Here is a 57,671-nt window from a genome sequence, read left to right as displayed (position 1 = left end):
AGGTAATTTAACCGGACGAACCAAAGCTTTTAAATGAGCACTGCGCACTCCAAATTGGCTGGTAGAAAAATTCTTAAATCCTAATTTAAATGCTGGGGAACCAGGTTTCAACCTATAATCTCCTTTTTCGGCATCCATAAACTGAGGACTTATAAACAAAGAGTGCTGATCTGTGCCCGCTGCCTGTGCTTGCAATAAGGCCTCCTGATCCGGAAAAAGATTGTAATCTACTTCCTTCCCCCAATCCAGCACCCGAATCGGGTAATAATGACGCATAACCACATTACGCCTAAAAATATCTCCACTGTTTTTAAACCAAACATGTGGATGAAAAGAGTTATTGAGGATCACATTATTTTCTACCGTCCTGAAAAAACCTTCCCTCAGTTTTAATCCCCCATTCAGACAAACATTATTATAAATATGGTAGTTACCGGAACCATCATCCAGATCAATATCCCAGCCATGATCACAACGGAAGCGGTTGTCGTGGATCACAATAGGTTTAATTACATCTGCAGTAATTAGCTGAGGATTATTTTCAGCAATTTCTTCCATTAATTTACTATCAGGATGCCAGAAACGATCTCTTCCCCAGGAATTGAAAGCCCCATGATCACCCGATTCCAGTACCGTATCGTATACATCATTATAGGCAATCACATGCCCGCCCCAGGTACCTTCACTAATATTAATACCTGCTCTTGGCACATCATAAATCGTATTATGGCTAACCTTGATGTCCATCGACATAGAAATTTCTACACCCGCAACCTGTTTTTCAACGCGCCCCAGGCCATGCATTAAGGTATTCTCTACGGTACAGTTTGCAGGATAGTTGTTTGTTTTAGGTCCGGCTTTAAGGTCCATATCTTTCAATGGAACAAATTGAGCATATTCAAAACTTGGAGAACGTACTGCATTCGGGTCGCCAACAAAACAAACACCACTGGCACCAGCATTGAGAATATGACAGCCAGTCACCACATTATTCCTATTGTAATTACTCATAAAAACAGCATTACCACCAGGGGCATTAAAGAAACACCGGCTAATTACGCAATTTTCCGCAGCTTCCATGACTACTGCTCCTCCACGGTAAATTGTCCAGTCGCTTCTCAACAAAGGCTCTTTGGTTTCCATAAATGTCCTCAAGGTATGAGTCAACTCCATTCCTTCAATCCTTATATGCCTGACCGGTTGTGCAGCTGTCCCCCGAAATTCAAAAAGCGATTTCAACTGCGGTACGACTACTGATCTAATGCCTGGCGTTTCTGTCTGCTCCGGGTATAAATACAATACTTTATCCCTTTTATCATAATACCACTCCGCAACAGTATCCAGTTCCTCGAAAATATTTTCTACAAAACGGTATTTATCATGCATCCCCATTTGTCTGTTATTCTGAAAACCACCGTTTAAGGCTATGTTTCCTTGTTCATCCTTTCCGGTGATCTCATAATGATAGCCGCCCCATTCATGTTTATGTAGTGCATGGACAAAACCACCTTCCGGCTGCTTCCAGCTTTTCACCCTGTCCGGACTAATCGCATCGGCAGCGGCACCATTAAAAAATCTCGATGAGGGGTTGTAATTTGGGTACCTGGCCATCCGTTGTAGTTTGCCATTCACAAATACCTGATCAAAGATTAGCTCTTCATTTACTTTTGCTTTTTTTAGACCATTGGGAAGTGACTCCCATTTTAGTTGAATGGCTCTCCCTCCACTGATGATCACCTTTTCATCAGAATAAGCCTTATACACTACCGCTGTTTTTTCGGATCTGCTATCCGCAGTTGTAAATTTAACAGGTTTATCGAGGTAATAGGTTCCCGCGCGGACGTATACGGTAACAGCCTCATTGATATTTCGAATCAGGAATTGTGCCCTTTGAAAACTGGCAAGTGGTTTTTCTTTTGTTCCAGGATTTCTGTCATTTCCTTTTACAGAAATGTACAGCTCTTTTGCATAGCTAGCGCTGCTCATGCATACAAAAAGCAGACAACAACGCAAAGCGATCTTCAGGTATTTAAAATCTTTCATGTGTTTGGTTTATTTGGTATTTCAGTTGTGGTTCCTAACTGCCACTAATAATACAAATTTTAAAACAGAAACAGGAAAGGCCGCGAGTTGAGCAAAAAAAAAGCTGAAGGATTGCCTTCAGCTTTTCATTTAATATGTATTGGGAGCGTTTCTGTTTAAGGGATAATACTAAAATTACTTAAAAACCTCCAGATCGCTCTCGTTCAATCCATTCATTACACTCCTAAAACCCAGTAATAGCTAAAAAAAATATCTATATTATTAATGAAATATTGTATATAGATGCATCTGAGCGTTATAAAAGCTATCCCAGCTTCGGCAACGCTCCTAAGCTGGAAATTTAGCCATTAGCATCCTAAATCATCCTTACTTGTAAAATAAGTCCCAATTGCCCTGATAATGTTCTTCAAAGTTTTCTTTGTTATCAAAAACCACAGGTAATCGATCCAGGCTGAAATAATTGAACTCGTCATAAGGTTTCAACAACTTTAGATATTCTGCTTTGATCTCAGCCTGAAGGCCATTTTCCTTACTATTGAGCATCTGCTCTTTCGTTAAAAAGAAGAATGTTGTGTAAGCTCCAAATCGGGCTACCTCCCAAAGGTGTTGATCTAAAAACCGGGATTTAAAACCATTGATTACTTCCTGAGGAATTTTTTCATTGCAGGCTGCTTGCTCAGCAGGTTCAAAATCTTGAAAAATCACCCAAATATCTGAGTTATCTGAAGTTCCATGAGACTCATTATAAAAAGATTTGAACTTATCGGCAATCGCCTTTCTTTTCTCCTCATCATAACCAGCGCCATTATGAAATTCAGATGCCTGCCCCTGAAGTTCAAAAATCAGACTGAGTTTAGGTCGGTTATTCGGATCAATTTTATCATAAATAACATTTATTGGACGCCGTCCAAACTCTTCATAAATCCAGTCTGCAAATTTAGAAAAAGAGCTATCCAATTCTTTTTCTCCCTTTTTAATCAATTTTGTCGAATGATAATCCCTTTCAGAAGTATACATCATCTGCCATCATTTTTTAAAGGCCTTAACGGCCTGATTTTACCCGCCTTCCCTCTGTTTCGGAACTACTTGAGCGCTGACGGGCCCCCTTAACATCTTTACTTCCGAAACGATAGGTACAAGTTAGGCGAAATACCTGACTTTCCCATCTTTCATGTACCACATAATTTTGAGAAGGCAACGCACTGGTAATCTTAGCCTTCTGCAACTTAAACACATCATTCGCAGAAAATTTAAGGTTCAACTTATTGTCCAAAAAGGACTTACTTGCGCCTAAATCTATTCCATATTGTGCCGCAATTAACAAAGTACCATACACTTGTTTAGACTGATAATAACCGGACCATTCAATTTTTGTACTTGGATTTAGGCTCAGCGTTTGTTGGGTATTCAGGTTATAAGCGAGTCGGCCACTTTTATAAGGCATCCCCAACAAGTTTGGCGTCTGAAAATTATTATAGTAAGTGGTTACATTATTGTTGGTACTCCACCATGAAGTAATGGCTACAGGATAACTCAGGTTCAAATTATAAGAATCCTGTTTTGCAAGGTTTTGAATCGAAATAAAAATGGTTTTTCTAGCCGTATCTGTCAGCAATACATCAGTCATCACATCACTTGTATGACTATAGCCTAAGGTTACATTTAAGCTCTTTTTGTAGGAGTAGGAGAGTTCAAAAGCATTGGTAAACTGTGGTTTTAAGAAAGGATTTCCCTGTCTGTAGGAATATAAATCCAGATAACTGATAAAGGGATTTAAATTACCATAATCCGGTCGATCAATCCTCCTGCTATAAGAAGCGCCTAACTCATGATCTTTTGACAATTCCTGATTGATAAAAACGCTTGGGAACAAATTGATGTAATCTCTTTTGACTATTTTATTTTCCGTGATGGAATTCCCTTTTGAATTGGTTTGTTCAGCCCTCAATCCCAATTGCAGGGTTGTATTTTTGAATTTGGTTTTGAAGTTGGCATAAGCGGCATTGATATTTTCATCATAAACAAATCGATTACTCCTGTTCACATCATTTTGCCATTGCTGCTGCACAAAATTCTCAAAAATGAAGTTATTGTCTGTGCTTACAAAACTCGTTTTCATTCCAAGATCCAATTTCATCTCTTTACGAATCGGATAGCTGTAATCTAATTTTGCACCCCATATTTTCACCGTAGAAGGAGCGGCATTCCTGAAAATAAAATCAGGTTTCAGGGGCTGCCCTGCAGCATTTTTAAACATGTTATTGAAAATATTATCTTCATTTCCGTTATAACGGGAATAATCCGCATCAAAACTGATCTCCTGACCCAGGCTATCTAATGTGCCACGATAGTTTAGGTTGTAAGTAATTCCAGTATATTTCGAGCTCCCGGTATTTGGGGCCACTACTGAAGAATCCGTTTTACCCGGCTGATCACCAATTAACGTCAATACATCTGAGCTAGATTTTCTGGTGCTCCGATAGCCATTTACAAAGAACCCAATGGTATGCTGATCATTCAGAAAATAATCCAGTCCGGCTTTGAAATTTCCATTCTTCCTTCTACGCACTGAGTGACTGGTCTGATCAAAGTAAGTTTTGTCAATAGCGGTATTATTTACCCTGACTATATCTGTTTCTCCAAAATTCTTGTTCAATCCAAAGTCTGCATTTCCAAAAATATTGAACTTCTTTTCCCTATGATTCAGGTTCAATGAGGTATTGGCCTTGTAATAAGTCCCATAACCAGCACCTGCAGACAAAGAGCCATTGGTACCAAAATTTCGATTTTTCTTTAATTTAATATTGATAATTCCTGAATTTCCGGCGGCATCATATTTTGCGGAAGGATTGGTGATCAATTCGATGGACTGAATAGCAGTCCCCTCTGTTGCGCGAAGTAAATTTGCCAATTGCTCTGCTGAAAGATAAGTTGGTTTGCCATCCAGCATCACCGTAACTCCTTGCTTTCCTCTCAGCGCAATTTTACCATCTTTATCGACCGTTACTCCGGGAGCTTTCTGCAAAATTTCCAATGCCGTATTTCCTGTAGCCAGAATACTATTCTCAATATTAAGTACTGTTTTATCAATCTGTCTTTCGATCAGGGGCTTTTGTTTTACAATCTCCACCCCTTTCAGCTGTTTTGCATCAACGACCAGCTGAACCTGGCCTACTGTATGTAAACGTTGATTTTCCGTAATTTGAAAGGGCCCTTTTAGCATCTTTTGATAACCCACTACATAAATAGCGACCAGATATTTACCCGGCTGAATGCTTTTAAATTCATATGCTCCATTATCTCCTGTTAAAGTCCCCCTCACCGAACTCGAGTCTTTAGCATTCAATAAACTGATGCTGGCATAAGGAAATGCTTTCTGTGTCTCGTCAAGGACTTTCCCTGAGATCTCTCCCGAGATGCTACCTGCATTTTGTGCCTCCACTTCATTAAAAATAAATAACAAAGTACTGAGTAACAAGGGAAAGAAATAGTATATTTTCGTTTTCATATAGACATAGTTGTTCCACCTACGCTTTTATGCATATCATCAGGTAAGTGAATGGTTTTGGTGATCTTGTTTTCTGAATATAAGATGTCCTTAAGTAGCAGAAGGTTACATGAAATTGAAAAAATTTTACAAACATGCGGGTATTTTTACAAAAGCTATTATCAGAACGGGTGATCAAACTGGCGAACAAGTATACTTCTCGACCGGACCAAAAACACGTTCATAAGGCCTTAACTGCATTATATACCCACATTAGTAAAGCACAAGGCAGGCAGGGTTTACTCCTGGATTTCCATGCTTCCTCCAGATTAATTATTTTTTCAGATCAGCATAAAGGGAATAGAAATTCAGGGGATGATTTCGCTTTATCAGAAAAAAACTACCTGGCTGCATTGCAATATTATAACGACGAGGAATTTCTCTTTTGCAGTTTGGGAGACAGTGAAGAGTTCTGGAAATACCCGGTATTAAGTGTTCTCAAGCACAACAAGGCAACCTTTGCACTCGAAGCAAAATTTCTTAAAAGAAATGCTTTCTTTAAAATTTTCGGCAATCATGATTTGTACTGGGATAATGATCCCCTTGCCGCCTATCAGTTAGAAAGGGTATATGGTGAAAAACTAAAAGTTTATGAAGGGATCATTTTACGTATACCGGTTGAAAACAAAACCCTATCTGTATTTCTCACCCACGGGCATCAGGGTGACCTCCAGAGTGATGGGAATTGGTTTAGTAAATGGTTTGTCTCTAATGTATGGGCTCCATTTCAGGCTTACCTCCGGATCAATCCAAACACCCCTGCGTTCGACAACCAGTTGAAATCTACACATAACGAGATGATGTACAACTGGACTGCCTTACAGACTGGAATGGCCTTAATCACCGGACACACCCATCAGCCTGTATTCAACTCGCTCACCCACCTGGAAAGAACCTATATTCGCTTAGAGGAGGCCAGAAAAAATGGAAATACGGAAGTCATTCAAAAACTCGAAGCAGAATTGATTGCCGGAAAAATCAGTGGGGATACCTCCCCTAGATTGGCCTATTCAAAGAATACCTATTTCAATACCGGATGTTGTTGCTTTAACGATGGTGACATTACGGGCATAGAAATAGAAAATGGGACAATCAGGTTAATCAAATGGAAATTCATTCCGGAAAGTGGCGCCAAACGAATTGTATTAGAAGAAAGTCCACTGACAAGCTTACTAGATTCAAACTAAATCAGCGCACACTTGTTTTAAAGGTAATCAACATAGAAAGGAATCATCATGAACAAAGAACAACATCCCAAAAACAATGCTTCAAGCCAGGGAAATCCGACCTCAGATCGTGCCCATCACAGTGTTAAAAACGACAAGAAAAAAATTGGTATTACCAATGGCGGCGGACAAAGATCCGATCAGACCTCCAACAAAGACAATACAAGAAAAAGGACAAACAAATAAAACTACATTTTACTGGCTTGCAAAAATGACGAAATTACAAACACCATCCTGAAGCTTTTAACTTTGCGATTAGTGATTAACTTTACCGGATGAATAAAGAAATTGCAGTCATCTTTGACATGGATGGCGTCATCTGCCATACCAACCCCTACCATTCGCTTGCCTTTCGAGATTTCTTTGCCCTTAGAAACATGGCGCCCAGCGAAGCTGAATTTGCCCAGCACATGTTTGGAAAAAGCAATAGCTATATATTCAGCCATTTTTTCAAAAGACCGGTGAGTGGTGCTGAATTGCTCGAGCTTGAAGAAGAAAAAGAAGGATTGTTCCGCAAAATTTACAAGGACCATATTGAACCAATCGCAGGTATCGTTGAATTCATCAGTGATTTAGCACATCATGGCGTAAAGCTCGGTGTAGCCACCTCTGCACCTTATGCCAACCTTGATCTGATATTAAGTCAGGTAGATATCCGGAATAAACTCGGCTCTATTATGGCGAGTGAAGATGTAAAAAAACACAAACCAGATCCTGAAGTTTACCTGAGATCGGCGAAGAATTTAGGGGTATCTCCAGAGCAATGTCTGGTATTTGAGGATTCTCATTCAGGAATTTCTGCAGCTTTAAATGCAGGAATGCGTGTGGTTGGAGTGCTGACTTCTCACACTATTGAAGAACTACCGAAATGTGATTTGTATATCAATGACTATCAGGAACTATCTTATGAAAAGGTACTCCGCTTATTCCAATAAAATTGAACTACGTTTTTAGGAATGGTATCGGGATTTTATTGTAAGAACAGCAAAATCCCGATCAATCTTATTGTCGCATGCTACGCAGCTCCATTCTCAACTGTTGAATTTCTTCTTGTGTATGTTTGTTTTCCAGGTAATAATAAATGGCAAAGGCTAAAAATATCTTCCCCAAAACAAAAACTGCAGCAAATACCCATCTCCATATTTTGTGAATGCGTATATGACCGGATTCTCCTTCTACCTCAATAAATTGCTCAGACCTACCTGATCTTGAATTAGGACGAGCCCTTTCGATAGGTTCATCACCAATAAGGTACTCCATTTTTGGACTTTTCACCAGCTCATTCAAGCTCGCTTCTATCTTGTTCCAGGTATTTGGAGGCGGTGTCATCGCCATATGTTCTGCAATACGCTCTAAGTCCGCTTCCAGTACAGCCAAGGCTTCTTCTACCTGAGGATGCTTGGATTTAAGCTCCATTAATTCCTCTGTTTCAGCTTTTGAGGCCGAGCCCAATACATAAGCTTCTAATATTCCACTTTCCAGGTATTCGTTTATTTTAACCATTGCTTTTCATAATTAGGAAAGCCTCTTTTAAAGTCTTTCTGGTTAAATCTTCTGTTGTGTTAAGTGCAATAGAAAGTGCAGAAATGGTTTTCCCATGGTGATAAATCTCACAAAAAACCCTCCTTTGACTTTCATTTAAACGATCAAGTCTGGGATTTACAGCGGCTACCAAATCAAGCCCCTTTCGATGATAAATCTGCTCGTCGCCATTAACCGCATAAAACTGTTGCAATTTTGTTTTTGCAAATTTCAACAACTGACACCAGTTATTGAAGCCTTCTTCTCCTGAATTCTCATATTGCAAAGAGAGGGCAGAAAATATTTTCACTAAATAGTCTTCGGCTAATTTTCGGTCTTTTACCACTTCAAAAATATAACCTAATAACATTCCCGCATACCTGTCGTAAAGACGCTTTATGCTTTGGGATTGGTGATCTATGATCACCCGAGAGCTAGATTCGGACATGATTACATCTAAATTAACCAAAGTTTAGCAAAAACAAAATTAAAAACACGCTATGAGGCTACGCTTTCAGCTTGCTTCTTATTCATTTTAAATATAAAAAACATAATCAAAATAGACAACAGTATTAAGATCAAATAGCTGTAACTCAGATTCTTTTCATCCTGAGCAGGTACAACATTCACAATACCATAACTTAAAAAAGAAACAATTACATAAGTGATCCCTCCGGTGAGTCCACCTGCAATACCCGCATTTTTAGGAAATTTACTCAAACAGAAAGTGAAATAATTATTAAAAGTGTAACCAGCGCCTACATGAATTATAAATGCAAAGAAAATCAGTGAATATAGATTTGCGATGTAATTAAGGCTAAAAATCATGACTGCCACAAATGCGAGCTGCAAAGCGACATTCCATACCAATCGGCTAAAGAAGGGTTTATTAATTGTGGCTTTACCAATAAAACCACCTACCATCCAGGCAAAACCCAAAACCAATGAGCTATATCCCGCAATAACAGGAGAAAAATGAAGGTGATGTTCAATGATAAAAGGGCCAGTCATATTGTAAACCATGACCATACAATAAGCCAGGCCAAGCATGACAATCCCCAGTGTAAAGCTAGCCGTTTGGATCATTTGCAAATAGATATTCACAATTTTCCTGAAATTAAACTCGGTAGCATGTACCAGGGTTTCACCACTATAGAGGAGTTCAAGTACCGCAAAAATCAGCGCAAAACCTGCAAGGAAATAAAAGTTGGATTCCCAGCCACAAACGGCCTGTAGGTAACCACCCACAAAAGGAGCAACAATAGGTCCTGTAGACCAGATGATGGAAAATAGACTGAGGTAATGTTTAAGTTGATCACCTTTAAAAACATCTACAAAATAGGCTCTTTTAGCGACTACAATTGCACCTACGGTTAGTCCGTGAATGACACGCATCACATAAATGAGATAAATATTGTGCGTAAGTGCGATCACCAGACTTGCAGCAGCGAAAATTAAAAGTGAAACCAGACAAACTTTGTACCTGCCAAAACTGTCCAGCACACTGCCAATAAATAGTTGAGAAACACCGTAGCTGATCAGGAAAATACTTAAGGTAAGTTGTACCTGAATGCTGGAAACATTCATTTCTCCAGCCATAGTTGGCAATGAAGGAATATAAATATCGGTTGCAAAACCCGATAAAGGCAATAGGGCAAAGGCAAGCCATGTCGCAATTTGCTGATGGTTTTCTTTGATCGTTTTTGTTTTAGATAGACTTGTAATCATAGATTCGGCAAAATTAACATTTTACCGGCAGGCAGAATTATGAGAATCAAATATGCTATTACACAAATCAATTAATCAAATTCAAAAACCAGCTTAAAAGTCAAACAAACCCAGTAAACCAACAAAATACAAAGATCGGACTAAAACAAAAATTACACAATTCAAACAAAGGAAGTATTAAGATTAAACTTCCTGCTTTTTCAGACTAAGGTAAAATGAAGTTCCTTTCCCTAAAGTACTTCTTGCTTCGATTCTCGCCTTCATAATGGTGGCCATCTCATAAGAAATACTCAAAGCAAGACCGGCACCCTGGATCTGGTTCTCTTCTCCATCAGTAGTAGCTAAAGTAAAAAGATGGTCTATTTTTTCCTGGCTCATTCCTACCCCCTGATCGGTTATACTTACTACAATTTCCCCATCATTCGAGTCCAGAGCAATAGTAATCAGCCCACCTACTGGTGAAAACTTCGTGGCATTGTTCAACATATTCCTCAGAATAAAGAGTAACATCTGCTTGTGTGCATAAACACTAATGTGCTGTGGAACGTTCATTTCCAGTCGGATGAGTTTTTTCTCCTGTCCCATTTGGAAGAAAGTATTGGCCTCCTCAATGACAGTTTTAAGCATTAATTTCTCCGGATGATATTCAAAACCATTTTTCTTGGATTTTATCCATTCCAACAGTCCATCCATAAAGGACAAACTTTTCTGCGCCGTTCCATTGAGTTCTTTCATAATTTCCAGTTTCTCCTGCTCCCCTAACAAGTCGACCTCTTCATTGAAAATACTGGACAGCATAACTACCGTACTAAAAGGCTGTCGTACATCATGTGCAATCACAGAAATTAGCATGGTATTAAAATGATTGGTTTTTTGCAACTCAGCATTCTGAAGCAATGTCAATTCGTGTAATTTTCTTTCAGCTTCAGCATGTGCTCTTTTTTCTCTTAATGATCGGTACACAAAAAACAGCAATGCTACACTAAGTGCGCATAAGCAACCCAATAATGTAATCATTCGAAATCTGGAATCTGCTTTACTTTTTAACTCCAGGTTCTCATTTTCACGAAGCGCAAAATTCAAATAGTTGAAACCAGATTGATCAGCAGCCTTGGCAATCATGTCTCTTTTTGCCAGCAAAAGTGAGACATAGTAATAAGCCTTTTCAGGCTGCTTATGGAGTTTATAATACCGGTATAACTTTTCTGCGAAAGTCCTGTAATATTCTGCGTAACCGAATTCCTCTGAGGCCTCCAATCCATTGGTCAGGTAATTAATTCCCAACTGATCCTTTCCCTGATCCAACATCATATCACTCAGCGCGACATAAGTCCAGACTTTCACACTCTCATAACCCATTAAATCCGCCTGCTTTAAGGCATTCAACAAGGTATCTAAGCCAGCCTTTTTTTGTCCTTCCTCATAAAGACTGACACCGGCAGTTGCAGCATAAAAGATCCTCATGCGATGGTCTTTATATTTTTTTGCAATCGCATAGCCCTCCCCGAACAAGTCTTTAAATCGTTCCTTACTTAAGGTTGTATCAATATTCAAATATTTACTGATGAGGATAGAGCGGATGGAATCCTTATTCAAAGACTTACTATTTTCATAAGCTTCCTCAATATATTGTTGCGCATTCCCGCCTGATTTATTTACTGAAATCAAGCTCGCTACGTTCATCTGAACCTGGCAAATCCCTTGTTGATCTTCTATTTTCTTATAAATCTGCAGCGCATTATTAAAATACTTTGCAGATAAATAATTGTTAATGGCCACATAATAAATCCCCTGACAATTGAATGCGTCTGCAACTCCTTTGTCATACTGATGCCTAAGGGCAATTCCTTCTGCTTTTTGAGCATAATAGAGACAGGAATCCCGGTACTGAAGGTGGGAAAGCATACCAATCCTATTCAGCACATCCACATAGGCCAGACTATCTTTAATATGTGGAAGACTTGATTCCAATTTTTTGACTTCAGCAATTTGAGCAAAGCCATCTTTAGTACTGAACAGCAGTCCCAGCAATACCACAAAAAGCATCAATCCTTTTCGTCTAATGAATACAAAATCACCAAACATCCTAAGCTTCTCTGTAGTCACTTGTCATCACCATATTAATTTGATTAAAATTAAGCAATAATTTTACAGCTAAGATATTTTTATATATTTATAACTAGGTTCAATTTCATGGTCATTTCGCACTCTAAATAGGAGTATTTCCATAAAAAACAAATTTCTCTATGAAAACAACGCAATCAACACTCAGAATATCAGTTTACTTACTACTATTTCTACCTTTTTTTCTTTTTAGCCTTAAAAGCAAGTCGCAACCCAGAGTATTATGGAAAATAAATACAGGAGCTTCAGTTTATGGAACAGCAGCCATCCATAACAACCTGATTTATTTCGGAAGTAGCAATCATAATTTCTATGCGTTAAACAAAATTTCAGGAAAGATTCAGTGGCAATATAAAACCAGTGGAGCTATAGCATCAGACCCTTTGGTTCATCAGGATCAGGTGATCTTTTCCAGTACAGATGGAAAAGTATATGCTTTGGACCATCAGAATGGCAAATTGAAATGGACCTTCAGTACCAATGGTGAACAGCAATATGATGCATGGGATTACTACCTATCCTCCCCTGTGATAGAGGATAACATCGTTTACATAGGTAGTGGAGACAGTAGTGTATATGCGATCGATTTTAATACTGGAAAAAAACTATGGTCCTATAAGACCGGAGGAATTGTACACGCCAGTCCGGTGATTAAAGATAAAAAAGTCCTGATAGGGAGTTATGATGGCTACTTCTATGCCCTGGACAGTAAGACTGGCAAGCTCGTCTGGAAATTCAAAACTGTTGGTGACCTACATTTCCCAAAAGGAGAAATTCAGAAAGCGGCAACTACAAACGAGAACAGTGTTTTTTTCGGAAGTCGGGATTATAACCTTTACGCACTCAACTTTAAGACTGGCACTGGAAATTGGAATAGGAAAGAAGCTGGAAGCTGGATTGTTGCCAGCCCGCTCCTCTACCAGGACCAAGTTTTTGTAGGCACTTCCGACACTCATCAGTTTCACAGTTTAGGTAAGACTTATGGAGATGTCAAATGGACCTTACCACTCAATATGAGGGTTTATGGGGCGGCGGTAATGCTGGACAAAGAATTGGTTTTTGGATGTTTTAATGGTCGTATGTATTTTGTAGATCCGGCAAGCGGAAAAGTAAACGCAAGCTTCCAGACAGAAGAAAGTAAGAAAAACTACGCCCAACTTTTCGATGAAAATGACAAAATCAGAAAAGACATTGATCCGGATGGAAGTAAATATCTGGAAGTGGAAAAAAGAATTCTTGCTTTAGGAGCGATCCTCTCTACTCCTGTCGTAGAGAAAGATCTTGTTTATTTTGGCGACTCCAACGGTTTCTTCTATGCCTTAAAAAGATAATTAACTTTTACTTTCTGCCAGCTCTTTTACTTTCTTTAAAGCCAGGGGCCAGGTTTTCAGCATATAATCTTCAAAGTCCTCCGTAATATCAGCGCTTATGCTCCATTCTGTTTGCCCATCAACCTCGGTCAATGTATAATTTTCCAATGCACCAGCCCAGGCTTTTATTTCCTCACTTTCCAGATCTTCTTTGCCATCGATCAAATAACCAAGATGTCTTATAGATAGAAATTTATAAGGAATATTTTCTGCAATTTCTGAAACCATTCCGTTCCCTTTACCATCCCCAAAGATGGCTTTGCTCCCTTTTTTCCAATCTGTGGTTACGTTGGAACCTTCAGCAAATCCAGCTGTCCATATCGGATAAGTATCCACACCAAGCAATACCTCCCAGACTTTTTCAGGGGAAGCATTGATCATCGTTTTAAATTCCATTGTTTTCATAAGTTTGATATTTAAGTTCTAAAGCTAATTTACCACTTAATATTAGCGGATCAGATATTTTCTTTTATGTAAAGATAAGGTTAAGCTCTTTTTCTGAAGCACTGCAACTGCGACAAATCCTGGGGCTATTCCCGCCAAAAGCAGATTCTTCTTCAAGCGTTTAAAAAAAACAAGCTACCTTTTTGAGCAGCCCATATTTAATCGTAATTTTAGGGCGGGGTAATATGATGATTTCTTTAACTGAACATTCTGAGGAGGAACTTGCTGGTTTATTAAAAAAAAATAGTGAAGCTGCGTTTAGCGAGATCTACCGTCGCTATTGGGATAAACTTTACGTAGTATCCAGAAAACGTCTGGACGATGCCACAGAAGCTGAAGAAATCGTACAGGATGTTTTTTGCAATTTATGGCGTAAAAGAGCAAATTTTGAACTTCGTAAAGGTTTTAACAACTATTTCTCTGTTGCCGTAAAGTTTGAAGTCATCAACCGCTTACAAAAACGAACGCGAACCCAATCCTTTGAAAAAAACTGGAGCCAGGAGCTTACAGAAATAGACCTCAGTACCCAGGATCAATTGAGTTTTAATGAACTCAAACAATTACTGGAACTTACCATTAAAAGTTTACCAGAGAAATGCCAATTGGTTTTTCGTTTAAAACATGATGATGGTTACAGCCAAAAACAAATTTCAGAGCATTTGGAAATTTCTGAAAAAACGGTAGAGGCTCACCTTTCAAAAGCAAGAAAAACGATAAAAGACAAGTTAGGCGATTTCGGTATCCTGCTATTTCTCATCAATTTATAAAATATTTTCTTTTTGACTAAGGGATTACTGCTTTAGCCTTGGCTATCTATAAAAGCAGCGGTTCATATTGGATGGAAAATAAAGAATACCTACAGCAACTAGCAGAAAAATGGAAGCAAGGGACCATCAGTCCTGAGGAACAAATTGAATTCAACCAATGGTATGATTCATTTGACGATTCCATGCTGGAAGACACCGGGGCCAGGGAAAGTGTTACTGCATTAAAAGAGCGGATCTACACCCGTATTCTGGAAACAGAAAACATTGATCCTCAAGACACTTCCTTAGCACAAGAGCATCAGACCATCCCGTTGAAACCTTCAGCCAAACCTGTTTCATTTTGGATCAGTGTGGCAGCTGCTGCCGCAATTTTTGTGGCAATAGGTACTGCCTTAATTTTTGCACCACCTTTAAAAAATAAATCCAACGCTACATTTACGAAAAATATCGGTAAGGACCTTAAACCAGGTGGCTTAAAAGCGACATTGACCCTGGCGGATGGTCGTACAGTATCACTGGACGAAATAAAAGCGGGCACATTACCTGAACAATCGGGCATTAGCATCAAAAAATCAAAGGAAGGTGTTCTTGTATATCAGGTACAGGATAGAAAGCAAAGTACAGTTCATCCATCCGGATTCCATACCGTATCTACCCCTATTGGCGGAACTTATCAGATTGAACTCCCGGACGGAACTAAAGTCTGGTTAAATGCAGCCAGCTCGATTCGTTTTCCGGCATCTTTTGAAGGTCTGAAAGAACGAAAAGTAGATTTAAACGGGGAGGCTTATTTTGAAGTCGCAAAAAATAAAGACAAACCATTCAGGGTAGCTGGTCAACAGCAGGAAATAGAAGTACTGGGTACACATTTCAATATCAATGCCTATCCAAATGAACAGATCATAAAAACCACTTTACTGGAAGGTTCAGTATTGATGCGTTATGGTAAGGGGCCAGCGGCAAAATTGAAACCTGGTCAGCAGGGCACCTTTAATCAAGGTAAATGGGACATTAAGGCCGTAAATGCGGAAGAAGTAATTGCCTGGCAAAAGGGCAATTTCGTATTCAACGAACAAAGTCTGAGTAGCATTCTTAGGGAATTAGAACGCTGGTATGGAGTAAAAGTCGACTACAGTCAGGTGCCAGACCGAAACTTCAGCGGCGTCATCTCAAAAGATGTATACCTTTCCAAAGTATTAAAAATGTTGTCATTAACTGGAAATATTCAACTTAGTCTGGAGGGTTCCAGCATCAAAATATCTAAATAATCCACCACCAACAAACTATAACAGCCATTGAACAAACTACATCACAAATCTTAAAAAACATTATAAGTACATTAAGTACCAGGATATAAACCTCGGGGGGGGCTTATCAAAATCAACAGGATGTTGAAACAATTTTTTGTGCAGCAACACAAAAAAGAAGCCGGTAGTGCAGCAACACTACCGGCATTATAAGGAAGTTTCTTCATCAATTTTAGTATCAGTTAACAAAACCAACAACCTTAACCTAACAAATTTATGAATTTCAACCTTCAAAGCAAGGGGATTTATCACCGAATTGCGGGCTTAAATTTATCCGGCTTTTTAAAATCCAAACCAATTTTAATTATGAAATTAGTTGCAGTCCTGCTCACTGTACTGTGTTTACAGGTGAGTGCGGAAGGTTTTTCCCAAAGGATTACCATTAACAGAAGTAATGCTTCCTTAAAAAGTGTCCTTCAGGAAATTAGAAAACAGAGTGGGTATGAACTTTTATACAGCTCCGATTTATTACAAAAAGCAGCGCCAGTAGACCTGCATATCCGCAATTTAAAACTGGAAGATGCCTTAAATCAAAGCTTAAAAGGGCAAAATTTTGGCTATGAAATTATTGAGAAAACCATTTTAATCAAGCCATTAACTCCAGCTTCAAAAAACATCAATCCAGTGGTCAGGGTGCTGAAAGTAGTGAGGGGACGCGTCATAGCGGAAGATCAACAGCCATTGCCAGGAGTAATTATTGCCGAAAAAGGTGGTAACAACAAAACGGCGACCAATTCAGAAGGTGAATTTGAACTTAAAAATGTAGCTGATGATGCGGTATTAACCGCTTCATACATTGGTTATGAGACGGAAGAAGTATCCACAAAAGGCATCACTAAAGCCTTAACCATTCAATTGAAACCCAGCAATACCAAACTTCAGGAAGTAGCGATTACCGTTTCTACAGGTTATCAGAACTTGCCTAAGGAAAGAGCTACAGGTTCATTCAGCTTCGTGGATAAGAAGAAATTAGCGATCACCAACCTGGCCTCAACAAATTTTGCAAAAGGACTTGAGGGCATTGTTCCGGGACTATTGATCGGACCGAAAGGAGAAATGCAATTACGGGGAGCTTCTTCCTTAAAATCAAGCACCAGAGATGTCCTGATTGTAGTGGATGGTTTCCCTGTAGAGAGCGGAAACTTTACCATTAACCCGAATGATATTGAGAATATAACGGTATTAAAAGATGCAGCAGCAGCCTCTATCTGGGGTGTAAGGGCATCAAATGGGGTAATTGTCATCACTACAAAAAGCGGAATGGCAACTGACGGTAAGGCCATCTTTGACCTGACCACCAGTCTAAGTATAGACCAGGCTCCGGATTTTGGTAGCCAAAAAATCGCAAGTACCTCAGATTATATTGATTTTGAAGTGGAAACCATCAAAAAAGGATGGGTTAATTTTGCGACGGCCGATAATACCCCCTATTCTAAAGTCGGCGAATTGTTCTACAAAAAATACAAAGGGCTATTCAATGATGCACAAGTAGAAGATGGCCTCAACAATCTGAAAAAATTAAATGCCCTGGATCAGCAGGACCTCATTTATCGTAAAGCAGTACAACGTCAGATCAATCTTTCTGTTCGTGGAGGTACCGAAAAACACAAATTTGCGATTTCTTCTTTTTACACCAAACAGCTGAGCTCCTATGTGGGCAACAAAAATGACCAGTTCATTTTAAACTTTAAAAATAGCTTACAGGTCCTGCCAAAACTTACGCTTTCCCTGGGTGTTAACGCCACCTATGCAGATAACAGCGGCAGCACTGCAGGTTACGATTTCGCTACAGGTCGCCCTTACCTACCACTTTTGGATGAGAACGGCGCTTATATTTCTCATGGTTCCAGAGTTTCGGATCATTTGAAACAAGGATATTACGATAAAGGATACCTGAATTGGGATACTAATCCATTACAAAATATTCAAAACACCAAAACCAATAAAAACACATTTGCTTCCAGAATCAATGTTGGTGCGGATTATAAGGTGGTAAAAGGTGTAAATATCAGCTCTCAATTCCAAACAGACTTAAGGTTTATCAATACCGACAATCTTCAGAATTTAAATACTTATTATGTAAGAAATCTGGCCAATACCTGGAGAGTTTATGATGATGTAAAGAAAGCTTATGTAAACAGATTCCCTATTGGCCCGGTATACGACAAATACAAAGACCGTCAGAACAGTTGGACATTCCGAAATATGGTTAATGTTAATCAGCAGATCGGAACAGACCATTCCATTACCGGAATTGCAGGGATGGAGTTGAGAAAAATTGAAAACAAAAGCAATACAGAGAGGTATTACAACTACAATTCTCAGTCATTAACCGTTGATAATTTCGATGCTGCAGCACTTGGTAATTATACATTAACCTCATTGGGTGGCTATGATACTTATGTATGGAACCCGGCATTTGCGGTAAACGACAATCGATTCTTTTCTTTATTTGCAAATGCTGCTTATACCTATAAAAACAAATACACCCTTTCAGGAAGCATCCGTACCGACCAAAGCAACCTTTTTGGAACAGATCCAAAATACCGCTACCGTCCATTATGGAGCGTTGGGGCAAGTTGGAATGCTACAAATGAAGCATTCTTCGCTCCGGTCAGCTTTTTAAGCAAATTGATCTTAAGAACAACTTACGGAATCAATGGAAACATTGGAAATTCCAGTCCATATCCAATTGCCCTGGCAGGAAAAAACTCGAGTTCTCAGGAAAACCAACTCATTTTCAGCAATCCTGAAAACCAGGCCTTGCGCCCGGAGAAAACGGCTACCACCAATATTGGTATTGATTTCGGCTTGTTCAATAATAGAATTACCGGAACTTTAGATCTTTACAGAAAGAAAAGCTTTGACCTATTGGGCAACAGCATACTGGACCCCACAACCGGATTTGAGAAAGCAGAAAAAAATACTGCAACCATGACCAATCGTGGAATTGAATTAAACCTGAACGCAAGAATTTTACAGGGTGATATCCAACTGAGTGCAGACTTCACTTTTGGCTACAACAAGAATAAAGTAACAGATGTATTGGCTCCAAACACTACTGCTGTGGTTTATACCGCGGGAACTAGTCCAATCAATGGATTGCCATTAAGTTATTTATACAGCTATAAATGGGCAGGTCTTTCTGATAAAGGAGAGCCACAAATCTATGACGCCAAAGGAAACATTCAAAGCTGGTCGGCTTCACGCTTAACAGATGTAAATGCCTTGAAATATGTAGGTACGATGGATCCACCTGTATATGGCGGAATGATGATCAATCTTGCTTACAAGAACTTTACACTGACCCCACAATTTACTTATAAATTTGGTCATGTAATGCGCATCAATACCACCCGTACTGATCTTAATGCAGGATTAACCAACGACATTTCCGGAAGATGGCAGAAGCCTGGTGATGAATTGCATACCAACATTCCTCGTATTTACAACACTTCATCTACGGATGCCAGATGGAACGATTATTATAGAAAAGCAGATGTTTGGGATGATGATGCCTCTTTGATCCGTCTAAGGTCACTAAGTTTGTCTTACCAGCTGCCAAAACAATACCTTGGAAAGGTATTTACCGCAGCAAGCATCACTGGCCAGGCCAACAACCTATGGCTATGGACAGCAAACAAGCAAAATCTGGATCCTGATTACATGAATCTTAGCACAGGCAGCATTGGCTTCCCGGCGGTAAAAAGCTATGTGATCTCATTAAACCTTAATTTTTAATCCTAACATTCATGAAAATTTCAACACTATATAAATCTTCATTGGTCCTTCTTGTGGTTTTGTTCAGTTCCTGCGACAAACACCTGGATGTAAAACCTAAGGGCATTGTTATTCCAGGTACTTTAGAGGACTACCAGGCCTTATTGAGTAATACACAAGAAGTCAGCAGGACCTCTAACAACAGTATTTACATGAGCGATGAACTGGCGCTTTTAGATTCCTACAGAGCAGGGGCCATCGGTTATGCAGGAAATTCAGCCATTAAAGCATATGATTTTCAGGATGAATTGTACGATGCCAGCGAAAGTGATGAAGATTGGAGAATTGCTTACCGTACCCTTTACATCTGTAATACCATTTTATCAGGTCTGGAAAACAATACAGAAAATAATCCCGCACTAAGAGATCAGGTAAAAGGCGAAGCTTTGGTACACCGTGCTTTTACCAACCTCACTTTGGTCAATGAGTATGCGAAACACTACAGTGCTACTGCCGATACCGATCCAGGTATTCCAATGCCCTTAAAAGTAGATATTAACGCGCTATTACCTCGTGTTACCGTAAAGACAGTATATCAGCAAATAGAAAAAGATCTACTACAAGCTGCCTCCATATTACCAGAAAAATCGAACTATAACTATCATCCAAACAAAGCGGCTGCTTATGGAACATTGGCCAGAATGTATTTGTATATGGGCAATTGGAATAGGGCATATGAATATGCCGATAAAGCTTTTAAAATAAATAGTTTTATATACGATTACAATACCTTCGCTTATAGTGTTCCTGACAATAAAACCACGGGTCAGTTATTAGGCTATCCGAATGTCAATCTGGATAAAAAACACATTGTATTGATGAAATTCAGTAATAAGGCTGGGGGTTTCAATTACTTTTTCACTTTTTCCAACGAACAAAAGGCATTATATGGCCCTGAGGACCTAAGATTAGAGCTGGCTTCGACACCAAGGAATTACTCAGGAACAAAATATCCGGATGGATCATTGGGTATCATGGATTTAAAGGGGCCTTACGACTATAACAATAGCGGAATTACCACACAAGAAATGCTCTTGATTCGTGCGGAAGCCAATGCGCGATTAGGTAACACTGCTTCTGCACTTGCAGATTTGGAAATTTTACGCGAAAAACGAATTAAAACAGTAAATTATAGCAAACTAAGTGCTGCCAGTCCTGAAGAGGTTATTGATTTGGTACTTAAAGAACGTAGATTAGAGCTGGCCTTTAGTTCTGCTCGCCTGATCGACATCAAACGTGGAAATCTGGAAGGAAGAAACATCAGCATAGTTCATGGCAAAAACACCCTTCCAGCAAATGATCCAAGGTTTGTTTTACCTATTCCTTCTAAGGTCATTAGCTTAAACCCGAACATCGTTCAAAACCCAAGATAATTAGATGAAGAAATTTTTATTATTCGCCCTACTGATCAGCTCAAGTCTGCTCAGTCAGGCGATCACCAGCATCAAAGGAACGATCAAGACCAGCAAGGACCGTCGTTTTCTGATCTCCTTGAGCGCGCTTGTCCCCTTTTCTTCCGACCAAAAACCTTTATCACAAGAAGTTAAACTGGAAAACCGAAATTCTTTTAGCCTGAAAACTAATCTTAAAACTGCTGGATTTTACAATTTGAGTGTGGTAATGGAGCAGCAAGGAAAAAAATCTGTCCACAATAGTACCCTCTACCTGAGTCCAAATCTAAGTCTAAATCTGGAATACCTTCCACATGGGGATTTCGGTCTGGTTTGTAATTATGTAAAAATTAAGGAAGTCAACAACCAGACTTTACAGGAAATACAGGAAAAATACAATCAGCAAATCAGAATGATGTTTGCAAAAACACCAGACACGCTGGGACTAAAAGCAGATTTAAACCAGTTTTTAGTCATTGCCAATACCACAATGAACCAAAAAAAGCTGAGCCCTGAGGTAAAGAGATTTCTGGAATTAAAAGCATTCGACACCTATCAGTCTAATTTATTCCGTTTCAGTTCAGATTACCTGAGGTTGATGAAGGGCAAGGCGGAGATCAAAACTGATTACTTTACGTATAGCGGCCCAAGTTCCTTTCTTAGCCATTATCAGGATCCCTTAATCCAGCTTTTTCCAAATGCGACTTATAATCTCATCCGACATATAGAAATTCAGACTACAGGTACTCCGTTTAACAAAAAGAAATCCAGTTCTGATGTGTCTACCGCAATCAATTGGTTAAAAACACAACAGTTGCCTTCCGCGATTGTTGATGATGTGGCAAGATACCTTTTATCTGCTTACACGGGTACTTATAAAGTTTCAACTGATTTTGACAAGGACCTTAAGGCATTCCGTCTTTTGGCAGAAAACATCAAAAATCCTGTTTTAAAAAACAAGATCAGCAGCACTTTCGAAAATCTAAGGTATACCATGAAAGGAGCTTCAATTCCTCCCGTGTCCTTTGAAAATGTTGCTGGAGATACCATTACCCTGGAACAATTTAAGGGTAAGTATTTATTCATTGATTTATGGGCATCATGGTGCGTTCCATGCATTAAAATGACCCCATTTGTACAGCAATTGGAAAAGCAATATGAGGGCCGGAACATTAATTTCGTAGCGATTTCTATTGATGCAAATCGCCAGAACTGGTTAAGTAAAATGAAAAACCTGCAATTGCATGGGCACCAATTTTTAGATCTGCAAGGGGAATTTGCCAAACAACTAAACATCACTGGAATTCCACATTACCTGATTTATGATCAACAGGGGAAGTTATTGATTTTTCAAACAGACATGCCGGATAATCCTAAATTAAAGGCATTAATTGATACCCTCCCAGGATTGTAAATACAAAAGAATCTATAGGAATGAATACATTGATATTATTCCTCAACACAAGTAAAAAAGGCCCTGCAAATCTACGAGATCCTGCAGGGCCTTTTCCCTTTCCAGCAATATTGCTGGTGTAAATTATCTGTTTATACGGCTGACCGAATGCTTATTTAGCATCAATTAATTTCACTGTGAAATCAAGCACCGAATTCTTAGGAATTGAACCTGATGGAGAAGTATTTCCATAAGCCAATTGAGAAGGAATAATCAAACGGATCTCTCCTCCTTTATTGATCTTAGGAATGCCAATCTGCCATCCAGGAATCACACCACCCAAAGGAAAAGTAATCGCTTCGCCTCTACCATTGTCGAATACCGTACCGTTCAACAACCGTCCTTCATATTGTGCCGTAATCTGTGTATTTGCATTGAAAATCACTGCAACGTCTCCACGAGTGATCACCTGGTAGAATATACCTGATTTGTCTTCTATTACATCAGGAATTTTATGGTCAGCAATAAACTTTTGGATCAGTTCTTTGTCCTTTTTTGATTGTGCATCCTGATCAAAGTCTTTAGAGCAAGCTGCAAAGCATGTCGCTATGCAAACCAATAGAAATAAGTGTTTTATCGTTTTCATTGTCGCAAATATATCATTTAATTGATTTTTTAGCGGTGATCCATTAGATTTTATTGCTAAGTTTAATGTCATAACGTAACTAATCAGCGCTCGTATTTAATATCTTCTATGAAATCATTAACGCAAAAAGTCCCTTTTCTGGATGCTGTATTAAAAGGAATCGGGCAAATCATGTTACAGGAAAATGCCTTGACAGGCATCTTGTTTTTGGTCGGAATATTCTGTGGTTCTCTACAAATGGGGATCGGGGCGATCCTGGCGACTTTAACTGGTACCCTAACCGCAAAAGTTTTTAAATACAGGGAAGAAGAAGTAGAAAGTGGCCTTTATGGCTTCAGTGCAGCCTTAGTTGGTGTGGCCCTTCCTTTTTACTTTCAGTCTGTAGGCATCATCTGGATCGCCATTGTAATTGGAGCCATTTTAGCCAGTATGCTACAACATTTTTTTATTGTGAAGAAGATCCCGGTATTTACCTTCCCCTTTGTATTTATCACCTGGATTTTACTGTACGTATTCCATAACCTGTATCCGATAGCTCCTTCGGATATTTTAATGATGGACACACAGTTGAATCAGGATTTTGCCCATGCCTTTCGTGGTTTTGGACAGGTGATCTTCCAGGGAGGAACCATTGCCGGACTGCTGTTTTTTATTGCGGTATTTATCAGTTCCCCCATCTCAGCTCTTTATGCCATGACCGCAGCGGTATTTGCAGCGATGATTTCCAGTGCATTATCGCTAAATCCTGAGGAAAGCATTGCTATGGGATTAGGCAGTTATAATGCGGTACTGTGTGCGATTGTTTTTGCCGGAACAAAAGTGATGGATGGATTTTGGGTTCTGGTATCTGTAGTCCTTGCCCTGCTTGTGGCCTGGATCATGGCCAGGTACGACTTCACATTGCTGACCTTCCCTTTTGTGGCAGGCACCTGCTTCACCTTAGTGCTTAAAAATACCCATTCCAACTTCTTTAAACTAGAAAAGGCGGAAAAAACCGGTGCCAATCAAAGACATTAGGTATAAAAAAGCCCTCAAAATTCAATAAATTCTGAGGGCTTTTCATCACTGCTTAAGCACAAATTCAGCTACTCATCACAGAAATGAGCCGGCCTGAATCTTAAAGTCCTTTTGCTAAAATAGCTGCTGCATCCTGATCATCATAATTTGCGATCTGCTGATCCAGCTCCTTTTTCATTTGCGCCGTAACCTTTTCATAACCTTTCTTTCCATAGAGGTTATTCATTTCATTAGGATCTGCTTTCAAGTCATAAAGCTCCCAGCCATTTACGCGCGTATAAAAACGAATCAACTTATACCTGCTGTCTCTAATGCCAAAATGAGGCGATACACTGTGTTCCCCATTCTCATAATAATGGTAAAACATGGTTTTTCTACCTGCATTCTTTTTATCTTTCAATTGAGGCAGCATGGATTTGCCTTGTACATCTTTAGGGATGGCAATTCCTGCAGCGTCCAGCATCGTTGGAGCAATATCCAGGTTCATCACAAAATCTTTTGATACGGTGCCTGGTTTGATTACTCCAGGATAACGCATTACCATTGGCGTACGGAAAGATTCTTCATAAATGAAGCGCTTATCGAACCAGCCATGTTCTCCCAGATAAAAACCCTGATCAGACATATAAATTACGATGGTATTTTTAGTTAACCCTTTTTTGTCCAGATAATCCAGCGTGCGACCAATATTCCGGTCTAAAGAAGCTGCTGTACTTAAATAATCACGCATGTAATGTTGGTATTTCCATTCTGTCAACGCATTTCCAGATAAATTTTTGGCTTTTAGATCTGCTTGTATGGGCTGATAATAAGCGTTAAATTTAGCCCTTTGTGCAGGGTTCATGCGTTTTACCGAGCCTTCTCTATCTGCTTCGGCTTCTGATCCGAACATTTTCAGATCATAGCCCATGACCATAGTTTTAGCAATACTCATGTCCTGAACTTTTGCGGCCTCACGGTTTTTATAGGTATCATAGAAATTATGAGGCAAAGGGAAGGTCACTTTATCAAACATCCCCATATCAGCAGTATCCGGCAACCAGACACGGTGAGTGGCTTTATGACCAATCACCAGACAAAAAGGCTTGGCCTGATCACGTTTGTCCAGCCATTCTTCTGCTACATCTTCCACCACATTGGTTACATAACCCTCGTATCTTTTCTTAGTACCATCCTGCATGTCAAAATCAGGATTGTAATACTGCCCTTGCCCAGGCAGGATCTGCCAATGGTCAAATCCCTGTGGTTTGGTTTCCAGATGCCATTTTCCAATCCATGCGGTTTGATATCCACCATTTCTCAGTTGTTTTACAAAAGAATCCTGACTCCCATCAAATTTAGAATGTTCATTGTCTTTAAAGCCATTTTTATGACTGTATTTGCCGGTTAAAATGACCGCACGACTAGGTCCGCAAATAGAATTTGTGACGTATCCCTTATCGAAGCGTACTCCTTCTTTAGCAATCCGGTCTATTGCAGGCGTCTTCATCAGCTTACTCCCATAAGCACCAATGGACTGAAAAGCATGATCATCGGAAACAATAATGATAATGTTGGGCTGCTGCTGGGCAAAGGTCAACTGTCCGCAGAGCAAGAAAAATAACAAAGAAAGTTTTTTCATTTTTGGGTGTTAAGGTTTAAAATTCAGACTGCTAACCTACAGTCTGAAACGGTTTATTTGTCCTGGTTGACGGTAAAAGTCACCGACGGAAGGTTAAAGGTAGGATTTACTTTAATAGAAATCACCCTCGGCTGTCCGCTGGTATTTGCTTTTATGGTTACAGGAAGTTTAAAATCACCAGAGCCATACATTCTGGTAATGGTTAGCCAATCTATCTGCGCGCTAGTGACCCACCATCCATCAGCACCTGCGCTGATCAGGATATTCAGTTTCCCACCACTAGCTGGAACAGTAGTCTGGCCTCCTTCAATACTTGCTGAAAATGGCGTTGGTTCTGGTCTTGGAGAACCACTCTCCTTTTTACAGGAGAAGCTCAGCGCAATCAGCATCACAAAAAGCAGTAGATTCCATCTATATTTAATTGTCTTCATTTCTTTTGATTTAAATTGTGATTACCATCCTGGGTTTTGCACCCAATTACCTGCGGTTAACTGCAACATCCGCTGTTGAATGGGCAGTAAATAATCTCTTTCCGGGTTAAATGCAGAGCCATTTGGTAAGATACTTTTAAAAGGATCAATATAACGTTGAGGATCACCAGGATTCCCTGTCAGAAAAAGATTGACTGATTTTCCTGCCGGGGCAGAATCATAATACAGTAAAGAGGCGCTATAGAACCCTCCGCTTACATTCTGACTGGACATATCGCTACCTACAAATAATGTCCCCAGCTGGCGTTTTCCGATCAGTAACTCTCCTGCCGCTGCCCAGCGCATAATATCGTCTAAACGCATTCCCTCGGCTGCCAGCTCTACTCTTCGTTCCCTTCTTACCGCCTGAATCACATTGCTCAGGTTACGGAAAGGATAAGCCGCATCAGTGTTATACTCTCTATTGAAATCAACTGCTGGCATCCCAACGCGTGTCCTCAATGGATTCAGGGCATTTGCAATGGCAGCAGGATCACCACCTAGTTCAGCAAGCGCCTCAGCATAGTTCAACAGGACTTCTGCATAACGAAATGCAATGGCTGGGGCCACACTTTTAAAATCATCAGAAACCGCAGCAGCATTGTTAAATTCCAGGAATTTATAAAGCGGATAACCAGTAGTACTTTTATTAAAACCAGTTTGATTGATCGGTGGATATCCAGGAACAACTACAGATGGTTTTATAGGTTTAGCAGGAATGGCCACCGTTTGTCCCAGGCGTGGATCCCTCAGCACAGGGCTCAATTCTCTGGCATACACTTTCTGCGCATCTGCACGTTCTGCCCCCAGAAAAGGTCTGCCGTCTCTGGTTAAATAATCATCCACCAGGGATAAGGTCAGGCCAAGGTCAGCCCCCCCGGTTGAAGTATATTTACTTACACTATGTGCGATGTTATCATTGGCATTATATTTCTTCCAAAACAGAACTTCAGGATTTGTGGAAAGATCTGTGGTGATAAACAGATTGCCATAATCTTCTAAAGGTTTTCCTGTAGAATACACTGACCATTTGCCTGTAGTCATTACTGCGGATGCAGCATCCCGTGCCTGCTCAAAATAGCTTTGAATTTTTGCCGGACTGATGTCTTTCGTGAAAAAAGGATCATTTTTAGCCTTATGGTATTTCTGCCAGCTTGCTTCATACAAGGCGACTCTCGATTTAAAAGCCAATGCTACATCTTTATGCAGGCGCATGCTTGCACTATTGCTAACTGCTGGCAGTAAAGCTATTGCCTGATCCAGATCAGCCAGTACAGAATCTACGATTAAAGTTCTGGATGCCCTTGGCACTTCCATCACTTCCTTTTCTCCTGGCAATACTTTGTTTACCCAAGTTACAGCGCCGATCTTTTTCAGCATCGCAAAGTAATAGAAAGCCCTAAAAAATCTGGCTTCTCCTAAAAATTTGTTATTTTCTGTGGCACTTCCAGTTGCATTTTTAAAGTTTTCGAAGAAGTAATTCAAGTTCCTGATGGCTATATATTCTCTGATCTGTCTTGCTCCACTCAAGGAGGATAAACCACTCATCCTGGTGTTTACGGAAGAAAAAACCATATTATCAGTTCCGGCATCATTAAACGCAATTCCAACACCACCAACCCCAGTTGGTTGTAATGGAAAGCTTTCCGGATAAATTTGGTTATTTAATTGTTCTCCCTGATAAAATTGATTCATATACATCCTCAACTCATTGGTAGAGGCGAGACTGTTGGTGGTACTTAAGGTATCCAGCGGTTCAAGATCAAGGAAACTCTTCTTACAAGCAGAAAAGGTCAACAACAAGACCAGTACCACACCTATGTTTAAATTCTTTTTCATTTTCGTATCTTTTTAAAGCCCAACATTTACACCTATAGCATATACCCTACTCAGAGGGTAAATTTTTCCAACTTCCCGACTTGAATAAATGGTTTCCGGATCAAGCATTTTAGCCAGTTTTGTGATCGTAAACAAATTCTCTCCGGTCACAAATACATTCACTTTGCTGAGTTTTACTTTTTTAATCCATTGTTCCGGTAAGGAGTAACTAATGGTCGCATTTTTCAATCTTAAATAAGCAGCACTTTGGATGTACCTATCGGAAGGCTGTTGTGTTTTACTAGTAAAAGAACCTATAGAACCTGCCGGAGCCGCATAAGGGTTTGGATAATAAGCGCCGGTATTCTCAGGTGTCCAATAGTTTAGGTGCTCCTTAAATACGGTTACCTGTGCCAATGCACCTGATCCCCAGAAGTAAGCATCTCCTATATTCGGGGCATAATCTCTTTTTCCAATCCCCTGAAACAAGGCAGAAACTGAAATTCCTTTCCACTGGATAACCCCATTAAATGAGTAGGCATATCTGGGTGAATTATTTCCAATAATGGTCTTATCCCCCATATTTCCCAAAACATTGGTACCATTATCAATTTTCCCATCCCCATTCAGGTCCAGATAATTCACATCACCAGGCACCCAATTTACCGGGGAGAGGAAAGAATGGTTCAGTCTATTAAAAGCGGCGGCTTCTTCTGCGGTTTGAATTAAGCCAGAAGCACGGAATCCCCAGATTTCCCCCACTTCTTTTCCTTCGTACCAGGTATTGATATTTCCCGGATCGTTTTTAGTTGGATTCTGATATTTCGTCACCACAGATTTATTATCAGATAACATCACTCCTAAGGAATACTGAATGCCATTATCCAGCTTATCGCTCCAGTTCAGGGACAATTCCCATCCTCTGGTTCTCAAGTTGGCATTATTGCTTCTTGGAGGTACTCCACCAAACATATCGGCAATATCAAGAGAAGGGCCAAGCATATCTTTAGTGCTTCTTTGATAAACATCAAAGGTACCGGAAAGCTTACCTTTCAAGCCCTCAAAATCCAGCCCAATATTCCCATTCTGCACCTTTTCCCAGGTGATTTCCGGGTTAAAAGGATCAGGTGCCCATATATATCCTTCCCTGCCATTCTGAAAATACCATGGCCCACCGGTTCCTGAAGGACCAGGAACGGTAATCTTCATGGTCTGTGCATAGGCATAGAGGCCTGCACCGGATTGATTTCCTAAGAAACCGTAAGATCCACGAAGTTTAAGCATATTGATCTGCTCTTTAAGTGGCTCCATAAATTTTTCCTGAGCAATGTTGTAACCTAAAGAGAAGGAAGGAAAAAATCCCCATCTGCTATTCGCAGCAAAACGCGAAGAGCCATCATACCGACCATTGATCTCTACCAGATATTTACTTTTGTAATTGTAGTTGAATCTTCCAAAGAAACCCTGTGTTCCCCAATGGGTACGTTCTTCTGTCGTGGTCTGACTGCCTGTGGCCAGAGAAATCCCGGGTCTCGTTTGACTGATTAAATCCTGGACAGAAGCAGAAAGAGATTGGTACTCATTCAATTCTTGTTGAAAACCTCCCATCACACTGAAATTGTGGTTTTCATTCAGGGTAAAATTGTAGGAGCTGTAAATGTTTGGAGAAAAGTAATTGGTACCATTTGTATAGCGCGTATATCCTCCTAACAAAGGGATGTTATATTCCGACCTGTTTACAAATTTTGGTGTTCCATCAATCCCGAAAATCTGGCCTGGTAATTTTAAAACATCCTGATTGATATCTTTATTCAGGAGATTAAAATCAGCCATAATTTTCCAGTTTTTAACGGGTTCTAATTCCAGACCAGGCAAAATAGCCAGTGTTCTTTCTTTGGTCACATCACTGGAACCAGATTGCAGATACGGTACATTGGACATCTCTGAGAAATTTCCATTCAGGTCGTAAGGAGAAACATTAGGTCTCATCCTGGCCAGGTTATGAAAAAACAACCCCTCAAAGGCCCCGAAGGGAGATTTATAGGTAGACTGGCTGAATTTGGTATTCAATTTTAGTTTTACCCAACTTGCCAATTGTGAACTCACACTGGCATTTAAGTTATACCGATCAAAATTCACATCGGCGTAACGCATACTTCCTCCTTCATTGTAATAAGCACCAGAAACAAAAAACTGGGTATTTTTATTTCCCCCGCTGGCACTTACATTGTGCGACTGGCGTACGGCATATGGTTTATAATGAAAGGCAAACCAATCCGTGTTTGCTACTCCATTAGAAGTATTCTCCCAGTTGGAATAGAAATTATCATTGGCTTCAGGAAAGATGTTCATCCCTGTAGGATCTTTAATATACTGTTGTAACAAGGCCAGTTTTTCATCCGAATACTGCTTACTTCCAGTAGCATTAAAAGTTGCACTATTGAAAAAGGTTGCAAATTCATAGGAGTTCGCCATTTTTGGCAACAATAAAGGAGTAGTAAAGCCCACATTGTTGGAATAGTTGATGCTGGCACGGTCTGCCGTCCCTTTTTTAGTAGTCACCAGAATTACGCCATAAGGTGCTCTTGCTCCATAAATTGCGGATGCTGCTGCATCTTTTAATACGGAAATAGATTCGATGTCATTGGGATTTACATCCGATAAGGACATGGCCATCCCATCTACCAATACGAATGCACCATCAGTCTGACTTAAGTTTCCCGCACCTCTGATATTCACGTTGAAACTTTGTCCGGGTTTGGTATTTCCGGCTACAGATACATTCAATCCAGGTGCCAACCCCTGTAAACTTTGCGTAGCATTAGCTACGGGTCTGTTTTCAAGCTCATCACCTTTCACTACAGAAACGGCACCGGTCAGGTTTACTTTCTTTTGAGTTCCATACCCCACTACGACTACTTCATTGAGCAAAGCCAAATCCAGTTGTAATTTTACTGTGATTTGTTTTTGTCCATTTAGTTTTACTTCCTGAGCGATATAACCGAGGTAGGAAACCAGTAAAGTGGCATTTTCATCTACCCCTTTCAAAAGAAACTGCCCATTCACATCTGTGACTGCTCCCTGCGAAGTCCCTTTTACTTTTACTGTTGCTCCGGGAACCCCCTGACCGGTTTCATCCAGGACCCTCCCTTTTACTTCCATATCGGCCAGCTTAATCACTGGCTTTACTAAGACTCCGATCTTTTTATCTTTCACAATTACACTTTGTCCCTCAATCTCGTAAGCCACCAATGGTTGGTTTTTAAAGCTCAATTTCAAAGCTTCTTCCAGACTGACTTCTTTCACATGGATATCTACGGGTTTTGCGAGTTTTAAAGCCTCAGAGACAAAAATCAAGTCGAAACCGCTTTGCCGGGAAATTTCGGTCAGTACTTTTTTCAAAGAAACATTTCTCTCTGAAAGCGTGATTTTGTTTTGAGCGAAACCCACTGCATTTACTTGTAAAAAACAGGTCGATAACAATAGGACCGTCAGTTTCATAGTCAATACTATTTTCCGTTTCATACGGCGATAGCCGTAGGAATTAAAGGTTATAAATTCATACATTTGGTTAGTTGGTTTTTTATGAACAAGGCATAGCAATGCTATCAACCATGTTCTGGTCATTTTTTTGCAAAGATTAATGGGTCGGCTAGCTGTAAAAAATTAATGGACCAGGAGCGGCTTCAACGTTTCTGGTTTTTTGTTACAGGCCTTTTTGATGGTAAAATTTAAGGCATCACAGTAACCCTCCTTCCATCTAGTTTAAAGTTAAATTTATCCGTCTTTGAGAGTGTTTTCAATACGCTTTCCAATGATTTAGTACGGGATATTTTACCGCCAATTTTATTGACACTGATATTAGCTCCATAAACCACCTCTACATCATACCAGCGTGAGATCTTCCGCATGATAGACCTGATGTCCTCATCCTGAAAAAGAAAATAACCTTCTTTCCAGGCAACGACTTCTGCCACATTGATGGTCGCTACATCTAAACGATGAAATACCGAAATGGATTGTTGTCCTGGTTCAAGCAGCGCCATTGCATTAGAATTGTTCAATTTTACTTTTACCCTGCCTTCCAGAAGTGTGGTTTTTATCTGTGGTTCATCTTCATAGGCATTCACATTGAAATGTGTACCTAAAACTTCCACTTCCTGGCCTTTGCTCTGCACTATAAAAGGCATTTTTTTATGGCTGGCCACTTCAAAATAAGCTTCGCCCTCGAGTTTCACCTCCCGCTTATTTCCTATAAATGCAGCCGGATAACTTAGAGAAGAGGCTGCATTGAGCCATACTTTTGTACCATCGGGCAGATTAATCTGGTATTGCCCACCCCTGGGAGTGGCAATTGTATTAAATGCATTTTCTTTTGCTACTCCTTTATATACCAGCTGACCGTCTTTTGTTTTGGTGATTCTGACACCAGCCTGCTCCGCAATTTCTCCATTTTTAGCTGCATCCAGCGAAATGGTACGACCATCGGCAAGTGTCAACATCGCTTTATTATTGGAAGATTCAAGGGACTGACTGATTTTATCGGGACCATGCAAAATGGGCTGATCCTGATTTCCCGGATTATAAAAATGAAAAGCAATGCTTAAAGTAATGATCAGCATCGCTGCTACAGCCAGTTTAGGCCATAGTCCAGCCCATTTTTTTAGCTTCAGTACTACAGGTTCCTCCTGAACTGGCAATTCTAATCTGTTGGCAAGAAATGCCCCTATCTCTTGCAGTTGTTCATCCATTTTCTCCTGACTGATCAATGGTAAATCCTTTTCCTCCAATTTCAGGTACCAGGTTTCCAATAGTCCCCGCTCCTTCTCAGAGCAATTCCCTGCCAGATATTTCTTTAATAAATGAGTTATCTCTTCGTTTTGCATAAATACGCAGGAATTTTCTCCCTTTATACCAAGACAGTTGAAGGAATACCCAACAGGTAGATGAAATGAAAATATTTTTTATTGCTTACAGCAGATAGAACAACAAACCTAGTTTAACCCTTAGAATTTTAAGTGCATTGCTAATTTGTTTGGAGACTGTTTGCGGGGAAATCTGAAGCTGTTCTGCAATTTCATCATGGGAAAAGTGGCCATCCCTGCTCAGGACAAATACTTCTCTCATTTTAGGGGGTAAAGCCTCAATCTCCTGACGGATAATCCGGGCAAACTCCTTTTCCCTGATTTCCAGATCCGTGATGTAATTGTCCTCGTTGATGAAAGTCTGAATGGAGCTGAGGTATCTTGAAGCAACTTGTTGATGCGACAAATGGTTAAATACACGATTCCGGGCAGCACAAAATAAATATCCTGGCAGATTATCAGTAAGCGGCATTGTTGACCTATTGTCCCAGAGCTTCACAAAAAGATCCTGTAACACATCTTTCACCAATTCCAAATCGCCCAGTTTCTTATACAGGTGATTTTGAAGTAAATTTTTATGACGGTTATAAATCTCAGTGTAGGCATTTGGATTACCTGCTCTGAGCAGGCTGGTCAGTTCCCGATCATTGAGTATTTTATAGTCGTACATTATGTTTAGTCCCCCGAACGAAATTATAAAAATAAAGGATAGTTTTATAATACTTTATCAATCAGCATCATGCCTTTTGGCCAAAATAACTAAACCTGCTTCCAGTTTTTAAATGACAGACATACCATTTCAGCTATAAAAGCTTATTTTTATATATAAACCCATTAAAAAACCTATGAAAAGAATATCCTATCTCCCATTACTTGCCCTGTTTGCAATAACGGGTGCCTGTAATCAGAGCCAAAAGAAAAACGCATCAGGTATGGAAGAATTCAGCTCCTCCAATCCTTTTTTTGCCCCTAGTAAACTTCCTTTCCAGGCACCTGAATTTGATAAAATCAAGGACAGTGATTTCCAACCAGCTATAGAAGCGGGCATGAAGCAACAGCAGGAAGAAATAAAAAAAATCATTGACAATCCACAGGCAGCAACCTTTGAAAACACGATTCTCGCTATTGAAAACAGCGGACAATTACTTGGGCGTGTGAACCGGGTTTTCAATTTGCTTACTGGCGCGAACACCAATCCAGAATTACAAAAAATTCAGGAAGCTGTAGCGCCACAACTCACGGCCAACAACGATGTAATTTACCTGAATACCAGATTATTTGAACGGGTTTCAGCAGTATACGAACAACGCTCACAGCAAAAATTAGATCCGGAATCTCAAAAACTACTGGATTATTATTATCAGCGTTTTGAATTGTCCGGGGCGAAGCTATCTGATGCAGATAAAGAAAAACTAAAGACTTTAAACAAAGAAGAGTCTACGTTAAGTACCAGTTTCAGTAACAAATTACTGGCGGCAGGAAAAGGTTTAGCCAATACCACACAGCAACCCCCACTTTCAGGAATGACAGATCGTGCAGCAAGGGAAAAGCTATTTAATGCTTCCTGGACCCGCGCAGAAAAAGATGATGCCAATGATACCCGGGCAGTCATTTCCAGAATTGCACAGATCCGTGCTTTACAGGCGCAGCTTCTCGGTTTTAAAAACTATGCCAGCTGGAAACTTCAGGACCAGATGGCAAAAACACCAGAGGCGGTGGCCAGTTTTTTTAGCCAGCTCGTTCCTGCTTCTACCGCAAAAGCCAAAGCAGAGGCAAAAGATATACAGGCGGTCATAGACCAACAAAAAGGAGGTTTTAAATTAGCACCCTGGGATTGGAATTTCTATGCGGAACAGGTACGCAAGGCAAAATATGACCTCGATGAAAATGAAATCAAACCGTATTTTCAACTGGATACCGTCTTAGAAAAAGGGGTATTTTATGCCGCTACCCAATTGTATGGGATCAGCTTTAAAGAACGTAAAGACCTCCCGGTTTACCAAAAAGATGTACGTGTATTTGATGTGATGGATAAGGATGGTAGTCAGCTAGGCTTATTCTATACCGATTATTACAAACGCGACAATAAAAATGGTGGTGCCTGGATGGACAATATCGTACCTCAATCTAAAAAATTAGGTACCATCCCGGTAATTTACAATGTCTGCAATTTTGCAAAACCAAAAGATGGGGAACCTGCACTCATTAGCTTTGATGATGTGATCACGCTATTCCATGAATTTGGTCATGGTTTACATGGTCTTTTTGCAGATCAGCAATATGTGAGTCTTTCTGGTACTAATGTGGCGCGTGATTATGTAGAATTTCCCTCCCAATTTAATGAGCACTGGGCTACAGATCCAACAATTCTGAAACATTATGCCATTCATTATAAAACCGGACAGGTCATGCCTCAACAATTGTTAGATAAGATTAAGAAAGCGAGCACTTTTAATCAGGGTTATGAATTCACGGAAGCACTATCTGCTGCAGAACTGGATTTACAATGGCATACTTTAGCTCCTGGCCTACCTTTGCAGAATGTAGATCAGTTTGAAAGCAATGCATTGAAGAAAACAAAACTAGACCTGTATGAAGTACCTCCACGTTATCGTTCCAGTTACTTTTTACACATCTGGAGCAATGGTTATGCTGCAGGATATTATGCCTATACCTGGACCTCCATGCTGGAAAATGATGCTTATTCCTGGTTTGAGGAAAATGGTGGATTGACCAGAGCCAATGGCCAGCGATTCCGCGACATGATCTTATCCAAAGGAAATACAGAAGACCTTGGTAAAATGTTCTTTAATTTCCGCGGTCATCAACCGGATATTAAGCCGATGCTGGCCAAAAGAGGTTTATTATAAATCAATATATTAAAGAATCATATGAAAACTAAGGGCGGTTTAGTAGAAGTACAAATGCTGATCAGAAAACCTGTTGCTTCCGTTTTTCAGGCATTTGTTGAGCCTGAAATCACCAAAAACTTCTGGTTTACTAAAAGTAGCGGGCGACTGGAAACAGGGAAAAGCATCACCTGGGAATGGGAAATGTATGACGTTTCCAGCACTGTAATGGTCAAAGAGATGATCAGTAATGAAAAAATCACTATCCTATGGGATCAATATTCCACTATAGTAGATTTTCTATTTGAGGCGACCAGTGCGGAAAGTACCTATGTCAGCATCAGACAATATGGTTTCCAGACTACAGGAGATGAATTACTGGCAGAAATTAATGATGCTAGTGGTGGTTTCACAACGGTACTGGATGGCTTAAAAGCTTACCTGGAACATGGGATCAATTTAAACCTGATTGCAGATAAATTCGCTAAAAAATAACCAGGCGTAGAATTTTTCTTATCATAGGTCAAGATCAAATCTGCAATTAATCCCTTCCTTTGTCGGAAATATTTAAAAACCCCATCAAAAACAAAAAAATGAAAAGATTAATCTTAGCTGTTGTAGTCTTAGGTACTACCCTTTTTTCTTTTAAATCTAATGCACAAACGACTTGGGAAATTGACCCATCTCACTCAAAAATAGGTTTTGAAATCAGTCACATGATGATCTCTGATGTAGAAGGTTCTTTCAAAAACTTCCAGTCTACTATTGTTTCTTCGAAACCAGATTTTTCTGATGCAGTGATTACTTTAACAGCAGACGTAAATTCGGTAAATACTGACAATGGCCAGAGAGATGAGCACTTAAAAGGAGAAGACTTCTTTGATGCAGCGAAATACCCAACACTGACTTTCAAAAGCACATCAGTGAAAAAAGTTGGTGGTAACAAATACAAAGTTACTGGTAACCTTACTTTCCATGGTGTAACTAAAGCAGTTACTTTAGATGCAGTTTTAAGAGGTTTAACAACTAACCCAATGTCTAAAAAACCAACTGCAGGTTTCAAAGTTACAGGAACAATCAAAAGAGCTGACTTTAAATTTGGCAGCAAATATGGTTCAGCAATGTTAGGTGAAGAAGTTGCTTTAACTGCAAATACTGAATTCGTACAAAAATAATATTTGGTTTTAGTATGCTGCTTGTTAAATGACACATCTTAACCATAAAAGAAAGGTGGAGAATTAATTTTCTCCACCTTTCTTTTTAGAATTTATAACTATAACCCAATCTGAATACCTGTGTTTCATAGTAATCAGTACTGATCAATTGAAAACCATTTCCCTGAATGGTCTTTTTGATTTGTAAAGTATTCAAAAGATCCGTTCCGTTCAGGAACAGTTCCCCCTTTCCTTTTTGCAATGTTTTCTTCAATCCGAGATCCAATGAAAATCGCGAACCAATCCTACCTTGTGGTAAAAGATCCGGTGCCAGATAAATCCCCGTTAATTGCATTTCTGCAAATTTTGGGAACTTAAACAAACCGTTTACTTTCACATTACCGGAAATCAATTCATCTTTTTTGGCCGTATACACTACTGGTACAGGATAAAGATTCTCAACAGTAAAAGCGTCAAACTTATTCTGGTATACATTGGCATTCAGATTAATGGTTAACCAGTTGGCCATTTTTTGCTGAGCAACCATTTCTCCGCCAGTATTACTGCTATGTCCCGCATTTTGAAATACATTATAGATCAGGTTACTTCCAGGAACCTGAGTCGCAATCCTGCTAATGGTACCTTCAGTATTTCGCTGGTAAAAGGCAAAATAGAAAGATCCATCAGTCCAATTGTTTTTATAGCCCAGTTCCAGACTATTGGTAAACTGAGGACGTAAAGCCGGATTTCCCACTTTAATCACCTCCGGTTCATCATATTTTGGAAAAATCCGAATGTCGACTTCATTTGGACGGTCTACACGGCGATTATAAAAGACAGACAGCTTATTTTGTCCATCCAGTTTATAAGCAAAACGCAAGTTTGGAAAAGGACGTGTATAGTCGTATCCACTACTTTTATAGGTTGGATGATTTGGGTTTACATCGTACTCCACCTTCACATATTCCATTCTCAGCCCTGCTTCCAGCTCAATTTTCGTACTTTCAAAAACATAATTACCATAAAGTGCCGGGATCGTTTCTTTATAATCTGCCCAACCACCAGCATTCACATCCAATGGGGAATTTAGTCCAGGAAGAAACTGCATATTTACCGGAATGGTTCTATTTCGGAATTTCATCCCCGCTTCCAGCCTGCCATGTTTTAAGGGGCGTATATAATCTACATTAAGATCGGCCACATGCTCATCAGAAAGCAATTTAAAGGCATCTTGCCCGGTAAATGTGGGCATGATATTGGTAAAGAAATACTTTTCATCTTCCCTGTGAAAGGTATAATTAAAGCCAGCATTGAGTACATGTCCGGGTTGTTTGAATTTATGCTGATAGCTTGCGGTTCCTGTTGCAGTGTATTTTACCTCATCTTCCAGGAACTGCCATAGGCGATATCGGATGGATAAATCTCTATTAAAATAAGGGATATCTCCTCTGTCTATAATCTTTTCACGATTAAACAATCCGGAAAAAGAAAACACATTGTTTTCATTAGGATTCCAGTCGACACCTGTTTTTAAGGTCGAATAAGAAGTATTTCTATTTCTTTTCACTTGTTGCTGAATCACATCACCGTTGTCGTATATACGACTGGCAAACTCATTTCGGTTGAGGGTTTGCGTGTAAAGCCAATCTGCCTGCAGAAAAGTATTCAGTTTATTTTTCCTATAGTTCAGAGAAAGAGATGGGTTTATTTTTGGTGTTCGCTGATAGGCAGGACGTATTCCTGGAAGATTTTCTTTTTTCTCCCATAAAGCGCCCAGCCCTGTGGTTAAACCAATTTTACCATTCCAGCCTTCCAGCTTCTGTTGTTTGTAGATGATGTTAATGATCCCTGCATTCCCATTTGCATCGAATTTAGCTGAAGGGTTATTGATGATTTCAATACGCTCTATAGCCGATGCCGGAATATTATCCAGACCTGCCTGTCCACCAAACCCTGTCAATGCGGTTTGCCGGCCATCAATGAGGACTGCCACTTTATCGCTGCCCCTCAACATAATTTTTCCATCAGCAGTACTGCTGATACCCGGTAGATTTTTCATCGCCTGTAATACAGAACCTCCTCCCTGACTGATTTGATCTGCCATATTAAAAGTCTTCTTATCCATTTTACTCCCTAAGGACTCCTGTTTTCCAGAGATAACTACCTCTGAAAGCGATTTGACATCACTTTCCAGCAAGATTATTCCAAGGTCAAGGAAAGCCGTCAACTCTCCGATTAATACCGGTATGGTCTTCGTTTGGTGCCCCATAAAGGAAGTGATCAATAGGTAGCTTCCAGTTCTTAGTTCTGCAATTTTGAAAAGCCCACTTTCATCAGTAACCGTTCCGGCAATGAAGCTGCTGTCTTTAACAGACTTTAGACCAATGTTAACAAAGGATAATGGCAATCTGGTTTCAGTATCTTTAATACGCCCAGAGAGTGTAATTTTAGTATGCTGTGCATTTGCAAGATTAAAGGCAAACATCAGAAAAAAAAGCAACCGGAGTTTTCGCATGTGAATCGAGTAAAAAGGTCAATAATTATTATTGAACCAAAACTACTTACAGAATCTGTTGACTTTTTGAAGTCCTCCGCAATAAGCTCTATGCATCAAAAATTCGCTAAAAAAACAAGCGGCCGAATTACTCCGGCCGCTCTGATTGAGCGTATAAAAATATCTTAATGAGGATCAATTGAACTACCTACGACTGCAGGAATTAATAGAGCTATCAGCGTTGTTTCCCTGCTGATTAACATGAAGCTAAATACCGAAAATTAAACATGAATTACAACCAGTGGTTGTTTCAAAAGAGGATGTTGAAACAACATATAAAGTCTTTTCAGGCTTTATTAAAAAGAAAAAACACCACTAAAGCACTCAATCAGCAAGAGTTAACTGCATTTTAGCATATTCTTTTGGACTCAGGCCCATTTTCTTTTTAAAGGCATTAAAGAAGGTGATTCTGGAGTTAAAACCTACCATTGAAGCTAAGCCCTCAATAGAATATCGTTCCAAAATTTGCTGATCAAGTAATTCTTTCGCATAATCCACACGATAATTATTGATCAGTTCATTGAAATTGGTTTTAAATTTCCTGTTGATGAGAACAGATAATATTTTGGGAGGAATGGCTGTATTTTTGGCCAGCTCTAGAATCGTAATCCCTTTGTTAAGGAAAATCTTTTCTTCCTCCAGGGCATATCTTAGCTTTTCCATCAGCTCGTCTGCATCTTTAATCTCCAGCTCCAGGGCCTCTGATAAACCTTGGTTTTCCTGTTTCATTGAGGGGCTACTGATTTCTCCTATACCTGGAATTTCATCTTTAGTTGCTGGAGCAGGGCTCAAAATCTGGTATCCGTGAACTAGCTCAGGATTAAAATTAATATAAGCATTTAGAAAAAGAATGCCGAGAAAAGCGATGGCAGAACAGATAAATTTAGGGCCGGAGTATTGGTCCTGGTTTTCTCCGAAATAAGTGAACAACATGAAACAGAAATTACTGATCATGATCGTTCCCATGGCCGATAAAGAAATGAACAGCCAGTTTTTCAATTGTGCCTTCTGAATTGATTTCAGGAACTGAGGCTGTAATTTATTCAACAAATAGACACAATAAATTAAATAGCCCAGCTGTATAACCAATCGGAGAAGATAATGGGCAGAAATTGGAATAAACCCAGAGCCGATATAATTCAATAAATCTTTATTTAGGAAAATCATCCTGGCTATCGCTTGTTTCTCCAGCACTGGCATCAGGTAAAATGGAATTAAATCCACAAAATGAATCACTGCGGGAAGGAAATGCAGGTAATCTTTTTTTGTTAAATCAGTTTTGTTGGTCAGTGAATTTCTAATGTAGAAGAAAAAGAAAGGTGCATTCAGGTATATTAATGGGCTAATTGAGCGCAATAAATGTGGATGATCAACAATAAATCCGGTATCAATCCAAAGAAAATAAACCAATAAGGAGATGTTGTAGCAAAGTAGAGAAATGCCCAGCATTCTATTTTTAAGAAGCTGATTTCCGGTTTTAAATATCAGGGTAAGGCTATTGACTGTGGAGAGAGAGAGTAAAATTACGCACAACAAGTTCATGAAAAAGCAATTAATTAGCCATGCTCATGAAACATTACCTGATCAGCAACAATAATTCAAAAGAGCTATGCAATGTTATCAAAAAATAAATGCTTTCACAAGAGTTACAACTAGCTTCCTGATTTTTCCAGGTCTTTACTTTTTAAAAGGAATACTTCCCGCAGGATTTATAGGATCATAATATTAGGGCTTTATAAAAAAAGGGATAATCATTAGATTATCCCTTAAACTTGCCCAGTCAGCAAATAAATATGGTGATCTTATTTTTATGAAGGGCTTTGTATCCTTAAATCACGCTTTCTTTCATGGATTGAAAAGAACTAAAAATTTTAATCTTTTAATTTTTTCAATCTGAAGGACAGATATACCTGGAAAATTCCTATGATAATAAATGAAGCAGCGGTATAGAAAACAATTGTCATCCCCGCAAAAATCGGATTCCAAAGCATGATAAAAGAAAAGATCAAGCCTATAATACCGATCCCTAATAAACTACCCCAGCTTAAAACTTTGTGTTTTTTAAGCTCTATAGACCAGCCTATCGCCATAATTGAGCGAAATAAAATGGCAAAACCTACGTAAAATGGAAGTACCAATAAAGAAATCTGTGGATTGGAGACCAACATAATACCGATCAATAAATCTACAATACCACCTGCAAGAGACCATCCCCAATTGTCCAACGATTTTCGATTGGAAATCGCGTAAACCAATTCCATAATTCCGGTAAAGAGAAAAGTAACTGCGAACAGCATCGAAAGGGTGATGTAGGATTGTAGCGGGGTCATGAACACCCAGATACCTACTAAAATTAAAGCGACTCCTAATAAGGCCAGTAAGTACCAATATTTGACCGTCTTTCTGATGCTTCCTAAAACTTGTGTTTCCATAGTATTGATTTTATATTTAAAATTGATGTCGATGCTACTCCCTTTACGTGTTTGTAGCATTTATCAAATCCAATAACCAATGTATGGTACGTATAAGAAAGCATTATCAATCACAAAACAGGATTATGAAGACAACACAAAATCTTCAAAAATGTTTATGCTTTCTGTGAATTTGCCAGCGCTCTTGCGCTCAGTCCGGCAGCAGAACTATCCTCCAGCACTGATCCTGTGTGCTTTACCTGCAATTGGTATCCGCCATTTAATGCAGAAATATGCTCATCAACCAGTAAGGATTCCAGGAAATCACCAACATGGGTCGTCAGGTCATTCTTATATTTATCATTGCAAAACTTCTTTAGCATCCAAAAATTCCTCCTTTCCTTTAGTAAAATTTAAAATGTTCATTTTCAGGAGATCAATATGCATACCAATCCCAGGTATCATGATTTTTTGACTGATCTCTAGGAATCCAATGGCCAAAATCTTCAAAAATCTGACAGAAATTCAGCTCATTATGAACCACTTACTTCTTTTTAAAGCACATCGGAATAAAAATACAAAGCGCAAGTATTAAACTAATAAGTAATGCGGTCATCGCAAGCACCGGCATATCATGAAGTTTAGGTGGCCGGTCTGCAGCAATCAAAATTGCGGAGCCGATCAATAAGCCCGATAAGATCAGCGCCATGATCAGCCTGTTCATCAGACTACCCATCATTTTTCTGGTAGATTCCAATTGCGGCACTTCCTGAATGACCTTTAATTCCCCATTATTTAACTTACTTAAGACCGATTGAAATTCTTCCGGCATCGTTTTCATTGCCTCAGTCAATGTTCTGAGTAGGTTGAGCGCATTTTTTTTCATTTCATCCGGACTGAGTTTCCGCAGCGCGATTTTCAAAATATATGGCCTTAAGCTTTCTACAATGTTCAAATCTGGCACCAATGCTCTGCCAATACCTTCAATGAGTACAATTCCACGAACCAACAGGTACAGGTGATCGGGCATCAGGATTTCATTTTGATTCAAAATATTAGAAAACTTTGTGAGCACTTCCTTGATGTCCATTTCCTGTAATGAAGCTCCTTCCAATAAGTTGAAAAAACCATGAATGTCGCGTTCAAGTTGATTTTCATCAGCTACATTAAATCGAATGGCCATTCTTTTTAGGGTCATGATCAATCTTTTTGCATCCTGAGCCATGAAATGCGAGATAAAATCTTCCAGCATTTCCTTCTCAATCGGCATCATACTACCCATAGATCCGAAATCAATAAAGGCAATCTGCCCTGTTTCCAGAACCATCAGATTTCCCGGGTGTGGATCTGCATGAAAGAAACCATGTTCCAATACCTGGATGAGGTACAAATCCAAGCCATTTTCAGCAATTTGCGCAGGCTTGAGTCCCATGCTGATTAAAGCCTGCTTATCGGTAATCTTAGCACCTTCAATGAATTCCATACAAAGGATATTATCATTTGAAAGCTCAGGAAATACCTTGGCGAGATAGATAGACCGATGTCCCTTAAAATTCCGGGAAAAACGTTCAATATTGTCGAGCTCGTTGACCAATGAAAGTTCATGAAAAATAGACTTTTCAAATGCTTCCAACACTTCCACGAGGTTAATCCTTCTGAATACATCGCTATAGCTGATGAGTACTTTGGCGATATCTTTCATGATCAGCATATCTGAAGTAACCACCTCCCGAATTCCGGGCCGTTTAATTTTCAGAATCACCTCTTGACCAGTGATCAATGTCGCTTTATAAACCTGAGCGATTGAAGCGGAAGCAAATGGTATTTCATCTATTGCGGAAAAATAGAGCTCAGGATCTATGTTTAGCTCTTTACTGATTAAATCCCTTACCTCAATCGGCTTTGCCTCTACATTGTTCTGTAACTTGCGCAGTTCCAGAATCATTTCCTTTGGCAACAGATCTTCTCTAATGCTGAATGCTTGTCCGAATTTCACATAGGTTGGGCCAAGCTCTTCTAAAGTCATCCGAATCCGCTCATAAACTGTTAGAGAGGTGTATTCATTGTGCTGATCATGATTGGTATAATTTAACAATTCCCCAAATCCATATTTCGCCAGGATTTTGACCAATGAAACAGTTCTTTTGAGTTTTTTCTTCTGATTTGCCATCATATAGACCCGGTATTTTTCGTTAAACAACAATCAAATATCTGGCCATTGTTTAAAAGAGGCGGGAAATTAAACTGCAAAATGCAGCATAGTAAAAAATGAAAAATAACTCAGGAAGAGTTCGTATAGAGTTCGGAGAGAGATGCGGGTTCAGTAGGGGTTTGGAAGGAGTTCAGAAAGAGTTGCCCTAGGGTTGGTTTAGGGTTTACCTATCTGAACCCCTACCGAACTCCTAGTCAACCCCTACTGAACCTCAACCTCTTTGAGATTAAAAATCCTTCATTTTTCAGCTAATGCTACTTCATTTTTAATTAGGATATGTTGATTTCTTAAAAAATGGACTAAATTCAATATCGCTTATTTTTCTTCGGAAGAAAATCAAGTTAGAAGAGCAGATTTGAATTCTAAGCAATATCTTTGATGCAAATATCTATAAGTATGAAAAGCATCCTAAAAACCCTCTTCATCATCGGACTGACGCTGTTTTCGCTGAGCAGTTTTGCCCAAAATAAAATGAAAAGTCTGGATGAATTAACAAATACTACAGATCCGGCATGGCCATTGGTTCAAAAATGGCTGGATTCGGCAAAGAATAAAGTACAAATTCTGGAAGTGGATACCGCGCTTGCCAACAAGGCGCTATATCAATCTCAGCTCTCTACATATACTACCTTGGCTGCGGTAATCTACCATACTGGTGGAATAATGGTGGACAATGGCTGGTTGCGGATTTTAGGTTCTGGGAATGCGAAACTCAATCGTTCTGTGCCAGAATGGAATAAAGGAAAATCTATTCAGGAATATGGAGATCAGCCTGATTTTTACCTGGTAGCGGACGATGCGATTGGCGGTTTCTTTGCCATCAATTATGGGGCTTTTAGTTCTGATTTGAAAACAGTTTATTATCTGGCTCCCAATAGTCTGAAATGGGAATCTTTAGGTCTCGGATACACCGAATTCCTGCGCTTCTGTCTGAATGGTGATCTTGCTGATTTCTACAAAGGGCTAAGATGGTCTACCTGGGATCAGTTTATAGCCAACCTTGATGGCAACAAATCTTACAGTTTCAGGCCCTACCTTTGGTCGGAAAAAGGGATGGATATTGAAAAAGTCTCCAGAAAACTGGTACCAACAGAAGAGCTCTACCAATTTAATCTGACTAAGCAAAAGGAGCTTAACCCTTCGGGCGCAATTGAAAAATATTAAAACAAATCGCTTCTGAAAAATGTATAGCTATTAAGCACCAACCTGTGTTAAATAAATATACATTATGAAGAAAACATACTATTTCCAACTGCTCATTGCCGGGCTGTTGTTTAGCTGTCAGAGCAAAACAACAGGCGATAAGGGGGATGCCATTTACTTCGGCGGCCCTATTTTAACCATGGAGGATGCAGAACCTACTGCTGAAGCGCTTGTTGTAAAAGATGGTAAAATTTTATTTACCGGAAAAAAAGCAGAAGCCGACAAATTTGTAGATGATAAAACTGAGGTTCATGATTTACAAGGAAAGACCTTAATGCCTGGTTTTATTGATGCGCATGGTCACCTGACCTCCAGAGCAGGAATGGAACAGGCCATCGATCTTGGAGCTGCCCCTTACGGTACCGTAAATTCTATTCCGGATATGCAGGCCACCATCAGGAAATACATCCAGGATCATCCAATGCCAGCAAATACCCCATTGCTAGGCAATGGTTATGACGATGCTTTAATGGTAGAACATACCAATCCAACATTGGAGCAAATGGACGCGATTTCAAATACCCATCCTATTATAGCCTTGCATGCATCGGGGCATGTGAGTGTGGTAAATACTGCGATGTATAAATTCCTGGGCATACCGGAAACGGTTAAAGATCCTCCTGGCGGGCATTATGGCCGGGATAAAAAAACAGGTAAACTCAATGGGAAACTAGAAGAGAACGCCAATTTCATGGCTTTAAATAAATTGATGACCATGATGCCGGTTCCAAAAGTAAAACCTGGAGAAGAATCGCAAGCCATGCAAAATCTGATGAAAGCGCAGGGAGAATGGTTGAAATACGGACAAACCACGATTTGTGATGGCAGAACAATGGGTGAAAGTATACCACTCCTAAGAGAGGCCGCAGCTAAAAAACTACTGGTTGCAGATGTGGTGTATTTCCCGGACTATGATATGTATAAAGACAAGATCGATGATTTTAAACCGGAATACATGAAATATACCGATCGTTTAAAATTAGGTGGTTTTAAATTTTCTTTAGATGGTTCACCACAGGGAAAAACAGCCTGGTTAACTATTCCATACTTTGTACCTCCGGTTGGAGCAAGTAAAGATTACAAAGGATTTCCCGCCTTTACAGACCAGTTTGTGTACGATGGACTGAAAAAAGTATTCCAACATGGATTTACGGCGCAATTGCATGTAAATGGTGATGCAGCGATTGACCAGGCTCTTGGTGCTTTTAAAAAGTTAAAAGAAGAAGGCGTTTACAAACCTGAAATGCGCGCTACATTAATCCATGTTCAAAATAGCAGACCGGATCATATCCAGAAGATTAAAGATACTGGGGTATTGCCTTCGTATTTCTCTACCCATGTTTACATTTGGGGTGATTGGCATTATACCAGCGTTTTTGGACCTGAAAGAAGCCAGTTCTTAAGTCCGGCTAATTCTGCAAGAAAAGCTGGAATCAGCTTTACCATACACCATGATGCTCCGGTTACCCCTCCAGATTTACTGACTGCAGTGTATGCTGCTGTAAACAGGAAAACCCAATCTGGAAGAATCTTAGGGCCAGATGAGAAAATTACGCCAATGGAGGCCTTAAAGGCCATTACGATCAATGCTGCCTATCAATATCAGGAAGAAGACCGTAAAGGATCTTTGAAAGCAGGTAAGCTTGCAGATTTGGTGATTCTTGATCAGAACCCAACCACGATTGATCCTTTAAAAATAAAAGATATTAAGGTCAATGAAACAATTAAAGAAGGTAAATCTGTTTACAAACTAAAAATGTAAGTTTATTTTTTTATAATTCATAAAAACGGGCTTTCTGTTATGGAAAGCCCGTTTTTTTTTTATCAGATAAATTGCTTAATTCATAGAATGGAATCCGATGGCATTGCCTTCAGTATCCATACAGACACCGCAAAAACCATATTCTCCAATTGACATTTTTTCGTTCAACACCTTTCCACCTGCCCCTGCTACTCTTGAAATTTCTGTGGCACAGTCATCGCAACTAAAATAAACCAATGTACCTCCAAAGCCTGGTTTGAACATCGCGGATTTCACTATGGCGCCACTGGTTCCCGGAGCTGCCATATCTCCCGGAAAGAATAACATTTCCATTGAATCTTCGCAGTCCTTATCGAGGTCCATCCCAACGGGCAAAGGCATCTTTACCAGTTCAACTGCTAATACTGTCTCGTAGAATTTTTGTGCTCTTGCCATATCCTCTACGTAAATTTCTGTCCATCCAAATGGATTTTTTGCTGTGGCCATTGTCTTAAGTTTTAAATCATGAATACTTTAATGATTTTCATTCCACACTAATTTCCGAAAAACAACACAAATATCATGTGGTAAAACAAGACAAAAAAAAGGGGCATTCGAGTCCATCCACTAAATAGCTATGCCATCACTTTCAGGTACCACGAACACTGAACAGTTAAGAGTTCTCTGCCCTGAATGTATTGGACATTAATTTTCTGGGACGTTTCATTTTAAAAGGTTCCACACTTTTTGCACTCCCCTGTAGTTCCTGAGACTGGAATCTATTTTCTCTAATCGCTCTTGGCTTCTCTGCCCTATCTTCATCAGCCAATTTAACCGTAATTTTCCTGCCCTTATGTACCATGCCATTAATGGCTGCAATAGCTCTATCGGCACCTGCCTGGTCTTCCATCTCGATAAAACCAAAGCCTTTATGTCTTCCGGTATACTTATCGGTTAGTAAATGTATGCTGTGTATGTTTCCGTGGATACTGAAAATATCAACCAACTCCGCTTCCTGTATATCTAGTGAGTAACCCACCACAAATAATTTAATCATGCTCTTATTTAAAAATGCAAATTTAAGCTTTAATCCCACAATTAAAGAAATTGTATGCAGACCAACCATAGGCTCACAGCACAATTTTCCAGGTTGCGAGACGCATAATAAAACTACTTGTAAACAAATCAATCACTTGGTATCTTTGTTTATGAGCAATTCCAATGAAACTACAGTCCATGAAGGAAAAACATTTACCAATATCAATTATGCAGAAAAACGGTTGGAGAACCGGGAATTTATCCATTGTGAATTTGTAAACTGTGATTTTTCCCGGAGTGATTTAAGCCGCAATGATTTTATGAATTGTCGGTTTAAACAATGTAATTTCTCCCTTACAGTAGTAACAGGCACAGGCTTTAAAGAGGCGACCTTTACAGGTTGTAAGGTATTGGGAATAGATTTCTCAAAATGTAACAAGTTTTTATTTTCTTTTTCTTTTGAACAGTGTCAGCTGGATTACTCGACATTCTATGGTACCAAACTCAGAAAAACAAAGTTTACAGATTGTTCAGTTAAAGAAACAGATTTTGAGGAAGCAGATTTGACCTCCAGCATTTTTCATAACTGTGACCTTTCTGGAGCCACTTTTGTGAGGTCTGTTTTAGAAAAGACTGATTTCCGTACCGCTCGAAATTTTAGCCTGGATCCCGCGGTCAATAAAGTAAAACAAGCGAAGTTTTCCGCTATGAACCTCTCCGGATTACTTTATCAGTATCAGCTGGATATCGATTACAATGGCCACTAAACCAGAAATTAAACAAAAGGAAAACTTAGCGTTAACTAAGTAAATAATCAGAGATTAATTTTCATAAAAAGAGCACAAATAAGAGTATTTTTTATCATTTATATTTTTAATGTCAAAATAAGTAATATATTTAGACATCAATGAAATATTCAAATCTTCCTTTTACAGCGCTTTTTACGTTTTTAATTGGCGCTTTTTTTTATTCTTCAGCAACTGCACAAAGTAGTAAGATTGACAGCTCGGAAATGGTTACCATTCGTATTGACCCTGGAGCTGCCAGGGGTGCCAGGGTTTCTGAAGTTTTTGAGGAGGTAAATTTTATTCCATTAGAAACTACTAAGGAAAGCTTATTCGGATCTATAAATCAATTAGAAATCACTGAAAATTGTTATATCGTATTTGACTATGATACCAAATCCGTTTTAATTTTCAGCAAAGAAGGTAAGTTCAAAGCTAAAATAAATAGAAGTCAGCTCAAAAATGAGTCAGAAAAAGAAAACCAGGGCTTTTGGGGATTTTCTTTAAAACAGGAGAATAAACAAGACTTCATTAGAATAGCATCTGGGAAATACACAAATTATTTTGATCTGGATGGAAAACTGATCAAGAAAGTATCTGAAGATGATGAAGAGAATTTAAAATTCACAGATCACACCGAAATAAGAAACCATTATCTGCTCAAAAATAACAAAGACAGTTTATATTATCAGATAGGATTGCGCAAAGACAGTATTGATATCGCGCAATACTTCCCCTATGATCCTGCTAGATATGAAAATGATTTATTTTTAAGCGGAGGTTCTGGTCCAGCACTTTATGATAGTGACAGAGAAAATGAAAAATTCTACATTAATTATTACGATTATAATATATATAAGCTAACCTCAAAGAAAATGTTCTTGGCTTATCGTGTTTTTTTTCCAGCAATTCATTCCCTTCCAAAAGACTTTTCAACTAATCCAATTTATAAAAACAAGCGGCAAGAATATTTCAAAAAAAATCCAAAAGCAATTTACGCCATCAGCAATACTTATAAAATCGGGGATCAGTTGCTGGTAAAAATGCATGATATGGACCCGGGTAAAGAAAAAAAAGATGCCATCATCTATAATCTAAAGACAGCTGCTTTAACCTCTTTGGATGACCTGGAGCCAGATTCTTCCTCTTCTTTCCTACCGGTAACAGATTTGGGTTTCCATTATGATTTTGCGAATCGTGGTTTCCTAAAGTTCAACAAAAAGTACTTTTATACCAGTTATTCATCATTGGCCATGTTTACCTTTAAGGAACAAAGCGTAGACAAAAAACCTAAGTACAGCGCGCTGATGTCTAGTTATTTTAAAACAGAAAATAAGAAAAGTAACCCAGTTATCATTCAACTAAAACTCAAACAAAACTAGCGCTCCCCTCTATGCAGTTTTTTCGTACTTTATTTATAGCAATATTACTTGCTGTAACGATCATTAATGTCAATGCCCAAAAGATTGATTCACTTCAACTGGGTATAGTTAAAGGGATCTTACGCGACACCGTTCACAATTACGTATTAAAATCGGCCACAGTATCCATCTATAAGACAAAGGATAACAAGTTATTAAACTACCAGATCAGCAACAGTTATGGCGAATTTAATTTCAGTAAACTTCCTGTAAATACACCGCTAAAAATTGAAGTCAGTCATGTTGGTTATCAATTTTTTTTGAAAGAATTTACCATTCCTGTCGCAAAAAAAAACATGGATTTAAAGACCATGGTTATTAACCCAAAAGATGTTTCCTTACAGGAAGTCGTGATCTCTATACCACCCATTAGTATGAACGGTGATACGCTTGAATTCAACGCTTCCGCTTTTAAACTGGATAGTAATGCTGTAGTGGAGGATTTACTCAGAAAGATCCCCAATATCACTGTGTGGGGAGATGGACAAATTACAGTAAATGGACGTGAGGTAAAAAGTATATTAGTGAATGGAAAGCCTTTCTTTGGTGGTGATGCAAAGATCGCTACACAAAACATTGCCAAAAATGCATTAGAAAAAATTCAGGTATACAATACCGTAAAAGATAAAACCAATCCTTTGGATTCTACTCTTGAAGTAAATTTAAAGCTTAAAAAAGGAAAAGATATTGGTTACTTCGGAAAAATTGGAGCAGGTTTTGGTACCAATAAACGTTATGAATCAGATGCAAGTTTCAATATTTTCTCTCCAAAACTAGAGCTTGCCATCATTGGTGCCAGCAACAACATTAATAAAATTGCCAATAATGTCGGAACATTAATGAACAATAGTACGTTTAAAGGTGTAGGTACCAATGTAGAGTACCAACCGGATTTTAGAGTAACGGGTCTCAATAAAAATAATGCCGCAGGGCTTTCTTTTACCTACAATTTTATAGAAAAACCCAGCTACGAGAAAAAGAACAGCTTAACCTCCAATTATTTTATACAAAACAAAAACACTGAGATTTTAAACACCATACAAACTACAACACCCGTAAATGATGTCGATGTAATTACAGATAAAAACAGGAATAAAACCAATACGCTAAGTACAAATCATCGATTCGATTCAAGATACGACTGGACAGAAAACAACAAGACACTGGCAATTTCACAATCCTTATCTGTAAATGATGACGAAACCAATTCAGAGAGCCTTAGAAGCGCGGAGAAAGGCCAAAATAAAATAACGAGTACCAACAATGCCTTCAGCCAAAGCAACTATAAAAACTCGCGGTTTAACCTGAATGCTAATTTTATAATGAATCAGGATTACAGTAAACCTTCGCAAGTATTTAAAGGTTTTGATGCAACATACTACCTTGTCGCTACAGACAATAATAGTCAGCGTCTGAACTCAACCGAATTTAGGTCCTTTACGAATTCAGCATCAGACAAGAAGTTCAACCGCAAATATGCGAGTCAAAAGGAAGGTGTTAATCAAGAAATCAATTTAAGATTGCCTGGTTTAATATCGATGATTGCAGGTAAAAATGGATTGGCTGGAATAGAGCTTTCTTTGTCCAACAAATTGAACATTAACCAAAATAAAGATAAGAATAAGGTGCAGGATTTTGATGAGGACAGTCAGAATTACCAGAACAATACGTATTTGAGCAACCAGATTCAAACAAATGAAGTCCATGAAGTTCCAGGATTGAATTTCAGCAAAACATTCATCAAACGACTCTCCAATAGATTTAATAAGCGACTTACGCTTGAATTTGCTCCAAAACAACAGTTTATCCATCAAAATAACGAGTCCAATAAGGATATTCAAAACATTAAACGTAATTACAGTAAGTTTTTACCTGATGCTTCTGTCTCCTTCCATGACAATCAATATGGAGAATATTACAAAAGCTATGTCTTATCGTATAGGACAAATGTGCGCATTCCAAATATAAATCAGTTGGCACCATTAACAGATAGTACAAATCTCTACTATTTACAAAAAGGTAATTTGAATTTAAAGGAAGAAACAGAAACTAGCATCGCTTTTAATGTGAACCATAATGACCAAACCGGTAAAAACATTTTAAACTACGATATGAACTTAAATGCCGGTATGACTAAGCGTAGTATTGTAGATAGCGTGCTTATTGATGATCAAAATAGACGGACGATCTATTTTGTCAATGCTGAGGGCCATAGATACATTAATTTTTACGGAAACATCAGAAAAGCAATTAAATTTAAAACATCAGAACTTCAGCTGAGTTTACATTCCATTTTAAATACCTCAAGAAAGCCTGGTTACACCAATGGTATTTTTACGTTTTCAGGTAATTTCAATACCGACACTAGAATGAAACTGGATTATACCTATAACAGACATCTGGCAGTTGTAATTGAGCAAGTCTATTCCACGTACAAAACAAAGCAGGAAGCTTTTAGCACGAAATACAGTGGAAAAAACATAGCAACAAACCTGAGCTCCAGTTTTAATATCAACAAGAACCTAACGCTAAATACCAATATAAGTTTCAATACAAGTACAGCAACTGAAACTAAACCCGTTAATTTTACCATTTGGAACGCGAATACCACTTATCGTTTTCTCAAAGGCAACAATGCTGAAATTAAACTTTCAGCACTGGATTTACTTCGCCAGAACAGCAGCATAATTAATTATGGAAATGCAAATAGTTTTAGTGTAGGTACCAGGAATGTACTGGAGCAGTATTTCATGGTCACATTCTCCTACTATCCCCGCCAATTTGGAAAGAAAAAGTAATAGGTACCATACCTGCATAAAAAAAGCGATGAGGTAAAATATTTTTTTTACTTCATCGCTTTTTTATGTCATTAAAGATGATACTTTATTAAAGAGTTGCATTTCGAATTGCCCTAAATTTCCTTAGAGCAATTCGATGCCTTATAATTAACGATAGCTTACAAAGCAGCTAACGCAGTATTCAATGTTTCACTTGGACGCATTGCTTTTTCTGCCAATTCATCATTTGGATGGAAATAACCACCAATATTTTGTGGTTTACCTTGCGCAGCAATTAATTCAGCTGAGATCTTAGCTTCATTTTCAGTCAGTGTTTTAGCCAATGGTGCAAATCTAGCTTGTAAATCAGCATCTTTAGTTTGTTTCGCTAACTCCTGAGCCCAATATAAAGCCAGATAGAAATGAGAACCACGGTTGTCAATTTGTCCAACTTTACGGGCTGGTGATTTATCATTAGCAAGGAATGTTTCCGTTGCTGCATCTAAAGTCTCTGCTAAAACTAAAGCTTTTGCATTGTTTTGAGTTTGACCTAAATGCTCTAAGGAAGCACCTAAAGCTAAAAACTCTCCCAATGAATCCCAACGCAAATAACCTTCTTCAATAAATTGCTCAATGTGTTTTGGGGCAGAACCACCAGCACCTGTCTCGAACAAACCACCGCCGTTCATTAATGGAACGATTGACAACATTTTAGCAGAAGTTCCTAATTCTAAAATTGGGAATAAATCTGTTAAGTAATCACGTAATACGTTACCCGTAACAGAAATGGTATCTAAACCTTTTCTAATTCTTTCCAATGTAAATTTAGTCGCTTCAATTGGTGCAAGAATTCGAATATCCAGGCCTTCTGTATCATGATCAGCTAAGTATTTTTTCACTTTCGCGATGATCTCTCTATCATGCGCTCTATTTTCATCTAACCAGAAAACTGCTGGTGTAGCTGATAAACGAGCTCTGTTTACTGCCAGTTTCACCCAATCCTGAATTGGCGCATCCTTGGTTTGACACATGCGGAAAATATCGCCTGTTTCTACTTTTTGATCAAAGTAAACTTTTCCATCTGCATCTGTAACGCGGATGGTTCCGTTTGCTTTTGCTTGGAAAGTTTTATCATGTGAACCATATTCTTCTGCTTTTTGTGCCATTAAGCCTACATTAGGTACAGAACCCATCGTCGCTACATCAAATGCACCATTTGCCTTACAATCATCAATTGTTGCCGTGTAAACACCAGCATAACTGCGATCAGGAATTAAAGCTGTAGTATCCTGAGATTTACCCTCTTTATTCCACATTTGGCCAGAATTACGGATCATTGCAGGCATCGAAGCATCTACAATTACATCACTTGGCACATGTAGGTTTGTAATTCCTTTATCAGAATTCACCATGGCCAATGCCGGACCATTCTCGATTGCTTTAGCTAAATCCGCTTCAACTTCTGCTTGTTTAGAATGACCAGCAATTTTTGCATAAACATCACCTAAACCATTACGTGTATCAATATTTAGTTCCTTAAATAAATCCGCGTATTTGGTAAACACATCTGCGAAGTAAACTTCTACAATGGCACCGAAGATAATCGGATCAGAAACTTTCATCATTGTTGCCTTTAAGTGTGCGGACAATAAAGTTCCTTCTGCTTTAGTGGCTAAAATTTCTTTAGCTACAAATGCTTTTAAAGCAGATAAACTCAAAGCTGAACAGTCGATCACTTCACCTGCTTTTAAAGGTGCTAAACCTTTTAATTCAGCTACTCCACCATCTTCTGCAACAAATTCTATTTTGAATTGACTGGCTTCAGGGATGGTTAAAGATTTCTCCGAACCATAAAAATCACCTTCTGTCATGCTCGCTACACGTGTTTTAGAATCTGCAGACCAGGCCCCCATAGAATGAGGATTTACTTTCGCATAGTTTTTAACTGCTTTAGGCGCTCTACGATCTGAGTTACCCTCACGTAAAACAGGATTTACTGCCGATCCTAATACTTTGCCATATTTGGCTTTTATTGCTTTTTCTTCTTCAGTTTGTGCATTGTCCGGATAGTTCGGCAAAGCATAACCTTGAGATTGTAATTCTGTAATTGCTCCTACCAATTGTGGAATTGAAGCTGAAATATTTGGTAATTTGATGATGTTAGCCTCTGGCGTGGTTGCTAATGCACCAAGCTCTGCCAAAGCATCACCTATTTTTTGATCATCTTTTAAAAACTCAGGAAAGTTTGCTAAAATTCTACCTGCTAAAGAAATATCTCTTGTTTCTACATCAATACCTGCTGATGCGGTAAAAGCTTGTACGATTGGTAAAAGTGAATAGGTTGCCAACATTGGCGCCTCATCGGTTTTGGTGTAGATAATTTTTGATGTATTCGACATATTGATTTTTGCTTTATAAGATTAACTATTCGATAGATTTTTACTTGTAAACCTATCCATATTTTAAAATCGCCTAAATATAAAATAATCGATCGATTAAAGGAACATGCCAGTGTATTTTATAGTATTAAAATGGGGGACGAATTACATGTTTTTGACCAGTAGATGGCAGAAGGAGCTGAAGTAGTAAAAACAAAAAAAGCCTTAGATCTCTCTAAGACTTTTCAATGTCGACCATAAATGGTCATATTTTGAACACTCCTGTTAAACTCCAAAAGGAATGTTTATAGATAGCTCATTTTTTAACTTTGTTCGATTTCTTTTAAGCTGTCCATTTTCTTGTAAGCCAGGAAGCCTTTGATGTCCTCAAAATGCTCGCGTACACGTTTGTTGCCAAACTCGAATACCTTTTCTGCCAATCCATCCAGGAAATCACGATCATGGGATACCAGAATCAAAGTACCATCAAAGTCTTTAAGCGCATCCTTGATAATATCTTTGGTTTTCATATCCAAATGATTGGTTGGCTCATCCAGAATCAACACATTTACTGGTTCTAACAGCAACTTGATCATGGCTAAACGGGTTTTCTCTCCACCGGAAAGTACCTTTACTTTTTTCGTGATGTCGTCACCACTAAACATAAAGGCACCTAAAAGGTCTTTAACTTTGATTGTCCCGTCACTTAATGGAATCTGGTTAATGGTATCAAATACCGTCATGTTTTCATCAAGCAAGGCAGCCTGGTTTTGAGCAAAGTATCCAATTTTGGCATTATGACCTACTTTCAAATCTCCTTCAAAATCAATCTCGCCCATAATGGCTTTGATCATGGTAGATTTACCTTCACCATTTTTACCGACAAAAGCTACTTTCTCTCCTCTTTCGATCACCATAGATGCTTTTTGGAACACCACATGATCGCCATAGGTTTTAGTCAGCTCTTCTACAATTACCGGATATTGGCCAGAACGTGGCGAAGGCGGAAACTTCAATCGTAATGCGGAAGTATCTACTTCATCAATTTCAATTACCTCCAGCTTTTCGAGCATTTTCACACGCGATTGCACCTGTAGGGTTTTAGAATAAGTGCCTCTGAAACGATCAATAAATTCCTGATTATCGGCAATAAAACGTTGTTGTTCCTCGTAAGCCTTCAATTGATGCACACGACGGTCGGCACGCAACTGAAGGTAATGGGTATATTTAGCTTTGTAATCGTATATTCTACCCATAGTCACTTCTATGGTACGATTGGTAATATTGTCTACAAAGGCACGATCGTGGGAAATCACCATTACTGCTTTTGCAGAATTGATCAGGAAATCCTCCAGCCATTGAATACTCTCGATATCCATGTGGTTAGTAGGCTCATCCAGTAAAATAAGATCAGGCTTCTTTAATAAGATTTTGGCTAGTTCGATACGCATACGCCATCCCCCTGAAAACTCAGAAGTCTGTCTGGCAAAATCCTTCCGCTCAAAACCTAAACCTTTTAATACTTTTTCAACCTCTGCATCATAATTGGTCTCTTCAATTGAATAGAACTTTTCACTCAATTCAGAAACACGTTCGATTAGCTTCATGTAATCATCACTCTCATAATCCGTACGGATCGTCAGCTGTTCATTTAGCTCTTCAAGCTCTTTTTGCATCTGATTTACCTCTTCGAAAGCTTTCATCGTTTCTTCAAAAACAGTCACCTTATCCTCAGTAAGAAAATGCTGTGGCAAATATGCAATTACTGCGTCTTTTGGACCAGTTACGTTACCAGAAGTAGGTTTAGCCGCATTGGCAATGATTTTTAGGATGGTGGACTTGCCTGCGCCATTCTTACCCATAAGGGCAATTTTATCGTTTTCGTTGATTGAAAAGGTGACGTCGCTAAAAAGAGTGGTTCCGCCAAATGAAACGGAGATGTTATTTACATTAATCACAGTATGAAAGTATTGAGTTATTTGCAAAGATAAGGGAAAGACATTGGATTTTGATCTTGATTATGATCAAGCTGGGCAACATTTGAAATTAAACTAAAAAAGCCTTAGATTT

Annotated in this window: 42 protein-coding genes (1 of these 42 running past the window's edge); 18 read left to right on the top strand and 24 right to left on the bottom strand. The window is 39.1% G+C overall.

The window, feature by feature from the left end; all coding sequences use genetic code 11:
• The 3 genes from R2Q94_RS08830 to R2Q94_RS08820 all read right to left on the bottom strand — a co-directional run.
• Positions 1-2,043, bottom strand: the 5' portion of a protein-coding gene (locus tag R2Q94_RS08830) for a PDZ domain-containing protein (RefSeq protein ID WP_316821097.1). It extends 324 nt beyond the left edge of the window; only the first 2,043 of its 2,367 coding nucleotides appear in the window; the start codon lies at positions 2,041-2,043; the stop codon falls past the left edge of the window.
• A 366-nt stretch (positions 2,044-2,409) separates the two neighbouring features.
• Positions 2,410-3,063 carry a hypothetical protein gene (locus R2Q94_RS08825; protein WP_316821096.1) on the bottom strand — a complete coding sequence of 218 codons (654 nt, stop codon included), beginning with the start codon at positions 3,061-3,063 and terminating at the stop codon, positions 2,410-2,412.
• Between the two features lie 22 nt (positions 3,064-3,085).
• Positions 3,086-5,551, bottom strand: a complete 2,466-nt coding sequence (locus R2Q94_RS08820) for an outer membrane beta-barrel protein (RefSeq protein WP_316821095.1) — start codon at positions 5,549-5,551, stop codon at positions 3,086-3,088.
• Between the two features lie 134 nt (positions 5,552-5,685).
• Here R2Q94_RS08820 and R2Q94_RS08815 point away from each other — a divergent pair, with 134 nt between their 5' ends.
• From R2Q94_RS08815 to R2Q94_RS08805, 3 genes are all read left to right on the top strand, one after another.
• Positions 5,686-6,777: a metallophosphoesterase gene (locus R2Q94_RS08815; RefSeq protein ID WP_316821094.1), complete on the top strand. Its 1,092-nt coding sequence runs from the start codon at positions 5,686-5,688 to the stop codon at positions 6,775-6,777.
• 48 nt (positions 6,778-6,825) lie between these two features.
• The gene (locus tag R2Q94_RS08810; protein ID WP_316821093.1) at positions 6,826-7,002 is read left to right on the top strand and encodes a hypothetical protein; all 177 of its coding nucleotides are present in this window, start codon (positions 6,826-6,828) and stop codon (positions 7,000-7,002) included.
• Positions 7,003-7,091: 89 nt separating this feature from the next.
• Positions 7,092-7,751, top strand: a complete 660-nt coding sequence (locus R2Q94_RS08805) for an HAD family phosphatase (RefSeq protein WP_316821092.1) — start codon at positions 7,092-7,094, stop codon at positions 7,749-7,751.
• Between the two features lie 67 nt (positions 7,752-7,818).
• Here R2Q94_RS08805 and R2Q94_RS08800 read toward each other — a convergent pair whose 3' ends face one another.
• The 4 genes from R2Q94_RS08800 to R2Q94_RS08785 form a co-directional block, all read right to left on the bottom strand.
• Positions 7,819-8,319, bottom strand: coding sequence for a hypothetical protein (locus R2Q94_RS08800; protein ID WP_316821091.1), 501 nt, complete (start codon positions 8,317-8,319; stop codon positions 7,819-7,821).
• Complete coding sequence (locus tag R2Q94_RS08795) at positions 8,312-8,785, bottom strand: hypothetical protein (RefSeq protein WP_316821090.1); 474 nt, start codon at positions 8,783-8,785, stop codon at positions 8,312-8,314. Before R2Q94_RS08795 ends, R2Q94_RS08800 begins: the two co-directional genes overlap by 8 nt.
• 50 nt (positions 8,786-8,835) lie before the next feature.
• Positions 8,836-10,065, bottom strand: coding sequence for an MFS transporter (locus R2Q94_RS08790; protein ID WP_316821089.1), 1,230 nt, complete (start codon positions 10,063-10,065; stop codon positions 8,836-8,838).
• Between the two features lie 183 nt (positions 10,066-10,248).
• Entirely contained in the window at positions 10,249-12,171 is a 1,923-nt protein-coding gene (locus R2Q94_RS08785) for a HAMP domain-containing sensor histidine kinase (protein ID WP_316821088.1), read from the bottom strand.
• Positions 12,172-12,311: 140 nt separating this feature from the next.
• On the opposite strand from R2Q94_RS08785, the gene R2Q94_RS08780 reads away from it, so the two are divergent.
• Positions 12,312-13,520 carry a PQQ-binding-like beta-propeller repeat protein gene (locus R2Q94_RS08780; protein ID WP_316821087.1) on the top strand — a complete coding sequence of 403 codons (1,209 nt, stop codon included), beginning with the start codon at positions 12,312-12,314 and terminating at the stop codon, positions 13,518-13,520.
• Here R2Q94_RS08780 and R2Q94_RS08775 read toward each other — a convergent pair whose 3' ends face one another.
• Positions 13,521-13,964, bottom strand: a complete 444-nt coding sequence (locus R2Q94_RS08775) for an SRPBCC domain-containing protein (protein WP_316821086.1) — start codon at positions 13,962-13,964, stop codon at positions 13,521-13,523.
• Positions 13,965-14,188: 224 nt separating this feature from the next.
• Here R2Q94_RS08775 and R2Q94_RS08770 point away from each other — a divergent pair, with 224 nt between their 5' ends.
• The 5 genes from R2Q94_RS08770 (at position 14,189) to R2Q94_RS08750 (ending at position 22,662) form a co-directional block, all read left to right on the top strand.
• Entirely contained in the window at positions 14,189-14,770 is a 582-nt protein-coding gene (locus tag R2Q94_RS08770) for an RNA polymerase sigma-70 factor (protein WP_316821085.1), read from the top strand.
• Between the two features lie 71 nt (positions 14,771-14,841).
• Positions 14,842-16,038: a FecR family protein gene (locus R2Q94_RS08765; protein WP_316821084.1), complete on the top strand. Its 1,197-nt coding sequence runs from the start codon at positions 14,842-14,844 to the stop codon at positions 16,036-16,038.
• A gap of 345 nt (positions 16,039-16,383) precedes the next feature.
• Positions 16,384-19,818 carry a SusC/RagA family TonB-linked outer membrane protein gene (locus R2Q94_RS08760; RefSeq protein WP_316821083.1) on the top strand — a complete coding sequence of 1,145 codons (3,435 nt, stop codon included), beginning with the start codon at positions 16,384-16,386 and terminating at the stop codon, positions 19,816-19,818.
• A gap of 11 nt (positions 19,819-19,829) precedes the next feature.
• The gene (locus R2Q94_RS08755; RefSeq protein ID WP_316821082.1) at positions 19,830-21,230 is read left to right on the top strand and encodes a RagB/SusD family nutrient uptake outer membrane protein; all 1,401 of its coding nucleotides are present in this window, start codon (positions 19,830-19,832) and stop codon (positions 21,228-21,230) included.
• A gap of 4 nt (positions 21,231-21,234) precedes the next feature.
• Positions 21,235-22,662, top strand: a complete 1,428-nt coding sequence (locus R2Q94_RS08750; protein ID WP_316821081.1) for a redoxin family protein — start codon at positions 21,235-21,237, stop codon at positions 22,660-22,662.
• Positions 22,663-22,813: 151 nt separating this feature from the next.
• Here R2Q94_RS08750 and R2Q94_RS08745 read toward each other — a convergent pair whose 3' ends face one another.
• The gene (locus R2Q94_RS08745) at positions 22,814-23,287 is read right to left on the bottom strand and encodes an FKBP-type peptidyl-prolyl cis-trans isomerase (protein ID WP_316821080.1); all 474 of its coding nucleotides are present in this window, start codon (positions 23,285-23,287) and stop codon (positions 22,814-22,816) included.
• 108 nt (positions 23,288-23,395) lie between these two features.
• On the opposite strand from R2Q94_RS08745, the gene R2Q94_RS08740 reads away from it, so the two are divergent.
• Positions 23,396-24,304, top strand: a complete 909-nt coding sequence (locus R2Q94_RS08740) for an urea transporter (protein ID WP_316821079.1) — start codon at positions 23,396-23,398, stop codon at positions 24,302-24,304.
• A 100-nt stretch (positions 24,305-24,404) separates the two neighbouring features.
• On the opposite strand, the gene R2Q94_RS08735 is transcribed toward R2Q94_RS08740, so the two are convergent.
• The 6 genes from R2Q94_RS08735 to R2Q94_RS08710 form a co-directional block, all read right to left on the bottom strand.
• Positions 24,405-25,925, bottom strand: a complete 1,521-nt coding sequence (locus tag R2Q94_RS08735; RefSeq protein WP_316821078.1) for a sulfatase — start codon at positions 25,923-25,925, stop codon at positions 24,405-24,407.
• A 53-nt stretch (positions 25,926-25,978) separates the two neighbouring features.
• Entirely contained in the window at positions 25,979-26,356 is a 378-nt protein-coding gene (locus R2Q94_RS08730) for a BACON domain-containing protein (protein ID WP_316821077.1), read from the bottom strand.
• A gap of 21 nt (positions 26,357-26,377) precedes the next feature.
• Entirely contained in the window at positions 26,378-28,234 is a 1,857-nt protein-coding gene (locus R2Q94_RS08725; protein WP_316821076.1) for a RagB/SusD family nutrient uptake outer membrane protein, read from the bottom strand.
• A gap of 12 nt (positions 28,235-28,246) precedes the next feature.
• Positions 28,247-31,714 (bottom strand): TonB-dependent receptor, encoded by a 3,468-nt coding sequence (locus R2Q94_RS08720; protein WP_316821075.1) that lies wholly within the window; start codon positions 31,712-31,714, stop codon positions 28,247-28,249.
• A gap of 230 nt (positions 31,715-31,944) precedes the next feature.
• Positions 31,945-33,099, bottom strand: coding sequence for a FecR family protein (locus tag R2Q94_RS08715; protein ID WP_316821074.1), 1,155 nt, complete (start codon positions 33,097-33,099; stop codon positions 31,945-31,947).
• Between the two features lie 85 nt (positions 33,100-33,184).
• The gene (locus R2Q94_RS08710) at positions 33,185-33,748 is read right to left on the bottom strand and encodes an RNA polymerase sigma-70 factor (protein WP_316821073.1); all 564 of its coding nucleotides are present in this window, start codon (positions 33,746-33,748) and stop codon (positions 33,185-33,187) included.
• Between the two features lie 175 nt (positions 33,749-33,923).
• On the opposite strand from R2Q94_RS08710, the gene R2Q94_RS08705 reads away from it, so the two are divergent.
• From R2Q94_RS08705 to R2Q94_RS08695, 3 genes are all read left to right on the top strand, one after another.
• Entirely contained in the window at positions 33,924-35,948 is a 2,025-nt protein-coding gene (locus R2Q94_RS08705; RefSeq protein ID WP_316821072.1) for a M3 family metallopeptidase, read from the top strand.
• 21 nt (positions 35,949-35,969) lie between these two features.
• Positions 35,970-36,422, top strand: a complete 453-nt coding sequence (locus R2Q94_RS08700) for an SRPBCC family protein (RefSeq protein ID WP_316821071.1) — start codon at positions 35,970-35,972, stop codon at positions 36,420-36,422.
• 98 nt (positions 36,423-36,520) lie between these two features.
• Positions 36,521-37,102 (top strand): YceI family protein, encoded by a 582-nt coding sequence (locus tag R2Q94_RS08695; RefSeq protein WP_316821070.1) that lies wholly within the window; start codon positions 36,521-36,523, stop codon positions 37,100-37,102.
• A gap of 85 nt (positions 37,103-37,187) precedes the next feature.
• On the opposite strand, the gene R2Q94_RS08690 is transcribed toward R2Q94_RS08695, so the two are convergent.
• From R2Q94_RS08690 to R2Q94_RS08670, 5 genes are all read right to left on the bottom strand, one after another.
• Entirely contained in the window at positions 37,188-39,596 is a 2,409-nt protein-coding gene (locus tag R2Q94_RS08690) for a TonB-dependent receptor domain-containing protein (protein WP_316821069.1), read from the bottom strand.
• Positions 39,597-39,959: 363 nt separating this feature from the next.
• Positions 39,960-41,177 (bottom strand): AraC family transcriptional regulator, encoded by a 1,218-nt coding sequence (locus R2Q94_RS08685; protein ID WP_316821068.1) that lies wholly within the window; start codon positions 41,175-41,177, stop codon positions 39,960-39,962.
• 329 nt (positions 41,178-41,506) lie between these two features.
• Complete coding sequence (locus R2Q94_RS08680) at positions 41,507-42,067, bottom strand: HdeD family acid-resistance protein (RefSeq protein ID WP_316821067.1); 561 nt, start codon at positions 42,065-42,067, stop codon at positions 41,507-41,509.
• A gap of 155 nt (positions 42,068-42,222) precedes the next feature.
• Positions 42,223-42,429, bottom strand: coding sequence for a hypothetical protein (locus R2Q94_RS08675; protein ID WP_316821066.1), 207 nt, complete (start codon positions 42,427-42,429; stop codon positions 42,223-42,225).
• Between the two features lie 161 nt (positions 42,430-42,590).
• Positions 42,591-44,219, bottom strand: a complete 1,629-nt coding sequence (locus R2Q94_RS08670) for an ABC1 kinase family protein (protein ID WP_316821065.1) — start codon at positions 44,217-44,219, stop codon at positions 42,591-42,593.
• 435 nt (positions 44,220-44,654) lie between these two features.
• Here R2Q94_RS08670 and R2Q94_RS08665 point away from each other — a divergent pair, with 435 nt between their 5' ends.
• Together R2Q94_RS08665 and R2Q94_RS08660 are read left to right on the top strand one after the other, a co-directional pair.
• Complete coding sequence (locus R2Q94_RS08665) at positions 44,655-45,422, top strand: DUF2625 domain-containing protein (protein ID WP_316821064.1); 768 nt, start codon at positions 44,655-44,657, stop codon at positions 45,420-45,422.
• A gap of 64 nt (positions 45,423-45,486) precedes the next feature.
• Positions 45,487-47,223, top strand: coding sequence for an amidohydrolase (locus R2Q94_RS08660; RefSeq protein WP_316821063.1), 1,737 nt, complete (start codon positions 45,487-45,489; stop codon positions 47,221-47,223).
• Between the two features lie 75 nt (positions 47,224-47,298).
• Here the strand turns inward: R2Q94_RS08660 and R2Q94_RS08655 are convergent, their stop codons facing one another.
• Positions 47,299-47,709, bottom strand: coding sequence for a VOC family protein (locus tag R2Q94_RS08655; RefSeq protein ID WP_316821062.1), 411 nt, complete (start codon positions 47,707-47,709; stop codon positions 47,299-47,301).
• A gap of 166 nt (positions 47,710-47,875) precedes the next feature.
• Positions 47,876-48,259: a hypothetical protein gene (locus R2Q94_RS08650; RefSeq protein ID WP_316821061.1), complete on the bottom strand. Its 384-nt coding sequence runs from the start codon at positions 48,257-48,259 to the stop codon at positions 47,876-47,878.
• On the opposite strand from R2Q94_RS08650, the gene R2Q94_RS08645 reads away from it, so the two are divergent.
• The 3 genes from R2Q94_RS08645 to R2Q94_RS08635 all read left to right on the top strand — a co-directional run bounded on the left by R2Q94_RS08645 (position 48,258) and on the right by R2Q94_RS08635 (position 53,244).
• Positions 48,258-49,007 carry a pentapeptide repeat-containing protein gene (locus tag R2Q94_RS08645; protein WP_316821060.1) on the top strand — a complete coding sequence of 250 codons (750 nt, stop codon included), beginning with the start codon at positions 48,258-48,260 and terminating at the stop codon, positions 49,005-49,007. The genes R2Q94_RS08650 and R2Q94_RS08645 overlap by 2 nt on opposite strands.
• A gap of 140 nt (positions 49,008-49,147) precedes the next feature.
• A complete protein-coding gene (locus tag R2Q94_RS08640; protein ID WP_316821059.1) occupies positions 49,148-50,407 on the top strand; it encodes a 6-bladed beta-propeller in 1,260 nt (419 codons plus the stop codon).
• Between the two features lie 11 nt (positions 50,408-50,418).
• Positions 50,419-53,244, top strand: coding sequence for an outer membrane beta-barrel protein (locus R2Q94_RS08635; RefSeq protein ID WP_316821058.1), 2,826 nt, complete (start codon positions 50,419-50,421; stop codon positions 53,242-53,244).
• Positions 53,245-53,402: 158 nt separating this feature from the next.
• Here the strand turns inward: R2Q94_RS08635 and R2Q94_RS08630 are convergent, their stop codons facing one another.
• Both R2Q94_RS08630 and R2Q94_RS08625 read right to left on the bottom strand, forming a co-directional pair.
• The gene (locus tag R2Q94_RS08630) at positions 53,403-55,622 is read right to left on the bottom strand and encodes an NADP-dependent isocitrate dehydrogenase (RefSeq protein ID WP_316821057.1); all 2,220 of its coding nucleotides are present in this window, start codon (positions 55,620-55,622) and stop codon (positions 53,403-53,405) included.
• 302 nt (positions 55,623-55,924) lie between these two features.
• Positions 55,925-57,559: an ABC-F family ATP-binding cassette domain-containing protein gene (locus tag R2Q94_RS08625; RefSeq protein ID WP_316821056.1), complete on the bottom strand. Its 1,635-nt coding sequence runs from the start codon at positions 57,557-57,559 to the stop codon at positions 55,925-55,927.
• Between the last annotated feature and the right edge of the window lie 112 nt (positions 57,560-57,671).

Origin of the sequence: Pedobacter gandavensis (assembly GCF_032678465.1) — a bacterium.
Classification (GTDB): domain Bacteria; phylum Bacteroidota; class Bacteroidia; order Sphingobacteriales; family Sphingobacteriaceae; genus Pedobacter; species Pedobacter gandavensis_B.
The sequence above is the reverse complement of the archived record's forward strand: the minus strand, read 5'-3'. Positions and strand labels throughout refer to the sequence as shown.

What these genes read in the sequence shown, in the direction of transcription:
- R2Q94_RS08825 (WP_316821096.1), bottom strand. Translation starts at nt 3,063, where the DNA reads ATGATGTATACTTCTGAAAGGGATTATCATTCGACAAAATTGATTAAA.
- R2Q94_RS08820 (WP_316821095.1), bottom strand. Translation starts at nt 5,551, where the DNA reads ATGAAAACGAAAATATACTATTTCTTTCCCTTGTTACTCAGTACTTTG.
- R2Q94_RS08815 (WP_316821094.1), top strand. Translation starts at nt 5,686, where the DNA reads ATGCGGGTATTTTTACAAAAGCTATTATCAGAACGGGTGATCAAACTG.
- R2Q94_RS08810 (WP_316821093.1), top strand. Translation starts at nt 6,826, where the DNA reads ATGAACAAAGAACAACATCCCAAAAACAATGCTTCAAGCCAGGGAAAT.
- R2Q94_RS08805 (WP_316821092.1), top strand. Translation starts at nt 7,092, where the DNA reads ATGAATAAAGAAATTGCAGTCATCTTTGACATGGATGGCGTCATCTGC.
- R2Q94_RS08800 (WP_316821091.1), bottom strand. Translation starts at nt 8,319, where the DNA reads ATGGTTAAAATAAACGAATACCTGGAAAGTGGAATATTAGAAGCTTAT.
- R2Q94_RS08795 (WP_316821090.1), bottom strand. Translation starts at nt 8,785, where the DNA reads ATGTCCGAATCTAGCTCTCGGGTGATCATAGATCACCAATCCCAAAGC.
- R2Q94_RS08790 (WP_316821089.1), bottom strand. Translation starts at nt 10,065, where the DNA reads ATGATTACAAGTCTATCTAAAACAAAAACGATCAAAGAAAACCATCAG.
- R2Q94_RS08780 (WP_316821087.1), top strand. Translation starts at nt 12,312, where the DNA reads ATGAAAACAACGCAATCAACACTCAGAATATCAGTTTACTTACTACTA.
- R2Q94_RS08775 (WP_316821086.1), bottom strand. Translation starts at nt 13,964, where the DNA reads ATGAAAACAATGGAATTTAAAACGATGATCAATGCTTCCCCTGAAAAA.
- R2Q94_RS08770 (WP_316821085.1), top strand. Translation starts at nt 14,189, where the DNA reads ATGATGATTTCTTTAACTGAACATTCTGAGGAGGAACTTGCTGGTTTA.
- R2Q94_RS08765 (WP_316821084.1), top strand. Translation starts at nt 14,842, where the DNA reads ATGGAAAATAAAGAATACCTACAGCAACTAGCAGAAAAATGGAAGCAA.
- R2Q94_RS08760 (WP_316821083.1), top strand. Translation starts at nt 16,384, where the DNA reads ATGAAATTAGTTGCAGTCCTGCTCACTGTACTGTGTTTACAGGTGAGT.
- R2Q94_RS08755 (WP_316821082.1), top strand. Translation starts at nt 19,830, where the DNA reads ATGAAAATTTCAACACTATATAAATCTTCATTGGTCCTTCTTGTGGTT.
- R2Q94_RS08750 (WP_316821081.1), top strand. Translation starts at nt 21,235, where the DNA reads ATGAAGAAATTTTTATTATTCGCCCTACTGATCAGCTCAAGTCTGCTC.
- R2Q94_RS08745 (WP_316821080.1), bottom strand. Translation starts at nt 23,287, where the DNA reads ATGAAAACGATAAAACACTTATTTCTATTGGTTTGCATAGCGACATGC.
- R2Q94_RS08740 (WP_316821079.1), top strand. Translation starts at nt 23,396, where the DNA reads ATGAAATCATTAACGCAAAAAGTCCCTTTTCTGGATGCTGTATTAAAA.
- R2Q94_RS08735 (WP_316821078.1), bottom strand. Translation starts at nt 25,925, where the DNA reads ATGAAAAAACTTTCTTTGTTATTTTTCTTGCTCTGCGGACAGTTGACC.
- R2Q94_RS08730 (WP_316821077.1), bottom strand. Translation starts at nt 26,356, where the DNA reads ATGAAGACAATTAAATATAGATGGAATCTACTGCTTTTTGTGATGCTG.
- R2Q94_RS08725 (WP_316821076.1), bottom strand. Translation starts at nt 28,234, where the DNA reads ATGAAAAAGAATTTAAACATAGGTGTGGTACTGGTCTTGTTGTTGACC.
- R2Q94_RS08720 (WP_316821075.1), bottom strand. Translation starts at nt 31,714, where the DNA reads ATGAAACTGACGGTCCTATTGTTATCGACCTGTTTTTTACAAGTAAAT.
- R2Q94_RS08715 (WP_316821074.1), bottom strand. Translation starts at nt 33,099, where the DNA reads ATGCAAAACGAAGAGATAACTCATTTATTAAAGAAATATCTGGCAGGG.
- R2Q94_RS08710 (WP_316821073.1), bottom strand. Translation starts at nt 33,748, where the DNA reads ATGTACGACTATAAAATACTCAATGATCGGGAACTGACCAGCCTGCTC.
- R2Q94_RS08705 (WP_316821072.1), top strand. Translation starts at nt 33,924, where the DNA reads ATGAAAAGAATATCCTATCTCCCATTACTTGCCCTGTTTGCAATAACG.
- R2Q94_RS08700 (WP_316821071.1), top strand. Translation starts at nt 35,970, where the DNA reads ATGAAAACTAAGGGCGGTTTAGTAGAAGTACAAATGCTGATCAGAAAA.
- R2Q94_RS08695 (WP_316821070.1), top strand. Translation starts at nt 36,521, where the DNA reads ATGAAAAGATTAATCTTAGCTGTTGTAGTCTTAGGTACTACCCTTTTT.
- R2Q94_RS08690 (WP_316821069.1), bottom strand. Translation starts at nt 39,596, where the DNA reads ATGCGAAAACTCCGGTTGCTTTTTTTTCTGATGTTTGCCTTTAATCTT.
- R2Q94_RS08685 (WP_316821068.1), bottom strand. Translation starts at nt 41,177, where the DNA reads ATGAACTTGTTGTGCGTAATTTTACTCTCTCTCTCCACAGTCAATAGC.
- R2Q94_RS08680 (WP_316821067.1), bottom strand. Translation starts at nt 42,067, where the DNA reads ATGGAAACACAAGTTTTAGGAAGCATCAGAAAGACGGTCAAATATTGG.
- R2Q94_RS08675 (WP_316821066.1), bottom strand. Translation starts at nt 42,429, where the DNA reads ATGCTAAAGAAGTTTTGCAATGATAAATATAAGAATGACCTGACGACC.
- R2Q94_RS08670 (WP_316821065.1), bottom strand. Translation starts at nt 44,219, where the DNA reads ATGATGGCAAATCAGAAGAAAAAACTCAAAAGAACTGTTTCATTGGTC.
- R2Q94_RS08665 (WP_316821064.1), top strand. Translation starts at nt 44,655, where the DNA reads ATGAAAAGCATCCTAAAAACCCTCTTCATCATCGGACTGACGCTGTTT.
- R2Q94_RS08660 (WP_316821063.1), top strand. Translation starts at nt 45,487, where the DNA reads ATGAAGAAAACATACTATTTCCAACTGCTCATTGCCGGGCTGTTGTTT.
- R2Q94_RS08655 (WP_316821062.1), bottom strand. Translation starts at nt 47,709, where the DNA reads ATGGCCACAGCAAAAAATCCATTTGGATGGACAGAAATTTACGTAGAG.
- R2Q94_RS08645 (WP_316821060.1), top strand. Translation starts at nt 48,258, where the DNA reads ATGCTCTTATTTAAAAATGCAAATTTAAGCTTTAATCCCACAATTAAA.
- R2Q94_RS08650 (WP_316821061.1), bottom strand. Translation starts at nt 48,259, where the DNA reads ATGATTAAATTATTTGTGGTGGGTTACTCACTAGATATACAGGAAGCG.
- R2Q94_RS08640 (WP_316821059.1), top strand. Translation starts at nt 49,148, where the DNA reads ATGAAATATTCAAATCTTCCTTTTACAGCGCTTTTTACGTTTTTAATT.
- R2Q94_RS08635 (WP_316821058.1), top strand. Translation starts at nt 50,419, where the DNA reads ATGCAGTTTTTTCGTACTTTATTTATAGCAATATTACTTGCTGTAACG.
- R2Q94_RS08630 (WP_316821057.1), bottom strand. Translation starts at nt 55,622, where the DNA reads ATGTCGAATACATCAAAAATTATCTACACCAAAACCGATGAGGCGCCA.